Source organism: Sulfuricurvum sp. (genome assembly GCF_049277495.1).
Classification (GTDB): domain Bacteria; phylum Campylobacterota; class Campylobacteria; order Campylobacterales; family Sulfurimonadaceae; genus Sulfuricurvum.
In genome coordinates this window covers 1-57,273 of the sequence record NZ_JBASYM010000001.1, presented here as the reverse complement: position 1 = coordinate 57,273, position 57,273 = coordinate 1, and the positions used below count along the sequence as shown (strand labels likewise).

Below are 57,273 nucleotides of genomic sequence, written 5' to 3'. Positions count from 1 at the left end.
ATCATTACATTATTCTAACAAATTCGGTGTAATGAAAAAAAACGAGAGGTTTAATTATCGTTTTTTAATTATGTCTAATGTTTAACTTTTTTTCGTATTTTTATCATTTCGTTTTTCTTTTAAAGTTTTCGTTGGTGCTTTTTTAACTGCTTTTTTTGAATCTTGACCTTTTGCCATAATATCCCCTTTATTTGGATTTGTTAATTCTATAATCGTTCACACATAGTATATGACTTATGCTTAAAAGGCAGTGCTAAGAAGTTTGCTCAACCGTGGATATCTTTTATTGGCATCACTCAGCTTTATATCGTGTCGCGCGGGAGCTAAAGTAGGCTGCTGAGTCAACATAAGTTTTTGGTAGGGACGTCAAATGAATGCTGAAATAACATTCATTTTTAGTAAACATCCGATGATGCTATGGCTTCCGGAAGCTCGATCCAAAGGGCTCTAAGAGAGAGTTCAAGATCATAGATAAATAAAAAAAGTGATGCTATCAAGCTGATGATGCTGGAAATAAACAAAACTATGAGAAGATAGGTAATATTAAAATTATACAGAGCGGACCAAAACAGACCAATGATAATAATCGAAACCAGTAAAACGCTCAATACGGCTAGAAAATTGCTTCCTTTGATGACTTTTGCTCTTACGGTAAGTATTTTAAGTTCCGATAAAATCCGTTCAAGATCTGCACCCGAAGAGCTGCGATACTCAACGGAGAGTTGACGCGTCCTATCGACAATACGTCCGAAACGATTGGTTAGACTTAGAATGATCAACCCGACCCCGGAAATAAGAATGACCGGACCGATAGCCAATTGTAAGGTATTGATAAGCTCTGCTAGTAACATAAAAACTTCTTTCCAATTTGACCTGATTGATTTTTAGGATGTTTGAAATATTCGCGTTTACGAAAGCGAACTCCTACTGTCTTAGGCTAAATTGCGATTTGTACTATCAGAATTATAGCCAATTCAGCCGAATCGGTTGAGGATGAATACCGATAGTGATTCAGGAGTGTAAAATTATTAATTTGGAATCCGGGACGGTGCTTTTGAAGGGCGAATACACGGTGATACAGTCATGGAATGCTTTTTGCTTTAATTGATAAAAAATAATTAGGTGTTATGCAATTGAAAAAGATTTTTTGCCTCTTTTTTCTGTTTACCGGAATGATATATGGAGCATACAACCCTTTTTTTACGGATGCAGAACCGCCAAAACCGGTATCACGATCGACCGCTTTACTGCTTCCTCCTCCCATGTACACGCACTCAAATTCTCCGCAAGAGATTAAATTGCCGGCATTATCTTCTTCACCGATGATCTATTTCGGCTTTATCGAAACCGAAAAAGGGAAATTTGCAATGATGAAAGTTCATGATCATAATATTGTTCTGAGAGAGAACAATCGTGTCTACATAGGCAATGACCTTTATTACATACGTGAAATCAGCAGTAATTCCGTCGTGATGGAAGATAAAGAGAAGCGGATTAAAACAACCTATTTCAGCGGCGAATCGGACAGAAAAAAATGATGCGTTTATGGATGATACTGATCACTTCCATCCTTATCTCAGGATGTACCGTCGCCACTAAAGAAGAGCTTTTAAAACCGGAGTTCAACCCTGAAAAAACCGTCCCTTTCAGCCGTGACAGCCGCCCGGCGATGGAGACGATCGAAATTAATGCAGAGAATTTTAAAATCGATAATGCTGAGATTCCGGATGGGGAAAAGATCAAGCGGGTAAAAATTATCGGAGCTGAATTGCAAGACGTCATCAGTCTGCTTGCCGAATCCACCAATGAAAATATTGTGTTTCAATTAGAGTCCGAAGCAAACGGTCAGCAAAACGATACCAATCAGAGCCAGCGATTTGGAAATAGTGCTTATCAGGGAAATAATCAGAATAACAATTATAACAATAGTGACCAAGAGACTAACGGCTATCTCCTGAAAAAATCAAAAGTTTACGTTGCGGCATCCAACATCGGATTCGGACGATTGCTCAAAAAAAGTGTCGGAAATAAGATTAGTGTCGGCTATTCGGACGGAACCTATTATCTGGGAAATGTCCGTACCGTAACCGTCAAGATCCCATCGATCAAGGAACTCGGAAGCATACTCCAAAATGCTATTGCGACGATGGGGGGAAACAATGTCTCCTATGACGCGGTCACCTCTTCTTTGAGTTTTTCGGCACGGGAAAAAGAGTATAACGATATCATGAAGTATTTGGATATTTTGCGACAGAATTTATATGTGATCGAATATGAAATCTCCATCTACAACGTTGAACTGAAAGATGATTACAGTTTGGGAATCAATTGGAATGTGATCCCCTCATTAACCAATGAATTCGGGATCATATCCGTTGCGGCTGCCGCTGCGGGAACGGTAGGGGCTGCACAGACTCCTCTGACCTTCGGTGCACTGATCAACAACGGATCGTATAACGGGCAAGCCTTGATTAATGCGCTGGAGCATTTCGGAAAAGTAGAAAGCATTCAGCGTCCTAAACTGCTGGGGCTGGCGGGGACCAATGTAACATTGACCGATGGGTTGCAAGAACCCTATATCAAAGAACTTCAGACGACGTCAGTTTCCAACGGCACCGTACAGACATCGACGGTAAGTGCTATGGCGCTAAGCGGGATGGAGATCACGCTCAACTCCAATATACTGGATGAAACGGTGATCACGGACATCGAATTAAAGATTAACGATATTGTCGGTTATAGCAATTTTGAAGTGGATAAAACCAAATATTCCCAACCTAAAACCGTGACTAAAATGATACACAATACCATGCGGGTACAGCCGGGAGTACCGATTGTCATTTCGGGATTGTTCCGCAATACGAGCGATAAAGGGTATAAAGGGATTCCCGGTATGGGAGAGAATGCGGCCGGGATTGTCGGCGGAACACGCTATGAGGGGACGACAAAAAGTGAGATGGTCATTATCGTTACCCCTAGAGTCATTAAATATACGATGAGATAATGATGGCTATTTTTACAGCCGGATCAATACCGCTCACAGGTGACATCAATCGGATACGCGAGCAGGTCTATGCCCAAGGGCGTCAGGACTTGGACTCCGCTGCGATTAAAGTTTCACTCCGCAAGTATGCAAACGGAATCAACTACATCGCTTTTTTGCCCAAAGTAAAACTCTATTATGAAAATATTTTGATGATGGTTTCAAAGGTTCAGGAACGGAGTGTCGTCGTATTTGAACTCGAATATAAACTGGTCGGTGTTGTATGCGAAGCCGGGAATATCATTGACTACATCTTGGATAAACCGGAAGAGTATGCCAAAGAGTATGGCTACAGTATTCTCTCTGCTGACAATAGCAAAGGGGCGAAACTGGTCTCTTTGAATCTTGACCAACAGCGGAAAGAGACATGGATGGGGACGTTTTTACTTCTCTGTACCGTCTTTTTGACAACGCTTATTTTTTATGTCGGGTATGATCATTTAAAAGAGATTCCGATCTTGCGTTTGGATAAGGAGCAGGTGGTAAAAGAGTACCATTCTCTCCTCAAAACCCAAACCGATGCCACCGCCGAGATGACTAAAAAAGTGGATATTCTTCAAGATTTGGAACAAATTGAAGGTTTGACGCGGGAAACCGGCGCTAAACTGCGTCAGGTGCAATATCAGAACAAAAACATATGTGTGGAGATCAAAACGGAACATTTGGATACTTTTTTATCCAAACTTCCGCCGGATGCAACGATTCAAAAGGAAAATGATTCAGAAGGTATAGTACAATACTGCTATGAAAAAATATAGCATTATTGCCCTTTTCATTTTGGTGTTGATCACCATTGCCGTCTCTACATACTTTTTTTTCCTCAATATTGTCCATGATAACAAAGTCGTTAATGAAGAAGTGCAGGCTCTTCAAACATTAAAAAATGCGGTCAATATCCCTCTTGTCGAGTATATCAGCGCCAATGAGCTGAAAGCGAAGCAGGAGAGCTATTCGATGTTTTTGGATGAACTTGGGATCAAAGGGACATGCCGTGTTGAAAAAGAGTATCTGGTAATCGATGGGGTCATTGAAAACAGCACATCCTATATCTTGTTAAAACGTCTTTTGGCCGTGATCAAAAGTGATAATGTAACGATGCAGAGCAGTTGCATCGGTAAAGGGTGCGGCCCGCATCCATATGGATATAAAATTACAATTCGTCCTTATCGATTAAATTTTTCAAAATAGTGGTCGATATACCGTTTGATAAATTTGTCATAGAAAAGGATTGATAATGACACAGAGTTATTCAGGGATGAGAAAAGGTATCTCACTGGTTGAGATGATGATCGCAGTTATCCTCTTCGGAGTTATTTCGGTAGTAGGATTTAAATATTATAAAAGTTTTTATAATACAAATCTTGCAGCGAAAAAAGCACGGGTTGCGGCACTGATGGATCAGGCAACACAATTAGGGAGTGCATACGATATCTATGTAGCACAGTTTGGTACGGCTCCGACGGCAATCACCGATTTGACCGCGAATAATGCTATGATTTTGACATCTGTTCCTACCCCGATTACGGAAATCGGAGCAGCCGGATGGGCACTAGATACCGCGACTGACTATACTGGAGCAGTTGCACCGGGTACAATAGCAACAGATATCGCATTTACCTATACTATTGACAATCCGGGTGCCGGTAAAGCGGACAATGAAGAATATTGTGCTCTCTTTAATAACATGATTGATACCTCATTGTCGGTCAATGTAGCTGACGCTACCACTTTTGGAACCGATACAGCCCAATATGCTGCATTGGGCAATGCATATTGCTCGGGTACTGTGGCAAATACTTTGACTATCGTTGTTCTCAAACAAGTAAACTGATATTCCGTGGTACGCAGAGGATTTACCTTCTTTGAAGTAATCCTTGCCATTGCCCTGATCGGGGTGATGGGGACCATCAGTTTTTACTACCTTAATGTCTCCACTCTCACCTCGACACAGCAAAAAGCACAATTGCAATCGCATATAACTCTCCTTACCTCAATGATACTCGAATGTAAAACCCTCTCCGAAATCGTTCCGAAACAAGTCGGCGGAGCTGCCGCTTCATCGACACCTATCCGTCAGCTGGAGTGTCAAACAACCCCGGTTTACCTTCTTGACGGCGGTAAAAGCGGATTTATACCTTTGCCGCCGGGCGGATTTGATCCGTATACGGCGAGTGAATCTGGCGGGAGTTTTTTCATTACTCTTTCAGCGAATCAAGGCTCTAGCGGCGACACCGTTTTGCAATCGATTATTGACGGATATTCAGCGACTCAGGCGTCACTCCATTATGCCGGAGGCAAAGCGCTGCTGGATATCTACCTGTCGCACTAAAATCGTGATATAATTTGTCAAAAAAGAGCCAATGAATATTAAAAAGATTTTGACATCGAAGCAGCTTGAAGTATGTCAAAAAGAGCAGTATTATTACCAGCAGCTCGGCCGTAAAAAGCATCTCTTGGAGATTGCTATGAGCCATCATTTTATTCAAAAAAAATCTCCTCCCCCTTTATTTAATCTTGATTTTATCAAAGAATATGAGATGGTTGTCGTCAAAGAGAATGATACAACCCTTTATATCGAGCGAAAAGAACTGCTCGGGCCAACGGTATTGGCGGAGCTTGAAGCCAAAACCCGTAAAAAAGTGGAGCAAAAGACGATTCCGGTCCGTGAGTTCAATCAAAAGTATCAAGCTCTTCTCGGGGTGGACACAGAGCTTCTGGAACGAAAAATCAAACAATTCAATGATCTGGAAGCGGATGAAAAAGATGCCGTCGAAATCTTTGAAATGGTGCTCTACTATGGTGCGCAAAATCGTGCCAGCGATATACATCTCAATCCCCATGAATCGTTCAGCTGGCTTCGATACCGGATCGATGGGAAAGTGCAGGCGCGTTATCTGATCAGTCATGAGTTGGCTGAACGTTTTTCCCTTATCTTTAAAGAGCGCTGTTCGTTGGATTTGGTCGCGGTCAATGCCCCGCAAAGCGGAGGCTTCACCGGTAACTTTCAAGAAAATGTAATCGATTTCCGTGTGGAAATTGCTCCGGCGCAGTATGGTGAGAATATCGTTGTACGGCTGTTGGATAAGTCCAAAAACATTAAAACCCTTAAATCGATTTTCCCAAAAGAACACCCTATGGCGGAACATATAGCCCATTTTACCAATTTGGCAAACGGATTTTTTCTCGTTGTCGGGCCTACCGGAAGCGGTAAAACGACGACGCTGAATGCTATATTGTCACAAAGAGACCGTCTCCATGAGATTATCTATACGATTGAAGACCCGATTGAATATAAAGTCGATTTCGTAACCCAGTATCAGATCAATGAAGCCACTGAATTTGACTTTCCGACAGCAATCAAGTCGGTGATGCGTCAAGACCCTGATGTCATTGTTATCGGTGAGATGCGGGATCGAGAGAGTATCCATACGGCGCTGAAGGCTGCCCATAGCGGACATATGGTTTTTTCAACCTTGCATACGTCTAATAGCTTTATGGCAATGGAACGGATACGGGATGAGGGGGGGGATCTTTTTATTCTGGCCTATTCGCTTAGCGGAGTGATCGCCCAGCATCTAGTGCCCAAACTGTGTGATTGTAAAGTCCCTTCCTCAGACAGCCGCGGAACGGATTTTTTTGAAAGCAAAATGAGCGGATACGAAGCAAACGGGTGTATCCGCTGCAATTTCACCGGATATTACGGGCGAACACTGTTGAGTGACATGGTATTTATCCCGTATGATATGAAAGTGCGCTACCAATTTTATCTGGCTTTGAAAAACAGTACCGTTTTCAAGGCATGGGACCAATTTATCACGTTTAGCTACTTTCAGTCAGCTCAATACCTTTTTGAGAACGGTGAGAGTGATTATGACACGCTCTCTTCCGAACTCCTTTCCCTAGGCTATATTCGTGAAATCTAATGCTGTGACTTTTTTGCAAACACTCCATTTGACATTGAAAAGCGGTAAGAATTTGAGTGAAGGGCTGAAATTGATGGAGGGATTTTCTGCGAATGCGGAAGATCGCAAAGTGTATGCGAATGTTCGTCAGGATGTGCAAAAGGGGATCCCTTTTTCCGAAGCTTTCGGACGGCATGTATCTGCCCCGAAAGATATCGTCCAGTTTATTACAATGGCCGAAAAAGGGGCCTCTTTTCGTAATATGCTTGAAAAAGTTCTCCATTATCTGGCGTTAAAGGACCAGTTCTATCGGGAATCCAATGATAAAATTGCCTTGCCCGTCCTTTATTTTGTTTTATCGACCATCATTGTTTTGTTTGTCCGGTTCTATGCGATTCCGCAGCATATCAATGAATCTTTGCAATATGACCCTGCAATTCAAAAGCTGATAGCAGAGCATTTGAATATGGCCCAGTGGATGGGTAACGGGTTATTTGCACTTTTGCTGCTCAGCGCACTTTATTTTTTGACGGTTATGGTTGCCCTTTTTAGCCAAAAAGAGTTTCTTCAAGGGATAGCTAAGCCGCTTGCTTTAATTCTGCCTGTTTCTTCTAAAATGATGCGCTATTTTGAAAAGTTTATGCTTTTGACCCTGTTGGGAGAGATGCTTCAGAATGGAATACCCTTTAAACGGGCGATCCAAAGTGCGAAAGAGAGTACCGATGTGGCTGAATTTTCGAGAGGATTCGGAGAGATGCAGGAGCGTGTTATCCGCGGTGATCACCATCGCTGGAGTGTATCGTTTTTTGAAGAGATCGAACAGCGTCTTTTGATGGGCGCCGGCTCCATGTCTCAGGTCGGAGAGGTGATGGTTCAGTTGGCCGATCATGCCCGTACGAACGCGCTGGCTTTGGGAAGCCGCTTTTTTCGGCTCGTTAGTGTCATATCGATTTTATTGATGGCTTTGGCAGTCTTTGTAGAGTTTTTTACGGTTGTTTTGACGCAGGTTTTGATTCAAAAAGGGATGATCAGTGCCGTGGACGGAATCCAAAATGGTTTTTAAAAAAAGACGGGGTTTTTTATTGATAGAAGCGATGATTACGATCATCATCGCCGGTGTTATCGCCGCAATTTTCAGTACGATCAGTTATTACACGTATATTCAATCAAATCTTCTAAAACGACAGAATACGACAATGATTCTCGAAGTGATCCGCAGCCGTTTGCTTGATTTGGCGAAAAATCCTGACGGCGATCCTTATTATGAGCTTCCCAAAGAGGAAGCTTCCAACGGTGTTTCTGTCAGTGTCGGCATGGCAACCGATGCCTGGGGAAGGGCAATCCGTTACTATCCGATTGATTTGGGAAATCCCAATACCTTTGATGCAAATCTTACGACCAATACGGTAGCTATTTCACCCAATGCAAATGTACTGGCACGCTTATTGAGTGCGGGAGAGGATGGAGTCGTATCTACGACTGCTGCGGATACCGCAGCCCAGGGTGATGATGTGATGCTGGAAATCGGGATCGGTGAGACCAATCACTATAAGCTCTATGGCGGCTCGGAGATTGCGACGCAGACCAGAGGATATAACAGTGCTATTGTGGCGGATACAGCACCAAGCAGTCCGATTGACGGGACATTGTGGTATGACCGTGTGAATGGAGTGATGAAAGTCTATGACGAACAAAGTCTCAGCTGGATTATTCTCCCCTGAGAGTGAGACATCTGTGGCGCCAATAGGCGGATTCGTATCAGCTTTAATAACGGATCGTGCCTGCAACCTGAGCTAAACTGTGTTAAAATTATGGCCAAGACTCTATCACTCAAGGTAAATTATGCTATTTGATCCCACTCCATTGGAAAAATTAACCACGCTCGTAACTGATTTAATCGAAAAACAGACGGCATTGCAAGCCGAAATCGAAACACTTCGCAATGAAAGTGCCTCAATCCGAGGCAGTGAACAAACGAAAGATGAGGAGATCCAGCGTCTGAGTGCTTCTGTGGCCGCCAAAGATGAAGAGATTAAAATGTACAGTGATGAACTCTCTGCCAAAGATGCAGAAATTGAAGCAATCGTTTCTAAGATTGAAAGCTTGCTTGGATGAACACCAAAATAGCCCTCACGCTCAATGCCAAACGTTACGACATTGATGTAGAGGAAGATTTTGCCCATTTTTTGACGGCACAAATGAAACAGGATTTTGAGTTCCACGGCAATAATGATCTTAAACTTCTTCTCCAAGCTTATGTCCGTAAGAACTTTGCCCTCTATCAGCAAGAAAAACAAATGGGCGAGCTGATCGATCGTCTCCAAAATCTTTAACCTTCTCCACAATACCTCCACAATCATCTTTTATACTGCTCTCATCTAAAGAGAATCTCGCAAGAGACTCTCTCCAAGAAGGAGTTTGAAATGAAAAAGTTACTTATGTTGTTGTTGGTTGCGGCGCTGAGCGCTTCTGTAGCTCAAGCCGACGCCAAGTCAGGTCAAAAAGTTTATCTTAAAACCCTCAAAGCGAAATTCGGTATGAACGGGACACGGTTTGCCGCTGAACATACCGTTTCGGAATGGGAAGACCTTTTTGATAACAATGCGGCCGGATTTATCAAAGAATACAGTGCACGGTTTCCGAGCGCTGCAGGAGTGTTGACGAATCCTGAAATGAAAGATCGATTGCAGGAAGTAGGCGATTTTGCCAAAGAATACGGCAGCGATTCGGGAAATGTTCCATCTTGTGGTTAATACGCCAACGGAACAAAGTTCCGCTTGGCTACGCTAACGCTGAGTTTTGCTCGGCGCGATGCCCACGCACGCTTGCGTGCTTACACTAACTATACATATCGTAAAGGATTTATTATGAAAACGTTGATTGCAATACTTGGACTTACCGCTATGTTGAGTGCTTCTGAGGGAGCGGATCTGTATAAAAAATGTGCCGCATGTCACGGTGCCAAAGCTGAAAAAGCGGCATTGGGAAAATCCGAAGTAATTGCCGGCTGGAAAGCTGACAAAACGGTTGAGGCCCTCAAAGGGTATAAGGCCGGAACCCGTAATACAAAAGGGATGGGTGCGCTGATGAAAGGGCAAACAGCCGCTTTAGATGATGCGGATATGAAAACGATCGCTGAGTATATTGCCGGATTGAAATAAAACTTCCTACGCTGCTATGAGCTGTCATAGCCCTATCGCTTTCTTATGTTTTTGTCTCTCCCTCCGCTTAAGCGGAGGTTATTTTCTTTCCCACTCGTTTCGGTTGTTCACACCCTTGCCAAATGATACGATTCGCTCAATAATAGTTCGGGTTTATTTACTGTTTTTAGCAATAATAGCCCATCATACTAAAGGGACGGGATGCTCAAATCATTAATCTTCTTTTTTCTTCTCTTTATGACCGCTCTTCATGCCGAAATTGATTCCGAAAAACTGGATAAATTAAATGTTGAAGCCTTATTGGTCAAAAATCTTACGAACAATGCGATGCTCTATTCCAAAGAGGCGCTGCGTGAAGTTCAACCGGCAAGTCTAACGAAAATCATGACGGCCATATTGGCGATAGAACAAGGGGATTTAAACCGTTCGGTCGTTATTACAAAAGAGATGCTTCAAGTGGAACCGACCAAGGCAGGGTATAAAGAAGGGGAGGTCTTTGTATTGGACGATCTCATCAAAGCCGCTTTGATCAAATCGGACAATGATGCGGCGATGGCCGTCGCGATAGCCGTCGGAGGGACATTAGAGAATTTCAAAGAGATGATGAATACAAAAGCCTCATCCATAGGGATGGTGAATACCGTGTTTACGAACCCTTGCGGCTTTGACATCGGCAATCATCACTCGACTCCGCAAGATCTGCTGACTTTGGCGGAATATGCTATCAAAAATTCTGTTTTTAACGATATCACCCGCCTCAACCAGCATACCTACTATTCACGCAACACCGCTCGAAAATTTGTTGCCCACACCCACAATCAGCTTCTTAACAAGTATGAATATGCCGTTGGAGTAAAAACGGGATATACCTCTAAAGCGGGACCGTGTTTAATCGCACGAGCCAAAAAAGACGATAGGGATTGTTTGATTGTGATGTTGAATTCCAAAGAGAACCGCTGGAAAACGGCGAAAGAGATATTCGAACAGGTCTTTGTCCCCTCGCCGGAAGTTTTGGCGTCCTTATAGCCTCAGCAGGACATTACTCCCATCGGATACATATCTTCGTCCCCTTTTTTTCTTCCGATTCTATGGTGATTTTGAGATCATATTCTCGGGCGATCATTGCTACGATATTAAGCCCGATTCCAAATCCTCCCACACTTTTATCGGCGCGCGTATAACGCTCAAATACCCGATCGATCATTGCTTCGGGTATGCCGATACCGTTGTCATCGATACATAAGCTTCCATGGCGCAGAGTGATGGTGATTTCTCCCCCCATTTTATTGTATTTAATGGCATTGGAGAGGAGGTTGTCGACCAGGCGGGTTGCTTTGGTCGCATCAATCACCAATGTTATCTGCGGATCAATGTGGGTGATGAGATTGATTTTCTTTTGGTCGATCCGATGGCGAAAATAGTCGATTCGTTCATGGATGAGGGTTGATAGATCGAGATTGATATTACGAACCGCTAAATCATGGTTGAGGATTAAGTAGGTGAGATCGTCATAGAGGGTAGAGATGGTGCGGGAGGCAATTTCGATCCGTTTGAGCTTTTTCTCGACCGAGGGGGAAAGTTCCCCTTCCTGGAGTGCTTCGATATTGGTTAAAATCGCACTGACGGGGGTATTGAGTTCATGTGTCGTGTCTTTGATAAAATCATCGAGAAGAGCGATCGCTTCGTTCATGGGGCGCAGAAACATCCGGGATAGGGCAAATCCGATGATCCCCAGGATTAAAAAGAGAAGTGAACCGAAAATCAGAGAGTTCGTGAGGACCTGATGCCGCCATAACTCATCATCATGGGTTTCAAACACCAGATAGTATTCTCCCAGTCCATAGGGAGACAAAGGAACGATGAGGTGGATGTAGCCCTCATGAAGGGCAATATTTTCATTAAAATCAATAGGGTTGCGGTGAAGATTTCCGACGAGAAGATCCTTGCTGTAACCGTAAAGGGCGGTTTTATAGGCCAAATCGGTGGGGAAGGTGTTGAGATCATGGCCGCTTTCCAGCCATATTTTGAGTTTCGGGACGTAGCTTTCGCTTTCCAGCTGCATCGAGAGACGATGGGAGGAGAGCATCTGTGTTTTGATCGATTCGTAATAGAGGGTAGCGATCAACGCCAGTATAAGGATGCTCATGACACCGTAGAGGGCTAAAAAACCTCTTAGGGTACGGTATTTAGCGAAATTGATACCCGATGCGCTTGTGGCTGACAATGGAATCCTTTCCGAGGAGTTTACGGAGCGTTTTGATGTAGGTACGCAAGCTTCCGTCGCTGGGGGTTTCATCATAATCCCACAGATGCTCCATAATCACTTCATGGGGAAGGAGCTCATTTCTGTGTTGGATGAAGAGTTTGAGGAGCTTATGCTCTTTGAGCTGGAGCGTTTGCTCATGAGAGTTAATCATGAGGATTTGGTTGTCGATGTCATAGGTGATCCCTTCACCTAACACAAGTACATCGGAAGGATTATGGTAAAAATTTCGTTTGAGAATGGTTTGAATACGCAGCAGCAGTTCTTTGAGTGCAAACGGTTTGCGGATATAATCGTCTCCCCCGCTCTCGAATCCCTCTTCGAGATCACTCATCGCATTACGGGAGGTGATGAAAATTGCCGGAGTCGTATTCCCGTCTTTCCGGTTTGCTTTCAACAGTGAAAATCCGTCTCCGCCGGGGACATTGACATCAAGCAGCAGCAGATCAAACTTTTGCTCATACAGAATCTCTTCTGCCGAAACGGCATCGTAGACGCATTGGACGTCAAAGCCATGTTCTTCGAGGTATTCACTCACACTTTCAGAGAGATTCGGATCATCTTCGAGGAGGAGAAGTTTGGTTTTTATCATGTGAGTACTATCCCGAAAAGAATAAATGAAATCAGCGCCATGAGGGCTGAGATAAGAGCATAGGGGAGCTGTGTCCGAACATGCTCACCCACTTCGCATCCTGAGGCCATAGAGGAGATGATGGTCGTGTCCGATATCGGAGAACAGTGATCGCCGAATACGCCTCCCGAGATGACCGCGCCCATAGCGAGTGCCACGGGGGCATCAAGTCCGACGGCGAGAGGGATGGCAATGGGAAGCATGATACTAAAAGTTCCCCAGCTGGTTCCCGTTGCAAAGGCGATGACGGCACTTAACAGAAAAATTGCCCCTGCGAGATACTGGGAAGGGAGGTAATCCCCGATAAAAGAAGCGAGATATTTTCCGACTTCCATATCAGAACTCACCCCGCCGATGGCAAAGGCAAAGAGTAAAATCAAGGCAATGGGGGTAAGGGCCTTGGCTCCGCTATAGGCTGAGCGGAAAAAATCACGACTGCTCATCGCCTCACTCAAACGATAATAGATCCACATGAGTAAAAGGGTTAGGGCGAGGGCATAGAAGATAGAGCTTGAACCGGAACCTTTGAGAATATTTCCCCCTCCCGTAAGAAACATAAATCCGACAACCCCGCCGATCATCCAGGCCATCGGCCATAAAAAGAGTCCCAGTCCGCCATTATTTTCTTCGTTGGTTACGGGAATCTCAAGAATAGGGGAGTTGCGCATGGGACCGATGTCAATTTCATACCAGATAACGACAAAGGTAACGATGAGGGCGATATAAGCATAAAAATTATAACCGATCGCTGCAATCAGCCATTGCGCTTCCTCCCCCACGATCAAACCTGCCGCGATCTGTCCGCCGATCAGCCCCAGCAGCAATGCGCCCCAGCCGTTAATGGTGATAATCGAACAAACCGGGGCTGAGGTAGAGTCACAGACAAAGGCCAGTTTCGCACGGCTGATCCCGTAACGGTCACAAAACGGTTTTCCGACGGCACCGGCAACAAGAGATGTAATGGAAGACTCGATAAAGATAATAATGCCGGCAATAAAACTGGGGATGAGTGCTCCACGTTTACCGTTTACCCATGAGCGTTTGACGCTTAGTTCATGTACCAGTGCCCCAACACCGCCGCTTTTCTCGATCAATGCCATAACCGCACCTACCATAATGGCAAAAGCGAGGGTTTTAAGGACCCATCCCTCACTCAGCAGAGCTGAAAAACGCTCGGCTATATGGATGGATGCACCCTTGAACTGAAAGTCAGCAATAATGATTTCACCGGCGAATACCGCCATGGCAAGAGCAAAAAAAACAGAACGGCTAAAAAGGGCAAGGAGTATTGCAATAAGAGGAGGGATTAACCCTAAAGGACCGTATTCTATTTGATTTCCTTTCTAAACGCCATCGGAATGCATCCCGATTGGCTACGCTAACGCTGTGTTTACTTCGGCAGTATGCCCAAATGCAGTATAGTCGTTACAGTATCATTTGAAGCCGCATAATACCGGGGCGGCCAAACTGCTCTTTGTAGTATTCGCTCCGCTTTTCGTCAATGACTACAAATCCGAGTTTTTTGTAAATCATTTCGGTCTCGGCCAATCCGATCTCGACCGGGGTCTGGACTTTACGATACCCTTTAAGACGTGCCGCCAGCATACTTTTCCCGATCAGTTCTTTAAATACGTCAATGCTTTTAAACTCCGGTTTTACCAGCATAAAGTCTAACACAAAGGTTTTATTGTCGACGTCGCTTTCGCAGAGCAGATAGGCGGCAATCCGTTCGTGATAGGTTTCGTCAAATCCGATCTCTTCGAGTGCTTTGGAAAAAATTTCATGGGTTGCGATACGCGGCTCATAGCCGCAAATCGTCCCGGCGGCAGTTCCTCCGGACATGGCAATAAAAAAGTTGGAAAAATGGCAATAACATTTTGTGGTCGTGAGTGCTAACTTTTTGAGATGGGAGAGCAAGGCCTCATTGTCGGAGGTATTAAAGACAAGATCGAACAAACCGATCTTCTTGCCTCCGCGCGAACCCTCCAACAATGCTAGGGCAATAATGTCAATATCCGCCTCTGTTGCTTTACGAACGGTAATTGCCATTAGTGCCTCACTCTTGCGATTTTCAATATGCTATACTACCTAACTTTAAAATAAACTAAGAACGATGCTATGTTTAAAATAATTACGCTCCTTTCCCTCTCTTTAGGTCTCTCTTCATTGATTGCATCCGAACAGCTCATTGTCGTTTTATCCGCAGAGTTAAACGCCACAAACGGGACGATGCAACGGTATGAAAAAGAAAAAGTGTGGAGAAAAATAGGGGAGGAAATACAGGTGGTTTTGGGTCGAAACGGGTTAGGATATTCGGATCAAAAGAATCCTCTTAAAAAGGAGGGAGACGGAAGATCTCCTGCCGGCGTTTTTCCTATTTCTTCAACATTCGGTTATGATGAACATCCTAACTCCGCAATGGCGTATCATTATGCCGATGAAAAACTGATTTGTGTCGACGATATAGAAGATGAACGTTACAACACATTTGCATTACTGGATCCCTTGAACCCTCCGAAAAGTTTCGAAAATATGCGCCGAAGCGATGATGTCTATCGCAACGGTGCCGTGATCGGGTACAACACATCGGGAGAAAAAGGGAGAGGTTCATGCATATTTATCCATCTTAACCATAGCGATCATCGTCCGACATCCGGATGTACCGCAATGGATGAAGCTCCTTTGATTGAATTGCTTCACTGGCTTGATCCGCAGAAAAATCCGCAGATTTTACAAATACCGAAAAGTGAGTGTGAGAATTATCAAAAAGAGTTGGAAGGGATTACGTGTGAATAGTTTGCGTTTTTAGATGCAGAAAAAGCAGCGCAGCCAATCGGAATACGTCCCGATTGTGCGCTGATGAGGAATTAATTACTAACGACATCCACTTTAGGTGTAGTGAGTGTAGAAGCCGGAAGCATTGGGTAGATGATCGTCGGTTTTTTACCCTCCAACGATTTGAGGAAGGTTTCGATTTCGTTTGTCTCTTGGTCGTTCAAATCGACACCGAGCTGGATGCGTCCCATCTCTTTGATAGCTCCGCTAAGGGTGGCGATTTGGCCGTTGTGGAAATAAGGAGCCGTTTCGGTAACGTTACGGAGTGTCGGAACCCGTACCAGGCCGTTGGCATCCCCTTTAAAATCACCGATATTCATGAATTTATAAGGAGCTACAACACCGAATGCTTGCATCGTTCCGCCAAGTGCGATGTCATTGTGACACGTTGTACACCCTTTATCGATAAAGGTTTTAAGCCCTTTTTGCTCTGCTTTGGTTAATGCTTTCGTATTTCCGTTTAGGAAATCGTCATAGCGGGAAGGAGTAACGAGAGTACGCTCGAATACGGCAATGGTATCGGCTACTTTTTCAAACGTCACTTTAACATCTTTCCCGTATGCTTTTTGGAACATTTTGACGTATTGCGGCATTGAATTGACAACACCGGTAACGAAATCTTTCGGTGCCGCCATTTCCGGTCCGGCCTGAATCGGTCCTTGTGCTTGATCTTCGAGGTGCGGAGAGCGTCCATCCCAGAATTGTTGGCTGTAGAATACGGCATTATAAACGGTCGGCGAGCTTAGTCCGTGCGGATTAGACGTCCATTTGTGCCCGATTGCCGCGCTCATACCGTCGGTTCCGCCGATTGCGAGATTGTGACAGGTGTTACAGCTGATCAAACCGCTTTTGGAAAGACGCGGTTCGAAATAGAGCATTTTTCCCAATTCAACTTTGGCCGCTGTTGTCGGGTTTTTTGGATTTGAAGTAAGTTGATTGATAGCTTTTGCACTGGATGGGATTGGTTTTAATCCGGCTGTTTTAGCTTCATTGATAAGTGAAGCCCCCATTACACTCGAAGCGACGATCGCTGACATCAAAAGTATTTTCATAGGTTACATCCTGTTAGTATTTGAATAAAGATTATAATTGTATCACAATTTTGAAACAGGAAAATTACGATATTTTAATTTCTTTCCAACTCCTGCATCACAGTAAAACGTTTTGTGTGTTCCAGCCGTCTGCAAGCCGATTCAAACGCACCGCTTTCACCGACGATGATACAATGCCCTTTTGCCCGTGTAAGAGCGGTGTATAGGAGTTTCGTATTGAGCATGATATGATGTGAAAAACTCATTATCATTACGACCCGTTCATATTCCATTCCTTGGACTTTATGGACACTGAGCGCATAGGATAAACTGAGAAAATCGCTGGTTTGATCATATTTGTACTGGACGATCAGCTCTTCATTCGGATAGTAGACATAACAAAACTCTTCTTCCTCATCAATTCGGAAAAGCAATCCGCACATTCCGTTAAAGATTCTCCGTTCACTTGCGTCTGAGCCCTCTTTGAACTCTTCGGGTGTATAGGAGAGGAGATTGTCATTTTTGATATGGACGACTTTATCCATTAAACGAAATTCACCTTTAAATGTTTTGATCTTTTTTTTTGGATTGGGATTGAAATATTCCTGAAGGAAGAGATTGAGATTGTCGACACCCAAGGTATTTCCCCGCATCGGCGAGATCACTTGAAAGGCGCTGAGGTATTCTCGGATTTGTTTGGACTGGAGTTTTTCACGTGAATCGGGAAGATATTGCAGTGTGATTTCTGCGACGGCGGCCAGTATATTGTGAGCATGCGTTTTAAGTACCTCTTCGAACTCGGAGGCACTGAGGGAATTTTTTAGGGCATGACGATTTGAAATATCGATCGGGATAAAAGTGAAGTCTTCATAGCTTTCGCGATAGGGCGGAATAATGCCTTTACGAATATCATTGGCAATAAGAGCGATTGCCTGATCCGGACTTTGGCGATAGATATGGGTAAGCATAACGGTTGGCGCAAATCCAAGTGCTATGGCATCACTAAGAGGGCTTCCCGCGCCGATAGGGGGAAGCTGGGCATCATCACCTACGATGATAACGGTTGCATCACGCTCTATTTTTGCCATCAGCCTTGCAAACAAAAGGGAATTAATCATCGATGCCTCATCGATAAGAATCACTTTGTAGGGCATTTTATCATGCGATTCGAAGCGGACCAGGAGACTTTGGATCGTTGCGCTCTGATAACCGCTCCGTTCGCGAATTCTCTGGGAAGCGATACCGCTGAGAGCACACGTCATAATTAGGCTCGGTTCATGACGGATTGCCAAAAGATCGAGAAGAGCTTTGGCTGTAGTACTTTTCCCGGTTCCTGCATATCCGACGAGAAAAATGAGTCCTGAACCTTTATTGATCAATTCCAGAGCGGTGTATTGCTGTTCTCCGAGATTCAGCGCATGGGCTTCTAAGAATGCTTCAAGATTATCACACAGCGGGTCATGCGTATTTTTACCGCGTCGTTTGAATTCGCTTATGAGAAGGGTTTCGGCTTCATAAATACGTGCGGGAGAGAGTTTGGAACTGGGTAGCATGGTAATACTCCCCTCACGCAGACGATCTTCGAGCGCCTCATCGTACCGGTCAGGACGGCCGAGATTCAGCAGTTGATCCAGCTTCGCAAAGAGGGAGTGACGATCAATACAGCTGTTTCCTTCCTGGTCGCAATATTCGCCGAGCGTATATTCCATTGCCGCTTGGATACGGCGGTCGTCATCGCTTTTGACCCCCATGTTTAAAGCGATTTCATCCGCTTTTTTAAAGCCGATTCCATGGATGCGCATCAAGCCGTAAGGATTGTTTTTAATTGCTTCGATAGGGTCTTTCAGCTCTTTCATCGCACCTGCAATGAGACGAAGCAAGGCCGGAGTAACGCCGAACGGTGCTAAAAACTCTCCCAAAAGACGCATAGAGCGAAACTGTTTCCATCCGCTGGAGAGCTTTAAGAGACGTTTTTCATTCATCCCTTTTATTTCGAGGAGCCGTTCGATGTCATTATCAAGAATATCGATCAGCCCGTCGCTGCCGTAACGTTCGATCAACTCGGCGGTCAGTTTTTTGGTAAAACCTTTGACGACACGGTTGAGAAAAAAGAAGAGTTCGTTTTGATTGACGATGAGGGAGTGGGCTTTAAAGGTACGGCCGTGTTGTCGATGCTCGTCCCATGACCCTTTAAGGGTGATAGCGGCATCCTGGAGATTTTGAACGTCGCTTTCGTAATAGTGTGCGCTGATTTTTTCACCGCTTTTCAATGCAGCGATGAAAAATCCGCTGTTTTCGTAAATAATTTTATCGATCTGACCGATGAGTGTTTGCATTATGCTTTAACGCGGAGGTTTCTTTCCTCTTCTTGAGACTTGTAAAGCTCTGCACACCCTTTGGCCAACTCACGGATTTTAAGGATGTAGTTTGCCCGCTCTGTTACCGAGATCGCTTTGCGTGCATCGAGGGTGTTGAATGTATGGGATGCCATCATGCACAGATCGTATGCCGGAAGAGGAAGCTCTGCATCGAGACACCGTTTACACTCGGATGCTTTGGCTTCGAATTCGGCAAAAAGCATAGCGGTGTCGGCAATTTCGAAATTATATTTACTAAATTCGATCTCCCCTTCTTTGTGAATATCGCGGTAAAGTGTTTTTCCGAATTTGTTTTCGCTCCAGACAATGTCGAATACCGTATCGACTCCTTGCAGATACATCGCAAGACGCTCGGTTCCGTAGGTGATTTCGACTGCTACGGGATCACACGCCACGCCGCCGACTTGCTGAAAGTAAGTGAACTGTGTCACTTCCATACCGTTTAGCCATACTTCCCAGCCTAGCCCCCATGCCCCGAGTGTCGGTGATTCCCAGTTGTCTTCGACAAAGCGGATATCGTGGTCTTTCAGATTGAGTCCTAAAAACTCCAAGCTTTTAAGATAAAGCTCTTGGATGTTTTCAGGGCTTGGTTTGATCAGAACTTGAAATTGGTAATAGCTTCCCAAACGGTTAGGATTTTCTCCGTAACGCCCGTCGGTCGGACGTCGGCTTGGGGCGACATAGGCAACGGACCATGGCTGTGAATCGAGTGAACGTAAAAAAGTTGCGGGATGAAATGTCCCCGCACCGGCGGCAATGTCGTAAGGCTGGACAATCGCACATCCTTGGTCATTCCAAAATTGTTGAAGTTTTAAAAGCATATCGCCAAAAGTAATCATAACTGTCCCATAAAATAAATGGCACCATTATACCAAAAACCGTTCTTCCAAAGGGTTTCTTAAAGAAATGCGTTCTATTATAAAGGAAATTAATGAAAGGTTGCGAAATGAAGTTATTTTTTATTATTTTATTTCTCTCTTTCGCAACCGTGTATGGAGCGCCGTCGTTAGAAAAAGTTTCGGTCAAACTGCAATGGGCGGATCAGTTTCAGTTTGCGGGATATTATGTTGCCAAAGAGAGAGGTTTTTATCAAAATGCGGGATTGGATGTCACCCTCCAAAAATTCGATCCGAAAAAATTGGCTGTTGATGAGGTAATGGAAGGGCGCAGTACGTATGGAATCGGTCGATCATCACTGCTGATTGATCGTATTCAGGGTAAAAATATTGTCGCATTGGCAGCAATTTTTCAAAGTTCTCCCTTTATCCTTCTCTCCCAAAAATCGGCCGATATTCAGACTCCTCGGGACTTGATCGGCAAACGTGTCATGATGACCGAAGATTTTCAAGACTCGATTTCGGTTCGGGCGATGCTCAATTCTCAGGATGTTCGGATGGGGCAGATTAAATTTTTGCAACACAGTTATAATCCTATGGATATTGTCAACGGTAAAACGGATGTAATGGCATCTTATATCTCCAATGAACCTTACATCCTCAAGGAAAAGGGAATCGAAGTCAATGCGATTAATCCTGAAGCGTACGGATTTGATTTTTACAGCGATATCCTTTTTACCTCAGAATCCGAAGTGCGTGATCATCCTAAAAGGGTACGCGCTTTTGTGGATGCGACACTGAAAGGGTGGGAATATGCCTTTGAACATATACCTGAAACGGCTCAGTTGATCCGTGAACGATACAACGGCCAAAACAAATCATTAGAGAGTTTGATTTATGAGGGGCAGGTTCTTAAAGAGCTGGCATATCGCGGGAATCAGCCCTTGGGGGCAATTACCGTCGATAAATTTCGTCGAATATCGGATATTTACCGGGTGATGGGGCTGCCGTCGAATGAAAAACGGTTGGAGGGATTTGTCTATGATGATGCCGCTCATCAATCGCTATTGATGAATGTCGATGAGCGCTCTTTTTTACATACGAATACAATCCGCTACACCTCTACTTTTGCATGGCCCCCGTTTAATTTTCGCTCCGATACAGATCCCGAGAGATTTCAGGGGATAGCGGTCGATATTTGGAAATTGATTGTTGCGCGAACGGATATGCATACCTCTTTTATCCCTTCACCTACATGGGGAGGGGTTTTGGAAGCTATTAAGAGCAAAAACGCTGATATTACTCTCGGTACATCTATTTCAGGGGATAAGGAGCCATATGCCATATTTTCCAAACCTTATGCCTCTTTTCCGAATGTGATCGTTACCGATAAGAAAATTGACTTCCTTCCGGGTTTGGAAGCTTTGGAAAACAAACGTGTCGCTATCGGCCAAGGGTATAGTATTATTGATACCGTCAATATGAAATATCCGCTGATTAAGATTGTGGAAGTAGAAGACACCCGAGAAGGGCTGAAACTGCTAAGCGCGGGGAGAGTCGATGCTGTGATCGATATTCTCCCCGTCGTTGCCTATTTGATTAATTCCGGTCATTATATGGATCTAAAAATTTCCGGAACAACCGAGTTTGATTTTGACGTGAGAATGATGATCCGCAACGATTATCCGCAACTTAAATCGATTGTTGACAAAGCTATTGATTCTATTAGTGTGGCAGAACGACAAAAAATATTTAACCGGTATGTTGCCATTACCTACGAAAACCGTATCGATTACGACTGGGTTTACGGGATTGGATTTGCTGCAATGTTCATTATTTCGATTTTTATGTATCGTCAGTTTGAGATGGGAAAATATAATAAAAAACTTTTGTATATGGCAACGACAGATCCGTTGACCAAGCTTTCCAACCGGATGCATTTGGACGAAAAATTGGTTGAATTTCATCAGTATTATCAGCGGACACACAGGACCTATTCCGTCATAATGATCGATTTGGACTTTTTTAAACGGATCAACGATACCTATGGTCATTTGGTCGGGGATAAGACTTTAGTCAAACTCTCTCAAATACTGCGTAAAAGTATACGGGATATCGATATCATCGGTCGATGGGGCGGCGAAGAATTCATGATCATCTGTCCCGATACTGACAGTGAAGGGGCTTATAAGGTTGCGGAAAAAATTCAAGAGGCCATTAATATGTGTGAGTTCCCCCATATTCACACCCTTTCTTGCAGCTTTGGGATCAGTGAATGCAATGAAGGCGATCGCATCGAAAATGTAGTCGGCCGAGCGGACAACGCTTTATACAGGGCAAAAGAAGAAGGGAGAAACCGGATTATCGTACAACGTTAATGAAGTTTACACACTATATCACCGATCTCTTTTCCCAGTGAACCTGCAACAACGGAACATTTTACTTTCAGTAAAAAACAGATGTTTTCTCGTCTTTGCGGGGTCATGCACTCGTAATTACCCATACCTTTGGCAATGATCAAATCGGCACTATCAAAGAGCCCTTGCGCTTCATTAGAAGCAAGTTCATAGACAAATCCTGGGGTAGGAACACCGCTGTCCATAAGAGAACAGATTTCTTCTATACCCGCTTCTTTCGCCTCTTTTAAGGTGACGTCATTAATGATGGGATTGCCCCGTACCATATAGGTAAATGCTGCGGAAGGATAAAGCTTTTGGAGTGATGCGATAGCCAGTGCGTCAAAGATATGTTCTCCCGCATTGTCTGCGATATAGAGGACACTCTTGGAAGAATTCAACAGATGGCGCAAAGCCAAGGTATCATCTTGTGCGAATGCAGTGTTAAAGACGGACATAATGGCATCATGCAGATCAAAACTTACCTCTGCCGCCAAGTCGATCACATTGCCGACGACAGCCGTTTTAAGGGTTGCCATAAAAGGGTCGTCGCTCTGTCGAATCGTTTCCTCTAAAAAAGGAATATAACTCTTGGCTTGGGCTGTTGCATGATTTTTTTGTTGCTCGTATAAGTCGTCGGTATGAGCAAGCCGTGCCATCTCTTCATATAATGGAGCGGCAATTACGGGAGGTGAGAGGAAAAAATCAGCAGTTTGGAGAGCTGTTTTGACATAATCGGTCATTTTAAGACGTAACGCTTTGTCGGCATGAATCGCGTCACAGACCCGTTCGCTTTGGGCACTAATACACCCTATGCATTCTTGTTGTATGGTCATTGAGTCGCGTGATCTTCGATGACTTTGCCCCACATCAGTTTGTATTTACGGCGCATAAATTCGACTTCTTGCTGAGAAAGGCGAAGCTGCTCGGTAAGCGTTGCAATAGTATTGCGATCTTCGTCATAAAGTTCTTGAAGAGAGGCGAGTGCTTCTCTGAGAAACAAGTTTTCATTTTTGATCGACTCAATGGTCTCTTCTTTGGCAACGAGTACTTTTTCATGGAGATTTATAATGGTTCCGATGGTTTTTTCAACAAAACTCGCACCCATCGTTACATCAGCTTGAGATGCACTGAGCTCATGGAGACTGATTGGAACGATGCCTGCCATACCCTGCCCCGGGTCAATAAATACCTCGCCATCTTCGATAGTTGTGGTGAGCTTTCCGCGGACGATTAATGCTTCAACGGCACTGCGATCCATATGTGTCATCTGAGCATAATCATCGATACTCATCCAGTGCCCTTGCATTCACTACCGCCTATACGTTTAGATTTTTGATTATAGCAAAATGCGTACCCAATTAAAATTGTTCACTACGCACAGGCACTTTGCCAAAACCTATAAAACTATAAGATCGTTTCAATCTCCAAAGAATCCATTTCAACTTTTTTTGCTTTCGTGATACGATCTTCTTGGAGTTTCATTCGCAGTTCTTCATTTTCCAAAGCTAAAATCTGCATGGCAAGATAAGCAGAATTGATCGCTCCGGCTTTGCCGATGGCGACGGTTGCTACCGGCATTCCCGCAGGCATCTGGACTGTAGAGAGAAGAGCGTCGATACCGCTCAAAGCGGATGCACTCATCGGTACACCAATGATCGGTTTAATCGTTTTGGAGGCTAATACACCTGCCAAATGAGCTGCCATTCCTGCGGCTGCAATAAAAATTTGTGCCCCTTTAGCTTCAGCTTGGAGTACATAGTCTTTTGTACGTTCAGGACTTCGGTGTGCGGAAGAAATAATAAGTTCATACGGAACACCGAACGCTTCTAAGGTTTCTGAACATGAGCGCATAACGTCAAAATCGCTTTTGCTCCCCATAATAATTGAGACAAATTTCATTGCATTAACTCCTTGGTTTTTAAATTTAACATTTTGTGACGGTGCCCATCTCTTCTGTTGCCGGTATACGAAAGAAGGTAAATGCCGGAAGAGAGGCGGGAAGGGTGAAACGGTTCAGATTACCGCTGTGTACCTGATCCCATACTTTGCCGTTTTCCGCAAGCAGCTGTTTGAAGGATATATGCCACTCTCCGTTTTCTTCCCATATTCTACCGATTTCATTATCAACCGGCTGAATAACGCTTCCTTCCGGAAAAACAAGTTCCAGGGTATCGCCGGGGAAGGTTTTATATTTGCATTCAAAATAGTTGCCGCTTTCGTCGACTATGCCGCTTACCTGATGGGTTCCCATCATCATCGTAAAGTCGAGATTCTGCGTATCATGTTTTTCAAAAGGGCGATTCACAAGATAGGCATCGGTAAAGCCGCGATTTTGCATCGTATTTAATTCTTTTTGATAACGTTCGCCATCAAATTTTCCGGCATAATAATCATCAATGGCACGGCGGTACACCTTGGCGGTAATCGCAGCATAATAGGGTGCTTTGGTGCGCCCTTCGATTTTCAGTGAATCGATGCATCCTGCATCTAAAATTTCTTGAATATGGGAAGCGAGATTGAGATCTTTGGAATTCATAATATAGGTACCGACCCCCTCATCTTCGACGAGTTTAAACAAAGTCCCTGTCTCAGGATTCGCTGCATACATTTCATAAGGGAAACGGCAGTCATTAGCACAGCTTCCGCGATTTGGGACACGGCCGCTTTGGAGTGTCGAGATCAGACAGCGGCCGCTGTAGGCAAAACACATCGAACCGTGAACAAATACTTCGATTTCCAAATCAGGGAGTTCTTCTTTGATCTGTTTTAAATCTTTAAGGGATATTTCCCGTGCTGCTATGATTCGTCGAGCACCCATATCGTAATAGACTTGCGCATCGAGAACGTTCATAACATTCGCTTGGGTAGAGAGGTGAAGGGGTATATGGGGAGCGATTTGATGTGCGAGTTTTAAGACTCCCGGTGTTGCGACGATAAATGCATCCGGCTCCAACGATGCCATGAGGGCAATATGTTCTTTGAGAAGCTTTAGTTGAGAGTTAAAAGGAAAACCGTTAATCGTGACATAGACTTTGCGGCCCTTTGCATGGGCGTAATCAATCCCCTCTTTAAAGCTTTCGATATCGAACTCTTTACCCGATCGGATACGGAGTGAAAAATGGCTGACTCCGCCATACACAGCATCTGCACCGTAGTCGATGGCAATTTTGAGTTTTTCTAAATTTCCCGCAGGGGAAAGGAGTTCGACTTTTTTCAAAGAGAGTTGCTCGATTCTGTATAATATTTGAGGGAATTTTATCGAAAAAAAGGTGTCGATTGTTTGAAAGTAGAAAGTTAGCTACTAAATGATGCCTCAACCACATATGAAGAGCGAGGTCGCGTGCAGAAGTGCACAAGCGTACCGACCGCGATTTGTTGTTGAGGCGATTTTCTTTTGCTATTTTTCTTGTGAAAAAGAAAAGTAGGGTAAATCGTTATTTTTGTCCGAAGGAAGCAAGTAATGCTTCAATATCATCACTGCTGACAATATCATCGGTACTGGTGTCTCCGTGAATATGAACTGCCGAGGCAACACGTTTCGAATCGTCGATTTTTCCGGCAAACAGATGATTCATATAGGTTGAGAGGGCGCGCATGACATTGATAACCCTTTCGATTTTCTGGCGATGGATATCCTGATACTGCATAATGTCCATAATATTCATAATGGTATCGCCGCCATTTTGGAGGGTTTCTAAAATGGCCTCGAGATTTGCCAGGGCTTCTTTATTTTGCTCCAATTGGGTTTTAAAAGCTTCAACATGCGGGAATTTTGTAGTTAAAGTGTTGAAAAGATCGATATTGCTTCCCAAAACGGTTCGGATTTTTTTGACATCTTTTTCACCCTGACCTAAATCATTACTGATACCTTCGATCAAATCGAAAATTTCAGAGGCTTTGGCTTCGCTCTCTTTGGTAACATCATCCAGCTGGTGGACCATTTTGTTATCATCCGTCGGTGGTGGAGGCGGCCAGCTGTTCATTGCTGATACACGGTATTTATCCTGATTGATTTCTTCGGATGGATTTTCCTCAAAGGCCTCTTCTGCAGGAAGCTCTTCTTCGGTTTCTGCAGACTCAGGCTCTGCGTATGTTTCATCTAAATCGATATCGCCGCTCATTAATGCATCTAATTCTTCTTGCGTCATTACGATTACCTTAACAAAAAATTGCACTATAATAGCATTAAAACCATTATTTTTACTTAGGAAAACAGATGAAAGTTGATCTCCACAATCATACCGTTTTATGCAATCATGCAACAGGAACCGTAAATGAATATGTTGAAGCGGCCATTGCGTGCGGTACAGAGTTTTTCGGTTTTTCCGATCATGCTCCGATGCATTATGATCCAAAGTATCGAATGGCATTTGATCAAATGCCGTTGTATGAAGAATGGGTTAAAGAAGCGCAAGAGCGGTACAGAGATGAGATTACCGTTTTATTAGGGTATGAGATTGATTTTCTTCCCGGATATATGGATGAGGGTGTCATGACTCGCCCCTGCGACTATTTGATCGGAAGTGTCCATTTTATTGATGACTGGGGGTTTGATAACCCGGAGTTTATCGGCCGGTATGCCGGAGCGAATATTGATGATGTCTATCGCCGTTATTTTGGGCTTGTTGAAACGATGGCGCTCAGCGGCAGGTTCGATATCGTCGGACATTTGGATTTACTTAAAGTATTCAAATACCTTCCGACAAAAGATATCCGACTTTTGGCCGAGGGGGCATTGAAAGCGATCAAAAAAGCCGATATGTCGATTGAAATTAATGTGTCGGGCTATCGTAAACCGATTGCCGAGGCATATCCTTCGCCGCTTTTAATGGAAGAAATCGCTGCATTGGAGATACCGATTACTTTCGGTTCTGATGCGCATTGCAAAGAACAGGTAGGACTCTACAGTTCCGAGGTTGAGTCACTGGCACGCTCTGTAGGTTATGACAAATGTGCCCTTTACAGAGGGCGTGATCGTGAAATGATTAAATTTTAATCACTCTAAACACGTCACTTTTTGGCAAGTTTTGCTATACTGCTTTAACTTTATTATTTTCAGGAGATCTGCATGGGTAAATTCGTAAATAGTGTCGACGAGTTTTTCAGTTTTTGTAAAGAGAATGACGTTCAGTTCGTCGATTTTCGTTTCACCGATATGAAAGGAACATGGCACCACGTTAGCTACCGTATGAGTGCAGTGAATGCCGGTCAGTTTGAAGGCGGTCTCCCGTTTGACGGTTCTTCTATCGATGCTTGGCAACCGATCAACCGTTCGGATATGTTGTTGAAGCCGGACGCTGAGTCCGCATTTATGGATCCTTTTACCGCTGATCCGACCATTATCGTATTTTGTGATGTCTATGACATTTACAAAGGACAAGCCTATGAAAAATGCCCGCGTGCTATCGCGAAAAAAGCGCTTGAGCACCTTGCTAACGCCGGCGTAGGCGATGTTGCTTATTTCGGTCCTGAAAATGAATTCTTCGTATTCGATGATGTCAAAATCCGCGATGAAGTCAACTGTTCATATTATGAAGTGGACACTGAAGAAGGTTCATGGAATGATGCAAAAGATTTCAAAGACGGTTACAACACCGGTCACCGCCCACGTACAAAAGGGGGTTATTTCCCGGTAGCTCCGATTGACACTATGGTTGATTTGCGTGCAGAGATGATGTTGGCATTGGAACAAGTCGGTCTTGAAGTTGTTCTCGGTCACCACGAAGTTGCACAGGGTCAAGGCGAGATCGGTATCGTTTTCGGAACCTTGGTCGAAGCAGCGGATAATGTACAAAAACTTAAATACGTTATCAAAATGGTAGCTCACCTGAACGGTAAAACAGTAACATTTATGCCTAAGCCTCTTTACGGAGACAACGGTAACGGTATGCACGTTCACCAATCGATCTGGAAAGACGGTAAAAATACATTCTACAAAGAAGGCGGCTACAGCAACTTGTCTGAAACAGCGCTTCACTATGTCGGCGGTATCTTTGCTCACGCTCGTGCGGTTGCAGCATTTACCAACCCGTCAACCAACTCATACAAACGTCTGATTCCTGGATTTGAAGCTCCTTCGATTTTGACGTATTCAAGCCAAAACCGTTCAGCTTCTTGCCGTGTTCCTTACGGTGCAGGCGAAAAAGCGACACGTATCGAAATGCGTTTCCCGGATTCTACTTCATGTCCATACCTTGCATTTACTGCAATGTTGTTAGCTGGATTAGACGGTATCAAAAACAAAACAGTTCCGGTTGGACCGATGGACGAAGATTTGTTCGAACTCAGCCTTGATGAGATTCGTGAAAAAGGTATTCCTCAAATGCCACACACATTACGCGGTTCATTAGAAGCCTTGATTCGTGACAATGCATTCTTGCAGCCGGTTATGACTCCTGAATTTATCGATACGTATCAGCATTATAAATTTGAAACACAAGTATGGCCGGATGAAGCTCGTCCTACGGCATTCGAATTTAAATCTACTTATTCTTGTTAATTTTTTAGTACAAGCCACTGGCTTGTACTCATCCTCGCCCCCCTTTTCTTTATTATCTTTAAATTGCAGTATTATTATTAAAGCTTAAGCTAGATATGACGATAATACAACCATCTTAACTATGCACTTTGTGCAGTCCCAGGAGTTTCTATGAAACGTAATGCATTCACCCTCGTCGAGTTGATCTTTGTCATCGTTATTATCGGAATATTGGCAGCAGTCGCAATTCCGCAGTTTGCAAATCTAAAGCAGAATGCTGAAGTCAAATCCGTTATCAAAACGACAATCGATACGGCATCAGGGGCGGCAAATGCTGCAGTCAACCAAATAGATTTGGAAGAGAATACAACAATTACGTTGGCAGATTTAGTTAATGTAACAGGTCGAGGATGGCAAACAGCTGGTGATGTTGTAACTTATACTGATGCTGCATCAGGCAGTGTTGTATCTACCATTACATTGGATGTAGGGGGACGCACAGTTAACTATGCTATTGACTGTGCAAGCTTTAATGACGTAGTAAGCCAGGATAGATGTCTAAGAGATCTCAATGCTACTGCTGTTGCCGGTGCTGACGTAAATACCACTATCAATTTCTAATACATATGACTAGATCAACTCGCTTAGGTTTTACTCTTGTCGAGCTGATCTTCGTCATTGTCATTATCGGGATACTCTCGGCCGTGGCAATTCCTAAATTTGCGAACCTCACCGATAACTCCAAAAGTGCTTCCGAACTCGCTACCGCTTCATCAGTCCAAAGTGCACTAGATGCCATTCACGGCGAATGGATCGCAAATACGTGCGATTTTGATTGGGGAAACGGGCAAAATACTGCCACAAATCCACTCAATGCAACCGGATATCCTACGACTTTGGGTGCTGATAACACTCATCCTCTGAATTATATTCTCAAAAATACAGAAAATGGTGATTGGGTGGTTGTCGGAGGAAAATATTACGGTCCAGCAACCAAAAATGGAAGCAGTACAAAAGATCGCAATATTGCGAACAAGCCCGAGGGGAACGATTACTGGGACTACAATGCTACGGCAGGGACGTTTACACTCGTAGAACCATAAAGATTACATCTATCAAACATCCTTATCGGAGCCGCGCGCGATGCAGAAGTGCAGAGAGTCGCGCAGGCGATTTGTTTGAGAGATGAAGTTTTTTGCTACTTTTTTGCCGGAACAAAAAAGTAGAAGAAAAGATTACGGTAATTGCGGACCGGCGGCAGAAAAGTCGAAGCCGCTCTCTCCATCCGTATATTTATGAAAGTTCTTGATAAAGAGTGCGGCTAGATTGTCGCGCTGTACAAGGTACGCGTCACGATCGGCCCAAGCGTTGCGAGGGTTAAGAATCACAGGGTCAATGGATCCGAGTGTTTTTGGGATATGGAATCCAAATGTATTGGTGGTATCAAACTCGCTGTTTTGGATACTGCCATCTAAGATAGCATTGATACAAGCACGGGTATCTTTAATGCTCATCCGTTTACCGACCCCGTATCCGCCTCCTGTCCATCCTGTGTTTACAAGATAGACATTGACTCCATGCTCATCGATTTTTTCACCCAAAAGCTTTGCGTAGACGGTTGGATGAAGCGGCAGAAACGCTTCTCCGAAACATGAGCTGAAGGTTGCCACCGGTTCGGTAATACCCCGCTCGGTTCCGGCAACTTTTGCCGTGTAACCGCTGAGGAAATAATACATCGCCTGCTCTTTTGTGAGGCGGCTTACCGGAGGGAGAACACCAAATGCGTCAGCCGAGAGAAAGATGATGTTTTTAGGATGAGCCGCCATTAGTGAAGGCTGGTGGTTTTCAATATGTTCGATCGGATACGAGACACGGGTGTTTTCCGTTTTAGAACCGTCAGTATAGTCAACGATGCCGTCTTCGTTATAAACGACATTTTCGAGCAGGGCATTGCGACGGATGGCATTATGAATTTCAGGTTCGCTGGAAGGATCAAGATTGATCACTTTAGCGTAACATCCCCCCTCGAAATTAAAGACACCGTCATCGTCCCAACCATGTTCGTCATCCCCGATAAGGGCACGTTTAGGATCGGTCGAGAGAGTTGTTTTTCCGGTTCCGCTGAGACCGAAAAAGAGACAGGTGTCTCCTTCTGCACCGACATTCGCTGAACAGTGCATCGAGAGCTTGCCTTCGAGAGGAAGCCAGTAGTTCATCATTGAAAAAATACCTTTTTTCATCTCGCCGCCGTACCAGGTTCCGCCGATGATGCAGAGATTGGCTTCGATATCAAAGAGAACAAAGACTTCAGAATTCAGCCCATGATTTTCCCATTTTTCATTCACGGCTTTACAAGCGTTGAGTACGGTAAACGAGGGCTTGAAGGTTTCCAACTCAGCTTCAGTCGGACGGATAAACATATTTTTGACAAAATGAGACTGCCATGCGATTTCAGAAACGAAACGGACGGAACGTTTGCTGGAAGCACTTGATCCGCAGAAGACATCGGTAATATAGAGATCTTTTCCGGAGAGCTGTTCACGGGCAACAATAAGGAGTTCATCAAAAACCGCTTTGTCGATTTTTTTATTCACATCACCCCATGCAATATATTTGTTGGAAGGATCTTGATTGACAAAATATTTGTCTTTAGGACTGCGACCCGTAAAGATACCGGTATCGACCATCGTCGCACCATTGCTGGCAAGCTTACATTCACCGTTCTCCAACTCATGTCGGATCAACTCATCGTAACTGAGGTTATGGAAAAGTTTTCCACTATTTTGTATGCCTAACGTCTCAATCTCTGCGGAAATCATGGTGTTGTTTTACCTTTTCGGGTTCATCACCGTACTGTACGGCAATGAAGATTTAAAGCGGATGCTTCATTTATGGTGCGAATTATACGACTTCAATTTATAAACGAGAATTAAACTATCAAGTTTGTTAATCAAACCTTTGAAAAGAAGAAAGTAGTCGCGGTGCAACTTGGCTTATTTTTTTCACTCTGGATCTTATATTTAAGGAGAAAATCAAATCGAAAGTTAGTAGAAAGCCCTTTAACTCCCCCGTCGGCAAACTGTGAAGTCAAAGTGCGAAGCAATCATCCAAAAATCAAAAAGACATCAGGACGACATGTAGGGAAATTATAGCACATGTTGTCCTTTGATGAAAATCAATTATCAAAGGAACCAATTTGTTTAGCGAAAACAATATTCATAAAAATACCGTACTAAATGGAATATTAGAGCATTTAAAAAAAATCAGAGCCTATACAATCTATGGGCGCATGTATGTTCTTCCCGTTAAATACATTCGAAAGAACCCACGTTATTACGATCAGCTACAGATCAATACCGATACTCACTTCAATGCAATTATCATGGACGTTGATAATGAAGATCTGTTGGCAGAATGGAATGATGTTGGGTTGCCTGTGCCTACCATTCAAACGCTCAATGCGCATAATAATAAAGCCCATCTGATTTGGTTGCTCAATCATCCTGTTTCTAAGACTAATAAAAAAGCAGTTGGGTATTACCGCGATATTGTCAAATCGATACAACTTTTGATTGGAGCGGATCAAAATTATCAAAATCACCAAACCAAAAACTTTTTCAATGATGAGTCCTATCGAGTTATCTACAATGATGTTGCATACGATTTAGCCGAATTTCATGACTTTGTCATCGATCATCGACAATCAGCAGCCTCAAATGCAGCTGTCATTGCGGCTGAAGCCTCTATAAGCCGTCATATCACACTCTTCAATCAACTTCGCCATTACGGTTATACAATCGCTAAGAACAAGAATCTCCACGCGTTGCTTGAGAATAAAGCCCATCAAATCAATCAGCAGTTTGAAGTCCCTATCAAACCAAGATCGATTGTTAAAAGTGTGTATGAATTTTGTCATGCAAACCGTAATAATTTTCGATCCAAAGCAAAAGAAAAACCAATGGGATTTTCTCAGATAAAAAATCTTTCCAGAGAAGAGTTTTTGCAAGAGGTTTCACATAGACAAAGTCTGGCAGCAAAACGAACTACCCAAATGAAAATAGCTGATACGCTTAGAAGTATTATGGCCGCAGTTAAATTCATGCAACGTAGTGGGTCTAAAATCACTTTACAGACGATAGCCAACTGCTCCAAAAAATCTCTCTCCACTATCAAGCGTTATGGTAAATGGATTAAAAATTTCATACAAAAAAAAGCAGGTCTCATTCGCTCTATAAGGGTATTAGCTTCTGATGGTGAGGTACGAGCCGCCATTCTACCTCTAAGAGGTATACCTAAAAAAGCACCATACCAAAAAATTTCTATTAATGCATGTATGAACAAAACTGAATATGGTGGACATATTCAAGGAAAGGGTATGAATTATGAAAGCTAACAATTTGAAAGCCATTGATATTGATGCTGTATTAAGATTTGATTCAGAAAATCTTATTTTCAAAGAAAATACAGCACTAAAGCGACTTGGCACAAATATTTTTCAGGAAATAAAGAAACATAAAAGGTCGTTGAGTGAGAAAGAGATAGAAGTTTTGAATAAAGCTGCCGAAATAATTAATGATCTGAGAAGCAGACGAGAACTGGCTCTAAGAATGAAAAAAGAGAAGATTAAATTACTTGATATAACTGTTGGTAGGTACAAAATGGCATTAAAGAGGCACTATGGTCAAATCAGTGATATATTGATGATCAAGTACGTTGCCGGGAGATCATCGCAGGCATGGGTAAGAGATCGGGAGCATTTAATAAAACAGTTTGAAGATACTTTGGGAACAATATTGCAACCGAAAATCGATAATATCGGTGTATTCATGGTCGATGATATTGTATTGGAATATGAAGCTCTTTTTGAAAATGTAGATGCTCCGAACCATAATTTTTTTAAGGATGCAGTAAATCGAATTGCTTTTCAGCTAAGTACTGTAGTGTAGGAACTTATCACTATGTTGAATGAATATTTTTCTTTGCTTATAGATAATTTATTTGGAAAAATTTAACCAAAATTGGTCAGTTAAATGAGAATTGCTAACTAGTTACGTCTTAACTATTGACAACAAAAGAAAGAAGTGCTACAATTTTTATATCAATTAGTAAAGTCTTAACTAAAGAGGTGTAAGATGAAGGCAACAAAGCATATTGGCGAGAGAATGTCTCAACGGGGCATGACCAAACGTATGATTGAACTCGTTATGGAGTTTGGAAAAGAGCAGGGAGACAAAGTTATTCTTAATCGCAAAGCCACGCAATCTATTCTTCATGAAATGGATCAATTAAAAAAAGATCTTCTCAAAGTTATGGACAAAGGCGGCATAGTCGTTGTTATAGATAACGATACATTGATCACCACATATAAAGCATAGGAAATAATATGATAAACAAAATTTTAAGTTTTATCGAATCGCACCCAAGCCAAATGAATTCAATGGATTCATTAACATTTCTCTATTTATTACATACTTGGAAAAATCTTTCTGATACGGCTGCAATACCAAAAGAAATTTGTATTGAAAAATATGCTGATGGAAAAGTACAGTTTGGGCAAATGGGGATCTTGTTTGTTGAATTAGCTAACCACAGCGAGGTGTTTCATTCACAGATTGAAAAGTATTCATGGAAATATCATGCAGATAGTAAAACGTTAAACGAATACATTCAATTTGTTCGTGATAATTTAGTATTTCCTAATGTGTCTGAAGCTTTCAATGTTTTATCAGAACGTCAGGGAAGTAAATTCGGTGAGTTCGCCCAACCGGAAGAACTTGTTGATTTACTGGTAAAAATAGCTGATCATGATAATCCTAGAAGTGTCTATATCCCATTCACATCGGGTACTTTACTGGCTGGAGAGCTTGGTAAAGAGGCAAATAAAAAGTTGTTTATTGAAAATATTTATCTCAATCCGGTTGTTTTGGAATTAAGTCGCTATCTTGATCATGTCAATATGGAATATGCAATCAACAATCCAATATATGAGCCAACATTTGTTGATTTGGAAACGCGAACTTTGAAGCAATTTGATGTTAGTGTAGCTATTCCTCCTTTTGGCGGTATCAAAGCAGAGAAAGAAATTGCCAATATTAGATGGGATCGTTATCGTGTTGCAGATACGTTGAATGGATCAAGCAGAAATGGTGAAATTGCACTTATTGAGCATACATTATCACAAACAACAGGGCGTGCAATTTTTGTAATATCACATGGGTTACTCTTTCGAAGTGCTGCGGATTGGATGATTCGTGAGCAGTTACTAGCAAATAAGCAGATCGAAGCAATTATTACATTGCCGGGGAATTTATTTATTCAAAGTGTCATTCCAACGGCTATATTGGTGTTGAACAATCAGCATACATTTAGCGATGTATTGTTTATCGATGCCAGTAAAATGACAAAACGAGTCGGAAAGAAAAATGTTTTGACAAACATTGAAACGATCGTAGATTTGCTGGAAAAACGAGAAAGTGTTGAAGAAGTTTCGGCGTTGGTTAGTTATGAAGAGCTAAAAGGAAATCAGAACAGTCTCAATCCATCACGTTATATTGTCTCGGTAGATGATCAGAATATTCACAATATCCTTGAGGCACACAATACTGAAAAACTTAGTAGTTTGGCTGTTCTACAACGTTCTCAGCTTATTAAAGATGAAGAAATAGATGATGGAATCGAATGTCGTATGGTTATGACCAGCGATATACCTGAATGTGGATTTCTGAGCTCAACGGAACGAGTGATTCGAGTCAAAGAACAAAAAGCGAAGGCTGAAACATACCGGCTCCATCCCTATGATATTTTGCTAGGGGTAAAAGGGAGTATTGGTAAAGTAGCGATTGTAGGAGATATCGGTGAAAGCTTTTGGCTAGCCAATCAGTCATTTCAGGTAATTAGTGTGTCATCATTGAATGAAAAAGATGATGCAATTTATCTGTATATGTATTTAAAATCAGCGGTTGGTCAGCATTTACTTGCATCGATTACTGCCGGTGCGGCAGTGCCACAAATACCAACGAGTGCACTGAAAGATTTGGTTGTACCTTTTAGAGAGCGAAAACTAAAAGAGCGTGCATTAAAACATTTTTATGAAGAGATAGAAATTTATAACGAGATTGAAGTCTTAAAAGATAAAATATCAAACATTAACAAACATTTTTTTGGTCAGGAATCATAATGAGTTTTAAAAACATCGAAGCACTCGAAAAACGGTTGTGGTCAGCGGCGGATGAGCTGCGCGCCAATTCCAATTTAACTGCATCAGAATATTCTCGTCCGGTATTGGGACTGATCTTTTTACGATATGCTGAATATCGCTATCTGATAGCCAAAGAAGCGATTGAATCTGCTCAAACTTCCCGTCGTCGCGGAATAGATATAAAAACCGCAATTCAGGCTGAGGGGGCAATGTATGTCCCCGATGTTGCACTGTTCGATAATCTCCTAAAACTTCCTGATGGAGCTGATATCGGACGTGCGATCAATGACGCGATGAAAGCGCTCGAAGCCGAGAATGAAGCGATCCGTGATACTCTCCCGAAAACCTATACCAAATTTGATAATGCCATCCTTATCACTCTCTTGAAAAACTTTGCGGGGATTCGTTTCGACATCGGTACGGATGTATTCGGGCGTATCTATGAGTATTTTCTCACCGAGTTTGCCAAGAGCGAAGGGCAAGGGGGGGGAGAGTTTTTTACCCCTGCACATTTAGTACGTCTCATCACCGAGATCATCGAACCCTATCACGGCAAGGTTTTCGATCCTGCCTGTGGAAGCGGCGGGATGTTTGTCTCCAGTGCATCATTTGTTGCCGAACACAACCGAAACGCCAGCAGTGAGCTCTCGATCTTCGGTCAAGAAAAGACGGGTGACACCGTCCGTATCGCGAAACTCAATCTCGCGGTTCATGGCTTGCAAGGGGATATTCGTGAGGGGAACTCGTACTATGAGGATATTCACCAATGTGCCGGACAGTTTGATTTTGTCATGGCAAATCCACCTTTCAACGTCAACAATATCCAAAAAGAGCGAATAGCGGATGACAAAGCCCGTTTCCCCTTCGGGATGCCCAACACTGACAACGGCAATTATCTGTGGATACAGCTCTTTTATGCGAGTTTGAATGACACCGGCCGTGCCGGATTCGTCATGGCGAACTCAGCGGCAGATGCCAGAGGAAGCGAAATGGAGATCCGCCGTCAGCTTATTGAAAGTGGCGGAGTGGATGTGATGGTTGCGGTAAGCTCGAACTTCTTTTATACCGTGACGCTACCGTGTACCCTCTGGTTTTTGGACAAGGGCAAACCGCAATCAAGAAAAGACAAAGTCCTATTTATCGATGCACGCCATATCTTCAAGCAGGTCACTCGATCGGTGCGTGATTACAGCTCTGAACAGCTGAATTTTATCGCTGATATCGTCCGACTTTATCGGGGTGAAGCGACTGATGACACCTATAAAACTCACCATGAGGACGGACGCAACGATGGTGAATACACGATAGAGAAGTTTTTCGAAGAGGGTGTGTATCAAGATATCGCTGGATTGTGTAAGGCTGTCACTATTGATGAAATCGCCTTGCAGGGCTACAGCCTCAATCCGGGGCGCTATGTCGGTGTTGCCGCAGGGGTAGAAGACGACGAAGAGGAATTTGCTATCCGACTCGAAACGTTGCAAGAAGAGCTCGAAGTGCTTAATGCCGAAGCGCATGAATTGGAACGAAGCATTGCAGAGAATGTGGCGGAGATTTTGGGATGAGTTCACAATGGCCTGAGGTTGTAGTTAAAGAAGTTTGCGAGTCAGTGGTAGACTGTGTCAATAAAACTGCACCTGTTGTTGATTACATCACACCGTATAGAATGATTCGAACTACAAATGTTAAAAACGGTACGGTAAATCTTGAAGGTGCACGTTATGTGACTCAAGAAGTATATGAAAAATGGACTCGACGCGTGGTTCCACAGTATGGAGATGTTATTTTAACCCGTGAAGCCCCTCTTGGGGAAGTAGGTATGCTCAAAAGTAATGAAAAAATCTTTTTGGGTCAGCGCCTTATGCAGTACAGAGCGAATCCAGAAAAATTAAATAATCATTTTTTATTGTACGCCTTGCAAGAGTCTTTTATGCAAGGACAAATAAGAGCTTCGGGCTCTGGCTCTACGGTTGAGCATATGCGTGTAGGCGATGCAGAAAATTTAAAAATTAAACTTCCACACATTGAGGTGCAACACAAGATTGCTTCTATCCTTTCCGCTTACGATGACCTGATCGAAAATAACAACCGCCGCATTGTGATCCTTGAAGAGATGGCGCGAAGCCTTTATCGTGAATGGTTTGTTAAATTTCGATTTCCCGGTCACGAAGAGGTCAAAATGGTCGATTCGGAGTTGGGGCAGATACCAGAAGGTTGGAGTATATTGAAAGTTGATCAATTGGTTGATTTTCATATCGGTGGAGGATGGGGGCAAGAAAAACCAGATGAAAAACACAGCCAACCAGCCTATGTAATTAGAGGAACTGATATAAATCATGTAACACATGGGAATTCTTCAGTCATTCCTTATCGATTTCATAGCGTGTCTAATTTAAAGAGTAGAAAACTTGAGATTGGAGACATAGTATTTGAAGTGTCAGGAGGAAGTAAAGGACAGCCTGTAGGACGAGCACTACTCGTCTCAAAAAAATTGTTAAATAATTTGCATGAAGATGTGATGTGTGCCAGTTTTTGTAAACTGATTAGAGGGAATAATATTGTTCCAGCAGAATATTTTTACCTTCATCTGAAAGAAATTTACGATAATGGACAAATAGATAAATATCAAGTGCAATCAACAGGAATTACAAATTTTAAATTTCAAGTTTTTTTAGAACAAGAAACAGTGTTGATACCTCCGGAAGCAATACTGAAAAAATTTATACAACCGATTCAAAGCTTTTTTGACCAAATAAATGTTCTTGGATTTAAGAATTTAAATCTAAAAACTCAACGTGATATGCTTTTGCCGAAGCTGATTTCGGGGAAGATTCCTGTTATCTGATATAGCTCATGAAAGTTTTGTAATTTTTTTTAAGAAGATTAGTGGGAATTGTTGCTTTTAAATTGATTAATTCGGGAAGATGGCAGTCTCGAAGCTTTTTTCCACTTCGACAGGGGCATGTTTTAGTAGTTTTTGGGAAGATTTGCAGGGCTATTTTCATCAATTCAGTTATTTGTTGCAAATTTGATAGTTTCAAGATATCTTTGTAGCATTCGAGTATTCCTAGATCTCCGTGACTATAATCTCCATTCGCCCATACACCATGTATCTCATAGTAAACCTGATTCGCAAAGAATGGCATGACAAATTTTTCGATAAAGTCTGTAATCGAATAATCTTTTCCCAAAGCTTGATGCATTTTTACAGGGACCGTGAGACAGCATGTCCCATCATAATTGATGTGACGTTCACCTGAGATAGGAATTTTTCCACCAAGTTCTTTTACTTCCGGTAGAGAATTCGGATAATCGTCGGGTAGTTTTATCTCAATATCAAATGCCGCAATGTTTGCAATTTGAAGTTTTCCACGCATGTAAACAGTGTTGTTTTCAATAAGACAATCAAGTGATGGATAATTTATAGCAAGACGTTCCTGCTCCTCCGTGAAAAAGGAAGGATTGGTTTTCCACCACATCTATTTATTTCCCTAGCCAAGGTCGACTGGCTGTAGATGTTATGGTTGCTAACGAACGTTCGCTCTCTTCATCCATGCAGTCTTTATAGCTTGTCGTAGGAAAGCGTGATCCGAAAACCTTCTGCCATTTTTTGGATTTTTCAACACAGTCTATTTCATCATGCGCAGCTTTTGATTTGTTATATAAAGATGTAAATTCCTCTTGAAACTTCGATTTTCGTGTATCGGAATAGTGAACTGTTATGTCTGTACCAAGTTTAACTGGGTGTGATAAAGAATATCGATAGGTACTCAGATTGTTATAAATACTCTCTACCGTTTTAAAGAATGCAACTTCATCGCTATTGTCAGATTGAAAGTGTTTTTCAGCTAAAACTGTGAGCTGAAATCCACCATAGAGTGTAACAGATGAGTTTTCATCTTCTCTAAAATCTTTCCATCCCTTTAAGCAGCGTACAATACGTCGTAATTGTTCACCTTTTGCAGTAGTGGCTTTGTTAAACCATTCTTTTATTGCTTTGGGGTCACTTTCAATCCAACCAACATTTTTAACTGCCAAATAATATGTCCCATCTTTTTCAGCATAGATTGGAATATCTACATGTTTTTCTTCATTGGCATAAATTGCCCGTACACATTGTGATTTATCAACTGGAGGTGTGCCTGTATGTCCATCTATGGCATCGACTACCCAGCGATGTACCGTAACAGGTGATGGCCATTCAGATACTGGTTTTGATGTATCGAGATGCTGTAGATACAAGCCATCATCAATATCGTATTGCTTAGTTAATGGATTGATCGTCGTATACATGGAAAAAGAACCCTGAATGAAAAATTTTGGAGTCGGGGTTCTATTGTTGTCAGTAAAGGCTTTTTTGATTTTATTTCGTAAAGCGTCTTTATTTGAGCGAAGACTATTCTTTTTAGAAGTCGTCAATTTTATATTCTCATGGTAATCTTTGAACTGTTTATCAAATGTCATGGTAATCCTTTTAGAAGTTTTGATTTATAAAGTTGAATTGCGCTTGATCTAAATCAGCGATACTTTTTAAACGATTGAAGCTTGTCGCATCATCGAGTTGTATTTTAGTCATTAACTGAGGGTTGATGCGTAAATATGACGCATTGTGTAGTTGATATAAAAAATTTGTTTGATAAGCTGCAAGTTGTGATTGTGATTCCATCAAAATATCACTTATTGGTTTTGCCCATTGCAACTTGCCCCCATTTTTAAGTTTATCTACATCGTATGGCACTTCTCCAATTTGTCCTGTGCCGATTGAAAGCAATAATGTTTCAGAAATAGAATTTGGTTTAGGAATTCCTCGTTTACTTGATCGTTCAAATTGCAACGCATCAATTAGAGCTATCAGTGATGGATTATTGGCAGCTATACCACCATCGATTAAAGCCTCTGCATATTTTGATTTTGCAGCTTGAAAGTATGTTGGAGCAGCTGTTGAACCTAAAATCGCATCTGATAATTTTTCATCTATACGAGAACGATTCCGTGACATGTAGTCAGATTTATGAAATCGCGGTTTGGCAGTTGTTAAATCGACAGATGTAATTAATAGATCTGTTTTGACATCGGCAAATGTATAGGGAGTTATTGATGAATCAGTAAAATATTCTTCTGCTTTTTGTGATAAGCTAGTGGATGAGTATTTAGGTGCCCATGTAGAGCTAACTGGATTCTTGCGCATAAGCGGTCCAAAAATAAGTGGGATATCGGCTTCATACATTTCTAAAATTTCTGATGCACTCTTTCCGATTGACAATAGACCTGCGATAATTCCACCTGTTGATGTACCTGCAATTAAATCAAAACGAAGTCCTAAAGGTATCTTCTCCCCAGTTTTATGATCGATATGTTCTTCAATTTTTTTGAGAAAAATCGCTGTTAAATATCCTCTGACCCCACCACCATCGAGGGCAAGTATTTTGAATTTCTCCATTAGTAATACTCCTTACGCAATGAAATAAATGTTGGTAACAATCCAAGATGCTCTAAGCTGTAGTAAACAATACTCGCAATTAAGAATGAAAGTATCCAATATGACTCGGTCAAAAACAGATAGCTGATAAAGAGCAAAGCAGGTATTGCTATCATATTAAGTGCTATTTTCGTATTGTTTTTACGTTCGCGGTAGGTATCAGCTAAATCGTATCTATATAAATATAAAAAGATTCCTACAATAAGTATCAGTAATAGTGCAAGCCAATAGCTTTCTACGAGAGGAACAATTATATTTTTGAGAAGTTTTGTCATATCTAAATTCAACATTTTGTACTCCTTTTGTGAATTATGTTTACAACTATACTTAATTTAAACATAAATGTCAACCTGTTCAGCCTTTATGAAGCAAATTTACTTTACAATCTATATAAAGAACAGTTAATCTGTAAACCATCGAAGGAGTGACGATGTTTGGAGAACGACTAGAGCGGGCACGTAAAGCAGCTGGATTATCACTACGCGCACTGGGTGAAAAAGTGGGTGTTAGTCAAACCGCTATCTCGAAGTTTGAAAAGAATCAACTTGTCCCTGATTCATCAATGTTATTAAAATTATCTACGGCTTTAAATGTTAAAGTGGAATATTTCTTTCGCCAACAATCTGTAAGTTTAAATCTTGATACTGTCGAGTACCGAAAACGGGAGATACCAAAAAAATCGCTGGATTTGATTAATGCGAAGATATTAGACCAGATCGAAAAACGGTTTGAACTTGAATCGGTATTTCCTAATCCACCTTTGCCAGAATTTATACTTTCTTCTGAATTACCGACAAGTGTTATGTGTTTAGAAGATATCGACGGATTTGTCGATAGGTTACGTGCGGATTGGGAGTTGGGATCGGCACCGATTCTGGATTTGATCGACGTGTTAGAAGCTCATGGAATCCGCGTTTTTTCTATCGATGATAGTATTGACAGTAAATTTGATGGCTTGGCTACAAAAATTGAAGATAAGCCTATTATTGTCATCAGCGCTGATTGGCCGGGTGATCGACAGCGTTTTACATTGGCACATGAGTTAGGTCATTTAGTGTTGAAAGGGAAATTACCTAAAGAGATCGATGAAGAGAAAGCAGCAAACCGTTTTGCAGGTGCTTTTTTATTGCCGACACATGCGATCCAACATGAACTTGGTGAACGACGCAATTTTTTAGAAATTCGAGAATTGAGTTTACTCAAGCACGAATTTGGTATCAGTATGATGGGCGCTGTTATCCGAGCTTATCAGACTGGAATTATTGAGAAAAAAACATACTCTACGTTGTGGGAAATGTTTAAGCACAAAAAATGGCTCAAAGAAGAACCTGGGGAACCTTATCCATCGGAAAAACCTCATGTATTCGAGCAACTGGTTTTTCATGCTTTGGCTGAGGATTTTATCGGTGAGTCCAAAGGGGCACAGCTCATGGGAATGAGTGTAATTGATTTTTATCATATGCGCATGATGAGTGCCTAAACATGCAGCTTCTAATCAGTGACAGCAATATTCTAATCGATTTAATCGTTGTAGGGCATATAGGGACAATGTTCCAATTGCCCTATACGTTTGCTGTCCCTGATATTTTATACGAAGAAGAACTCAAGATTCATCATAACGAATTACTGAGTTATGGATTAGAAATTCGAAGTTTAAGCAGTGAAGCAATGGCTTATGCATTTGAACTATCGGCAAAATATACCCAACCGGGTACAAATGATCTCTTTGCTCTTGCTTTGGCTAAAGAGTGTTCATGCCCACTTTTAACCGGTGATGGAGCTTTAAGACAAGCGGCAGAGAGTGAAGCTGTGGTATTGTTTGGAACAATTTGGATTGTTGAGCATATGATTCGTCACCGTTTGATCACTATCGAAGAAGGACGAGAGTTATTTGTTAGTATGCGTGAGAAGAAAAGGCGATTGCCATGGGAAGTCGCCAAAGCTCATCTGAATCAGTTGGAAATTGAATTAGGGAATGAAACATGAGCTACACCGAAGATTCAATCGTTGAACAAAGCGCACTAAGTATCTTTCAAGAGATGCAATGGCAAAATCTAAATGTCTACAAAGAAGATTTCGGTGAAAACGGAACATTGGGACGTTTTAATCGTAGTGAAGTAGTGCTGCGACCGCGACTTCTCCATGCTCTCGAAAAATTGAATCCCTCTATTTCTAAAATTTCCCTCTCTGAAGCTGCTGATATGATTATGCGGGATCGTTCCGCGATGAGCCCGATAGCAGCGAATCAAGAGGTTTATAAAATAATCAAAGACGGTTTGAAGCTGAGCGTCCATAATGATGAGGGAGAAAGCGAAGATGTGACCCTTCGTGTGATCGACTGGGAACAGCCGGAAGAGAATGATTTTCTGCTGTGTTCACAGTTTTGGATTATGGGGGAAACGCAACCTAAACGGGCGGATCTGATCGGATTTGTGAACGGACTTCCACTTGTATTTATAGAACTCAAATCATCACATGCCAAACTCTCTAAAGCCTATAACGAAAATCTAAAAGATTATAAATCATCTATCCCTCAGCTTTTTTGGTACAACCAGCTCATTATCCTCTCAAACGGTATTGCTTCTAAGATAGGGACGATTTCGAGCAGCTGGGAACATTTCAGCGAATGGAAAAAAGTTGAACGTGAAGATGAGCCGAGACGAGTAAGTTTGGAAGTGATACTACGTGGAACCTGCGAGAAAAACCGCTTGCTTGATTTGATCGAAAATTTCACCCTCTATATCACGAAAAAAGAGACCGTAAAGATCGTCGCAAAATATCATCAGTTCCTCGGTGTCAACCAATCATTAAAAGGTATCGGACATATCAAGGAAATCGAAGGAAAACTCGGGGTGTTCTGGCACACACAGGGGAGTGGAAAAAGCTTTTCGATGACATTTTTTGCTCAGAAAATCTTTCGTAAGATTCCGGGTAACTGGACGTTTGTTATCGTGACTGACCGCAGTGATTTGGATGATCAGATATACAAAGGGTTTCACAGTGCAGGTGTATTGGCAGAAGAGTGCCAAGCAGATTCAGGGGATGATTTGCGACGTCTACTCAGCGAAGATCACCGATTTGTCTTTACCCTCATTCAAAAATTCCGTGCACCTCTTGGTGAGATCTACCCTCTGTTATCAGAGCGTGATGATGTTATTGTCATTACCGATGAAGCCCATAGAAGTCAGTATTCATCCATGGCAATGAATATGCGTTCCGCATTGCCTAAAGCATCTTTTATCGCGTTTACGGGAACACCACTGCTTTCTGGTGAAGAGAGAACCAAAGAGGTATTTGGTGATTATGTGAGCGTATACAATTTCTCCGATGCAGTTGAAGATGGTGCGACGTTACCGCTCTATTATGAAAACCGTGTTCCCGAAGTAGGATTGAAGCGCGATGATTTGGGAGATGCGATTCTCGAACTACTCGATGAGGCTGATCTGAGTGATGAACAAGAGTCGAAGATGGAGAGAGAATTTGCCAGTGCCTATCATATCATCACTCGCAAAGAGCGCTTAGAGACGATTGCACATGATATCGTAGAGCATTTCATGGGGCGAGAATATATGGGCAAAGCGATGATGGTCTCTATCGATAAACCCACTGCGATCAAGATGTATGATTTGGTACAGATAGCGTGGAAAGCAAAAATAGAGCAGCTCGAAGCCGAATCAAAAACGGCAAGAGGCAGTGTATTATCTAAGCTGCAAAATGACATCGAGTATATGCGTCAAACGGATATGGCAGTTGTCGTGTCGGGTGGTGCAGGTGAAGAAGATCGACTGCGTTCACGTGGCGTAGAAATAGCACCGCACCGATACCGGATGGAACATGAAAAGCTTGATGAGAAATTCAAAGATCCCGATGATCGACTGCGTATTGTGTTTGTATGCGCTATGTGGCTGACTGGATTTGATGCCCCTGCTGTTTCGACACTCTACCTCGATAAACCTCTTAAAAGTCATACCCTAATGCAGGCGATAGCACGAGCTAATCGACTTTTCCCCGGTAAGCCTAATGGTCAGGTTGTCGATTACATTAGTATATTTGGAGCACTAAGAGAAGCTCTGGGGTTGTATGGAGCGACACTAGATGGATCAAAAATTGATCTTCCGGCTATTGATAAAGAACGTTTGTATGAAGCGCTAATGGTTGCGATGTCCGAAGCTAAAAACTTTTTAGGCGATCATGGTGTTTCGTTGCAGGCTATTATCAATGCAACACAACTTGAAAAGCTTCGATTGCTCGATGCTGCCAGTGAAATGATGCAAGAGCCGTCGAATAAAGAAACATTTACATCCTATCTGCGTCAAATCAATCGTATCTTCAAAGGAATCTTACCGGATGTACGCGCAGAAGCGTTTATAGCGGAGCGTGTAGCGATTAATGTCATCTATCAGCAAATGAGGTTGAAGGCTGGTGAAGACATTGATGATGAAGAGGTATTGCAGGTTCTACGAGATAGAGTTAACTTGCTATTGGACGATGCAATCGAAACCGTAGAGATTAAATCACACCTGCCGTCTCCGGTCAATATTTCTCAGATCGATTTTGAAGCACTAATGAAGATGTTAGAACAGATGGCTTCACCGACACGATCCGAAGCGGAACGACTTAAGAATATTATTGAGCGAAAACTGAACGTTATGATCGAGCAAAACAGTTCACGTTTGGATCTCAAAGAAAAGTTCCAAGAGTTGGTAGAGCGGTATAACCTCGGAGCGGCTAATGCCGAAGTCTTTTTTGAAGAACTAAAACGCTTCATCAAAGAAGAACTCAATCCCGAAGAGAGACGTGCCACGCGAGAAGAATTGAGCGAAGAAGAGTTGGCAATTTTTGATTTGATTGCATCGGGTGTTGAACTGACTGAAAAAGAGCGTATAGAGGTTAAAAAAGTGGCGCATGAGCTGTTAGAGACATTGAAACTGCTTTTGGTTATTGACTGGCGTAAGAAGCAGCAAACTAAAGCTAAAGTGCGGTTGACGATCGAAGAAGTATTGGATCGGTTACCTCAAAAATACGATGAAGAGTTATGGCCACGTTCGGTTGAGATGGTGTATCAGCATGTGTTTGATAGTTTTGGCGGCTTGAGAGCGTCATAAGAGGAGAAGTAGATGGAAAAATGTATAGATTTAAGAGGTAGAGGATTGATGGTATTAGATCACATTCCTTTTGAAGAATTCATAAGATATGAGTATTGTATTTTACGTCATTATACCTCTTCGTCATTATTAGATAGCATTCAAAAAGATGGTTTGTTACCTCCATCCCAAAGTAATATTCAGTCATCAAACTTTGATTCGCAGTCATCAGATGAAGACAAACACTATATATATTTAACTGGTAACCAAGATTGGGTATTCTCTAAAAATGCTGTTGAACTTCATGGTGGAAAGCTAGTTGAATTAACCGTAAAAGTAGCATTGATGTCTGTCGAAGCAGATGATTATAGTGAACTTTATTCATCGAAGGGCATTGATCCTAAAGACATGAGTATTGTTCATGATAAGCTAACAAAAGGTCTGTGGAGAAATTGCAGAACACGTTACTCAATAAAGCCTGAAGATATATTAGAGATTTTAATTTTGGACTAGAATGATTCTAAAAAATCTATCTTAAAACTAATTCTCTCATAAGACCAACTTGATTAATTTTCAAGAATGGGGGGGGTGTTAGAAGTAATGATGGCAAAAGGACGAGAGCAAATGGGGAGTTAAAGCCAATTGCAAGGAGGACTTGGAAGTTTGTGTCCTAAGATGCAAAACAAAGGGGCCGATTTACGAAGCTCTCTTTCCGGTGACAAAACCGGTGATGGCTCCACCAATAATCATAAACAAAGCTGCGGCAATAACGCCAATCATGGCATAAATGATATAGATACCCATAATGATACTCCTTTTTCCGATATGCACAATTCTAACATAGAAGCCGAAAAGATGCCCTTCAAATTGATTGAAGAGCGTTTAGAGGGTATTGCTTTTATTTTTTATTTTCTGTAGAATTTTTGCAGTCTCTTTAATTTCGAAAGAAAAAAAAACACTTTCCCCCCTTGCTTAGGCACGCCAAAGGCAAGGTATAGTTCTGCAAAGCTAAACAAAAAGAGAGGATAGTGTGGAGCGAGCTACGGAATAAATCCGATCCGATTAACGCTCTCTTTGCTGATGTTACAGTCAAGAACGGTACTACAATGTGCACTATGCAGTAACGCACCGCTTTTTTAAAAAGCAAAGTTACAGAACCAGCAAGCACGTAATTATCCTCCGCTAAGGGAATATAGAATTCCCTAAACGGGGATAATTCTCTCTTTGTTCCTTTAGCGGACGATAATTAACAAGATACTTTGCTTCTCTACACTTAACCCCTACGGGGTGATCGCTGAGCGATCGGGGGCGCATTTAACGGCTTGGCCGTGTCTGTAGAGCCCGTCAGGGCGCGTCAGACACGGCGCAAGCGCCTTGAGACGAAAAACCCCTCAAAGAGGGGATTTTGAGGCTCAAAAACCGCCTTTTTAGTAGGGCAAAAACCGCCTTTCGACAAAAGGCAATCGGCTATAAACTGCAAGCCGATCACACTACACACTACAGCGAAAAAACCACATTTAGCAGTACCTATTTTTCGCACTACAGCAACACAAAACACCAACTTTATGAAAGGAAAATGGCCTTACTTGCATTATTTTCGTCGATTTTTTAAAATCGCATTTCTAAGCCACACATTCCAGTTCTCCTTCATAAGCGTCCACGGGGCGCGCGAGTGGTGTTTTGAAGCCCCGCAACCACGGTAGGGTCAAGCCTTACCAAACGCATTTAGTGCGTTTTAAACGCTCTTAGGAGCGTTTAAAATCATTTTATGGAGGTAAGAATATGGCTCTTTACGATTTATGGCAAGTTGCAGGACGAATTCACGGATTTATACGCAAAAATCCGAATGCTTCACCTGATTCGATCCGACGTTTTCTTGAAACGATCGAGATAGATCAGAAAAAAGCAAGTTTTACAGATCAGCGGCTTTTTGAGTTCTCGGACGAAGGAAAATTAATGCTAAAACGCTATGGTTCGGACATTGACGAACTTTCTAAAGCGGGGAAGCGAGCGCAAGCAATTGAAACCGCTTTAAAGAAGAAGTATCCGAACTCCAAAGTAAAAATCCCATCTCGGTCAACAATCGAAAAATACATAGGGCTCAAAAATGGCTAATTTGAAAGGGAGTGATCACGATCGTCAAATTTACGATGCGCTGTATCGGCTCGAAGCCAGAGGAGAGGGAAGAACGGGCGAAGCACGGAACGATGCTCTCAATCACTCTCACGCTGTCGTAGAGAAACGAACAATGGTTCTTAAGGACTTTTCACGCTATACGACAGAAAAAGGCTTAGAGGGCAAATTAAATCAACTAATGACACGAGAAAACGTAACCGAATTTTTAAGAGCGCGCACGGATGGGTTAAAATCCTCTTCTACTGAGGGATACGTGAGCAATTTCTCAGCTCTAGTAAAAGGCCTGGCATCGAAAAACATTACTATCCCCGTTGCCGGTAGTGATCGAGCTAAATTTTTTGCTGAACTCAAAAATGAACTCGGGCGAACTGATCACAAAAATTTTGAGAAAGGGCGCTATATTGCAGAAGATCGAGCAAAAGAAATCATCTCAACAATTAACACGAGATCGAGCGCAATAGCAGAACTCCAATATATGCATGGATTTCGCGCAAGTGAAGCAAGAGAGATCGTAAACCATAGCGAGAAATATTTGAAAGAGAATACTATCGAGCTTGTAAAAGGAAAAGGAGGGCAACCGTACCGGGTGAAAGAAATTTCGAATGAGCTAAAGGAAAAAATAGAGAGATCGACAGAGATTATTTCGAAAGGGAAATACTATCGAGACATAGAAAAAGTAATCGAAAAAAATAGAGCTCACGATCTGCGGGTTACTTTCTCAATTGATAATTATTCGAATTTGAGAACCAAAGGTATGAGTGACAGAGAAGCGAAAAAAGAGACGACAGAAGAGATTAACCACCATCGAGGGAGTATGACAGAATACTATCAGGCGAGGGGGTAATTCTTTTGAGAAATAATTTTGTCATCGGAAAATGTAAATGCATGATTCAATGTAAAGTGAACCCTTGCCTTGAGCGAAATGAAAAAAAACAGCATACTGCTTAATTAAATAAGGTATACTTTAGACATCTAAAAAATAAGTGGTTGTAGTATAAATAATCTATAAGAACGCCCATTCAATAATCAAAGTCGAAGAGCATTGTTTTTGTATTTATCGCCGATTTTTATTTATAAGCTCTTGCAGATCGATACCTGATCTTGATTGCAATAGATGATCAAAACACCAAAAGCATTTCATTAGTTTCCGTACAATATACACCTGAAATCAATCAATAAAGGAATTGCATATATGATTAACAAAGTCACCATGGGGACAATATTTCTATTACTTGCCACTTTGATATCCGCATCTGAAGAAGTTTCAATTTTTAGTGGAAAGAAAATCGCAATTAAGTATGAAGATGGCAAATCACCAAAAGATTACTATGATCAAGTATTCGAAATATCAAAGCAATTCGTTGTATCAGGGGATATCCTCTCTTCCGAAATAACACAAGAAGGCGAGCATGCAGGTCTAATCAAGGTTCTTGTCAAAACAGATAGTCTTAAGGAAGCAATGGATGAACGGAATCTTCTGACGGATTATATCGGCGAACGCTTTGCAGATCAGAATCCAAAAATTACAACTAAACTTGCTTCATTTCCAGAGAACAGGTTCTTTGGCGACAAACGCATAGGCTACATAATCAATAAGCATGAAAGCTGCTTTTATGAAGATTTTTTGACGAAGGCGCTAAAGCAAAATGGTGCAGAAATTGTTAGCGCAAGCCAGAATCCCGACATCATTATGACTGTCGGGGTTGATACATGCTTAACAAATTGGGAGCTAAATAAATATCTTGCAAGTAAGATGCCTTATGGTATTTCTCTTAGTGGTATCAATAAGGCTGCAGGAATCCCCAGTGAAATTCAAAGACCAAGTGCTCAAGCTACCATTGACAACGATCTTATGAGAGCAGGATCTTCGACTAATATTGCATTAGGCGGCCACGATAATGTGGGCTTGGCATTAATGGGTATTGGTGCAGCCGTAAGCATTCTTGACAAATTTTCTAGTGGTAAAGCGGCAGACAGTGATCTTGTAATCGAACTGGGCAAGGAAATTGATCTTGTCCGATACCACATAATATTAGAGGGTAGGGACAAAGAGAGTGTTTCCTTCTACAGCACATATACCGGGACGGCCCAGCACGAAAAATACTCACCTATTGCTGGAGGCGCTTTTGTCTACCCAATGAAAATGCTGTATCGGCATATGCTAAACTGGGCTAATGACAGTAAGGTAATGAAGGATTCCTTACTTGCTTATCAAAAAGAGCCAGTTTTATATAAATCGCTAAATATGCTGATTATGGGTAAAGAGTATAAAGATGATACGGTTGTATCTACATCTCTCTCCAGTGACACAAATTTAACTACTTCAAAATCTGTAAAACTGGCGTCTAAAAAGAAACAAAAGATCAAAAATAAGTAATTTTTGGAACCCTCAAGCATGTTGAGATTTTCATACGCGTGCTCCAAAAAGGTTGGTGTACGGCAAGATGTGAGTAATTGCTAAAGCATGTCTTTGACCCTAAAGGGTTGTATGGATTCTATTCTGGCAGAGTTATGAATTTGTTTCTTTCACTGCATATAGCTCAAATTTTGATAGCTCAAAACCTATAAAAACATTTGCGATTCAAGCGCCCTAGCTTTCTTTTCTGCTATGGCGATGAGCTTACATATGTTGTCGTCTTTTTTAGAATAAATATTATAATTTAAAATTATTCTCTCTATTGTTTTAATCGCTTTTTCAACATATTCGTCGGACGATCTCATAATGCTTATTGCATAGATGGCGCTGACCTGCAAGTCAAGATTAAATTCATTTGATCCATATTTATCCTTGATCGTATCGTTTTTGCCGAAGCTATATAACAGTGTCAATATAAGTAAGTCAGGAATGAGTTTATTATCGATTTCAAATTGGGATGCATAAAAAACGATGTGATAAAGATGGAGTAAGTGGTTTACTTTTTCGTATTTTTTATACTCTGCATCAGTAATATCATCCTTATCCGATTCATTGACAGAAGATTTTTTGTCGAATTCGTATTCTTCTGTATCATGTAATGCGGTCAGTGCCAACGTTTTGTGCTTAGGGTACTTTCTCATTATCTCCCATATCATTTGTGCATAATGCGTTTTAAATTTGACATTTAAAAAAGAATTTTCTTTTTTAATGGCTGCAATTTTAGTTTCTCTAATAAAATTCATCACGTCAATTGCCAATGAAATCCTCATCCAAAACAGTGTACCTTTATCCAGTGTTGCCATATTTGTTTCCTCCCTTTTTTTGTTCTACCCTATAATATGTGAAAAGCTGATTTTGCGGAGAGGTTTTTAGAAAATATGGCTTTTAATGGAGGATGACGTAGAAAACTTGCTTTACATTAGCCGAATTATCAACTTTACTTTTACTCCCACATCTTCTCAAATACTCCCAAAATCTCGTTTGTCTTCACCACATCAATCAGCTCTCCGCTCATCGTCTCAAACAGACATCGGATCCCATTCGACCCCTGAAGTTTATATGTATCGGCATTGTATTTTGAAATAAAGATATCCTTCGAATCGAGTTTCAAGAAATAGGTCAGTTCCGGTATAAACTCGGTATCCTGCAAAAGAGTATCGATGTGTTCATCAGTACAAAGTTTTTGTATTATTGGCTGGGGAAGCGGAATCGTTTTCCCAAATGTGTTCACCTGCTGCATAAATACCCGGGTAAGTTTCTCAAATCCCTCTTTCGTATCCTCGCGTTCCCACTCAAGCTCTATTGAAAATTCAATCTTTCCGCATGCAAGGTTTGATGGGAGGTAATAAGCATCATAGATCATGTGTCGATACTCCCATGGTTATAATCTCCTTTTTTGGTACTTATCTCTACTGAGAAAGCGGCTGCTACATACAGGCTTAAAACCACTCCAGTATTTTCTTGGTTAATGGATCATCGGGATGAAAGATGATCTGTGCACCTGCAAAACTGAGGGCGAATATCAGCAGTGTCCCTATCCAATCATGCATATTATGAGAGTGGATACCTAGTACGATAGGCGGGATAAACAATGCACCCGCCAGTAGTGTGCGTTTCATCTCTAGTCTCTGCCGTTGATTCTATAGACCGGTTTGGTCTCGGAGAAATAGGCCGCCATGGCAAATAAAATGATGAGCGCACAAACAGCGATAGGGACATAGAGAATGAGCTGGGTCAGTGTGCCTATAATGGCCATCTTTCGCGGGACCTTTTCAAAATTCCTAAGTATGATTAAAAAAAGGATTACTCCTCCTATCCCTATCATGAGTTGACCGTTGAGCAAATCGCCGTGATGGAGCAATGAGGCTTTATAGGTACCGTATCCGATAACGATCATTGCGTATGCAAAGATGATTGCAACGGAATATCGAAAGGTAAAGAACTGATACCCCTCACAGGTATAGTAGGTGTAGCTGTTAAACCAGTTGATAAACCAATAAAGTACCGCACCGGTTGTAATCAGTCCAAGAAGTGTAAGTATTATCATGATCTCTTCTTTTTTACAAGCACTCGTTGATACGAGAGCCGTGGTATCCCCACAGCGATTGCAGCCGTTTCAACTCCTGTGTATCCGTGTTGGATTGATACTTTTTCATGGCTTACTCCTTATTTCTTTCTTTCTTGTACATTGGGTTTATCCTTATCCAGCTTGCGTTCAATATTTCTATCAAATGATTCACGCCATGGAAGAGTTGTTTCTCTAAAGAGCAGAAGCGTTATTGTCCCAACGATATAAACAAGCCAATAGGCAAACGATGAGGGCTCATGGGCACTCTCTTTGATAACATGGCAAAGATTTAGATTATTACGGATCTGATCGTTTTTTACAAACCCAATCTGTTTTTCCCATCTCCACCCATTGTTGGGATCGACTAAAACACTTTCGCCTCTCCATAATCCGCATTCGAGTGCGGCACCCTCATTAAAGCGTTTCAAGACATACTCTTTAGCAGCATAAGTGCAGTGATTTCCATAGAGGATAAAAACAATTCCTCCCAAGACGATCATTCCAAAAAAAGGCATAGCCGGTGTTTTACCCAACAATATGAATCCCACACCGATCAGTATTAAAATACTCAGTGTCCACAGTTCGATACTGCTGGTATAGATTAAAAAATTCATATCAGATCTCCTCTATTGTTTGAGAGATAAAAACTAACCTTTGATTTCTTTATTTTTTTATCGATAAAAATATCGATGTTGGTGTAGTGAAATGGTTTCATAGGTTCCTCCTGTTCAGGGGCAGTAGCATCACGCTAAGCTGTTGTATGAAGAATTTCTGTTCAGAGCAGAAATCCGGACATGAAAAGGTCCTCCTCTGATTGGGCCTTTTTTAAATGATTCGACAATAGTAAAAATCTGGTCAGGATTTTATACAGGGTGAAAACAAAATGAATAGCTAACTCATCTTGTTGTTCAGGAAACTTTTCAAGAACGTTCTTGGTCGCGATTGGAGTAATTGTAGAGCATAATTTAAAAAGATGCAAGCGGTTAAAAAAGAAGAAAAAAGCATTCTTTTGTACTAATCAGAAGATAGAAAAGAAAATTTGATTAATTTGAGAATATTTTGCTCCGCAAAAAAAGAAAATCACATATTATAGAGTAGAACAAAATTCATAAAGGAATAATATGAAACTTGAGCCCGAAGACATTATTGAGATCACCAAGACCCTAGAGCCGCATTTCAAAATGCTAATAGAAACAGTCAATAAAGAGTTGCAGCGTCAAATCAATCCATTTGTTCTAAGTAGTGCGCGTGCTGCAAAATTACTAGGGCTTAAATCAGAGTCTACTTTACGCAAACGGCTTGATGAGGGTAAATATATTGAAGGGTTTCACTATATAAGAAAAAATGGTAAAATTCTCTGGCACCGCGACAACCTTTGGCTCGAAGAATTCGACAAAAACAAAGGAATCGCATCATGAATTACAATGTTACAATCGTTAAAAAGCCGGGTAGTAATCGGCTATATACCAGTTACCAGTTTAATGGCAAACCAGTAGTAAGAAGTACCGGTCTTCCAGATACCTCTGTCAATCGTGCACACATCAATAAGTTCATCATACCAAAATACATCGCTGCACTTGTAGAAGGACGTGATCCTACGGCTGTAGCTCGCAAGCTCTCGTATTATCTCGATAAGGTTTTGGAAAATTCCAAAAATCGAGGAAAAAGCTATTCTACGCAAGCCACTTATGCATCTGGAGCAAAAAAAGCTTTAGAGTTGCTAGGAGATAGACCTATAAATACCTATAAAACCTGTGAAATTGAAAAGATGATTGATTCGATGGTGAGTAAACGTAAAAATAGCCAAAAAACAATTAGTACCTACTTGGCTCCATTATCACTTGCCTTTGACGAAGCGATTAAAAATGAAGAAGTAGGCGTTGACAGGAACCCTGTGACACTAGCGACACGTCCCAAAAGAGAAAAAGAAGAAAAGATGAAGCCATTCACACTGGCTGAAGTGATGAATATGATTCATGCTGCACCCGGTGAGTTCAAAAAGTTTCTCATTTTGGCATTTTTTACCGGTATTCGACATGGTGAAGTCTTAGGAATTCAACGGGGAGATTTGGATATTGAAAACAATATTATCAGCATCAATAAACAGTTTAACATTACTTATAGTCAAGAAAATGCGAAGTTGAAAACACATAAAAATAAATCTCAATACGATAGTAAAGTGCCATCGATTATTTGGGGTCTACTAGGAGAACTTCCGACAGTTCCCAATGCAAATGTAATTGATCGTACTAATATGAAAAAAGCAAAACGTGATTGGATCCGAGAAGAATGGGGAAAAGCTCTTTTTGAAGCGGGGATCAAAGCTGAGGGAAGAACACCTTACGTAACGAGACACACGTTTGTGTCCATTGCCCTGAGTACAAAAGTCAATCCATTACTTGTGACAAATAATACAGGTCACACCGATTTGAAAATGATTGAAAAGGCGTATGGAACTTTGGATCTTCAAAAAGAAGATTTTGAAGATTTGAGTGATATGATTCAGAAACAAATTTCAGCTCAAGATGCAGGAAAATTGGCAAGTTAATCGAAAGTCCAATCTTGATCCCCCTATTTTAGGAGGGCTTTAAGGGTTCTCTAACTAAACGAGAATTAAAGTGGCGGATTATTTAAATTGTGATGCCAATTCGGTTAAAATCTTGGGCGCCAATGCCTCGGTCCCGTTATATTTCTGGAGCTTAACCCCGACGTTGCTCATACTTTTAGCGGTATTTTTACATGCCATTTTCACGACAAGGTAATCACAGTCTTCAATGGTGTCAGCCATGGTGTCGTGTGCTTTGATATGTTCGACATCATCTGCATCGTGGTCGCACGTGTGGTGCTCATCATGATCGTGGTGCTCTTCTCCCGCTGCTTTCGGATTGGCACGAAGCCCTTCGAGGGTAAAACTTTTAAACATTCCGCCGCTGAGATTAAACACGGCAAAATAAGGGGTATGTCCGGCATTTCCGGCCATTTTCAGATTCTCATCCATTACAGGTACAGCAATTTTCATAGTGTCTCCATTTTAAATTAACATCATCGGAACTTGTTCCGATTGGCTACGTTAACACTGGGTTTCCCTCAGCGGGAAGCTCAGCGCACTAATGCGCTTTATTTACTGGAAATTATGCCATAGAGACCTTTAAATACCCGAATAATCATAATCTTGTCAAATAATGTTTGATTTAAACATTTTATAAGATATTGAAGTCCATAATGATGATAGGGTTACGAGTGTAATCACTATTTTAAAATTCAAAGGAGTAAACCATGAAACGTTCAGGTTTTACTATGATCGAGTTAATCTTCGTTATCGTTATCTTGGGTATTTTGGCAGCAGTGGCGATTCCACGTCTTGCGGCGACACGTGAAGACGCGCAGATTTCAAAACTGGCTACCAATATTTCTACATTGAAAACAGAAATCGGTTCTTCAATCGTTGCAACTGGAACAGTTGACTTTTCTCCTGGTCAAGCTACATGGGAAAATGCTTCTAATACAGCGCGTGAGATGCTCGCGGCAGGTGATGCGAGTGTTAATGGTGATACGCTTTCATTTATTGACAAAGCGAATGCAGATGCCGTTTGTCTGACAGTACAGATTGATGATACCAATACCAGTAACGTTCAAATGGTAACAGTGCATGGTGACGGAGCGTCTGCACTTTGTGACGGAGTTCAAAATATGGTTCCGGAAGGGAATGTAACTGTTTCTGGACGTAATGTCGTATATTGATTCTAGATTAGTTTTTTTATCTATTCCTGACCTTTGGGTCGGGAATAGATACTTATTTTGAATTGATTTTTGGGATTTATAAATGATTGTAAAAATCAGTCTAAAATAAAGTTGGCAAAAAAATGAAACGAACTGCTTTTACAATGATCGAGTTAGTTTTTGTAATTGTTATTTTAGGAATTTTAGCGGCGGTAGCT

61 protein-coding genes are annotated in these 57,273 nt (G+C 41.9%); 37 read left to right on the top strand and 24 right to left on the bottom strand.

The window, feature by feature from the left end; all coding sequences use genetic code 11:
* Positions 1-395: 395 nt before the first annotated feature.
* On the bottom strand, positions 396-851 hold the full coding sequence (locus WAO38_RS00305) for a DUF2721 domain-containing protein (protein WP_422233216.1): 456 nt from the start codon (positions 849-851) through the stop codon (positions 396-398).
* Between the two features lie 282 nt (positions 852-1,133).
* On the opposite strand from WAO38_RS00305, the gene WAO38_RS00300 reads away from it, so the two are divergent.
* The 14 genes from WAO38_RS00300 (at position 1,134) to WAO38_RS00235 (ending at position 11,132) form a co-directional block, all read left to right on the top strand.
* Positions 1,134-1,538, top strand: coding sequence for a hypothetical protein (locus WAO38_RS00300; RefSeq protein ID WP_422233214.1), 405 nt, complete (start codon positions 1,134-1,136; stop codon positions 1,536-1,538).
* The gene (locus WAO38_RS00295) at positions 1,535-3,004 is read left to right on the top strand and encodes a type II secretion system protein GspD (RefSeq protein ID WP_422233212.1); all 1,470 of its coding nucleotides are present in this window, start codon (positions 1,535-1,537) and stop codon (positions 3,002-3,004) included. Before WAO38_RS00300 ends, WAO38_RS00295 begins: the two co-directional genes overlap by 4 nt.
* Positions 3,004-3,801 (top strand): hypothetical protein, encoded by a 798-nt coding sequence (locus WAO38_RS00290; RefSeq protein WP_422233211.1) that lies wholly within the window; start codon positions 3,004-3,006, stop codon positions 3,799-3,801. Before WAO38_RS00295 ends, WAO38_RS00290 begins: the two co-directional genes overlap by 1 nt.
* On the top strand, positions 3,788-4,231 hold the full coding sequence (locus tag WAO38_RS00285; RefSeq protein WP_422233210.1) for a hypothetical protein: 444 nt from the start codon (positions 3,788-3,790) through the stop codon (positions 4,229-4,231). Before WAO38_RS00290 ends, WAO38_RS00285 begins: the two co-directional genes overlap by 14 nt.
* 46 nt (positions 4,232-4,277) lie before the next feature.
* Positions 4,278-4,874 (top strand): type IV pilin protein, encoded by a 597-nt coding sequence (locus WAO38_RS00280; RefSeq protein WP_422233209.1) that lies wholly within the window; start codon positions 4,278-4,280, stop codon positions 4,872-4,874.
* Positions 4,875-4,880: 6 nt separating this feature from the next.
* Complete coding sequence (locus WAO38_RS00275) at positions 4,881-5,372, top strand: pilus assembly FimT family protein (RefSeq protein ID WP_422233207.1); 492 nt, start codon at positions 4,881-4,883, stop codon at positions 5,370-5,372.
* 31 nt (positions 5,373-5,403) lie between these two features.
* Positions 5,404-6,966, top strand: coding sequence for a GspE/PulE family protein (locus WAO38_RS00270; RefSeq protein ID WP_422233206.1), 1,563 nt, complete (start codon positions 5,404-5,406; stop codon positions 6,964-6,966).
* A complete protein-coding gene (locus WAO38_RS00265; protein ID WP_422233204.1) occupies positions 6,956-8,008 on the top strand; it encodes a type II secretion system F family protein in 1,053 nt (350 codons plus the stop codon). The genes WAO38_RS00270 and WAO38_RS00265 overlap by 11 nt, the downstream gene beginning before the upstream one ends.
* Positions 7,998-8,666, top strand: a complete 669-nt coding sequence (locus tag WAO38_RS00260; protein WP_422233202.1) for a hypothetical protein — start codon at positions 7,998-8,000, stop codon at positions 8,664-8,666. Before WAO38_RS00265 ends, WAO38_RS00260 begins: the two co-directional genes overlap by 11 nt.
* Positions 8,667-8,787: 121 nt before the next feature.
* Positions 8,788-9,060 carry a hypothetical protein gene (locus tag WAO38_RS00255; RefSeq protein ID WP_422233200.1) on the top strand — a complete coding sequence of 91 codons (273 nt, stop codon included), beginning with the start codon at positions 8,788-8,790 and terminating at the stop codon, positions 9,058-9,060.
* Positions 9,057-9,278, top strand: a complete 222-nt coding sequence (locus tag WAO38_RS00250) for a hypothetical protein (protein WP_422233199.1) — start codon at positions 9,057-9,059, stop codon at positions 9,276-9,278. Before WAO38_RS00255 ends, WAO38_RS00250 begins: the two co-directional genes overlap by 4 nt.
* Positions 9,279-9,368: 90 nt before the next feature.
* A complete protein-coding gene (locus WAO38_RS00245; RefSeq protein WP_422233197.1) occupies positions 9,369-9,698 on the top strand; it encodes a hypothetical protein in 330 nt (109 codons plus the stop codon).
* A 114-nt stretch (positions 9,699-9,812) separates the two neighbouring features.
* Entirely contained in the window at positions 9,813-10,106 is a 294-nt protein-coding gene (locus tag WAO38_RS00240) for a c-type cytochrome (protein ID WP_422233195.1), read from the top strand.
* 201 nt (positions 10,107-10,307) lie between these two features.
* Positions 10,308-11,132, top strand: coding sequence for a D-alanyl-D-alanine carboxypeptidase family protein (locus WAO38_RS00235; RefSeq protein ID WP_422233193.1), 825 nt, complete (start codon positions 10,308-10,310; stop codon positions 11,130-11,132).
* A 13-nt stretch (positions 11,133-11,145) separates the two neighbouring features.
* On the opposite strand, the gene WAO38_RS00230 is transcribed toward WAO38_RS00235, so the two are convergent.
* The 4 genes from WAO38_RS00230 to WAO38_RS00215 all read right to left on the bottom strand — a co-directional run bounded on the left by WAO38_RS00230 (position 11,146) and on the right by WAO38_RS00215 (position 15,049).
* Positions 11,146-12,330, bottom strand: a complete 1,185-nt coding sequence (locus tag WAO38_RS00230; protein WP_422233191.1) for a sensor histidine kinase — start codon at positions 12,328-12,330, stop codon at positions 11,146-11,148.
* Positions 12,293-12,961 carry a response regulator transcription factor gene (locus tag WAO38_RS00225; RefSeq protein WP_422233189.1) on the bottom strand — a complete coding sequence of 223 codons (669 nt, stop codon included), beginning with the start codon at positions 12,959-12,961 and terminating at the stop codon, positions 12,293-12,295. The genes WAO38_RS00230 and WAO38_RS00225 overlap by 38 nt, the downstream gene beginning before the upstream one ends.
* Complete coding sequence (locus WAO38_RS00220) at positions 12,958-14,244, bottom strand: Na+/H+ antiporter NhaC family protein (RefSeq protein ID WP_422233188.1); 1,287 nt, start codon at positions 14,242-14,244, stop codon at positions 12,958-12,960. The genes WAO38_RS00225 and WAO38_RS00220 overlap by 4 nt, the downstream gene beginning before the upstream one ends.
* A gap of 181 nt (positions 14,245-14,425) precedes the next feature.
* Positions 14,426-15,049 (bottom strand): acyl-CoA acyltransferase, encoded by a 624-nt coding sequence (locus WAO38_RS00215; RefSeq protein ID WP_422233186.1) that lies wholly within the window; start codon positions 15,047-15,049, stop codon positions 14,426-14,428.
* Positions 15,050-15,118: 69 nt separating this feature from the next.
* Here WAO38_RS00215 and WAO38_RS00210 point away from each other — a divergent pair, with 69 nt between their 5' ends.
* Positions 15,119-15,796: a L,D-transpeptidase family protein gene (locus WAO38_RS00210; protein ID WP_422233185.1), complete on the top strand. Its 678-nt coding sequence runs from the start codon at positions 15,119-15,121 to the stop codon at positions 15,794-15,796.
* 71 nt (positions 15,797-15,867) lie between these two features.
* Here WAO38_RS00210 and WAO38_RS00205 read toward each other — a convergent pair whose 3' ends face one another.
* From WAO38_RS00205 to glyQ, 3 genes are all read right to left on the bottom strand, one after another.
* Complete coding sequence (locus WAO38_RS00205; protein WP_422233183.1) at positions 15,868-16,887, bottom strand: cytochrome-c peroxidase; 1,020 nt, start codon at positions 16,885-16,887, stop codon at positions 15,868-15,870.
* Between the two features lie 74 nt (positions 16,888-16,961).
* On the bottom strand, positions 16,962-19,202 hold the full coding sequence (locus WAO38_RS00200; RefSeq protein WP_422233182.1) for an AAA family ATPase: 2,241 nt from the start codon (positions 19,200-19,202) through the stop codon (positions 16,962-16,964).
* The gene (glyQ, locus tag WAO38_RS00195) at positions 19,202-20,083 is read right to left on the bottom strand and encodes a glycine--tRNA ligase subunit alpha (RefSeq protein ID WP_422233180.1); all 882 of its coding nucleotides are present in this window, start codon (positions 20,081-20,083) and stop codon (positions 19,202-19,204) included. Before glyQ ends, WAO38_RS00200 begins: the two co-directional genes overlap by 1 nt.
* Before the next feature lie 107 nt (positions 20,084-20,190).
* Between glyQ and WAO38_RS00190 the strand changes: the two genes are divergently transcribed.
* Entirely contained in the window at positions 20,191-22,458 is a 2,268-nt protein-coding gene (locus WAO38_RS00190) for an ABC transporter substrate-binding protein (RefSeq protein ID WP_422233178.1), read from the top strand.
* On the opposite strand, the gene WAO38_RS00185 is transcribed toward WAO38_RS00190, so the two are convergent.
* From WAO38_RS00185 to WAO38_RS00165, 5 genes are all read right to left on the bottom strand, one after another.
* Positions 22,455-23,312, bottom strand: coding sequence for a damage-control phosphatase ARMT1 family protein (locus tag WAO38_RS00185; RefSeq protein WP_422233176.1), 858 nt, complete (start codon positions 23,310-23,312; stop codon positions 22,455-22,457). The two genes, WAO38_RS00190 and WAO38_RS00185, sit on opposite strands and share 4 nt — an antisense overlap.
* Positions 23,309-23,770, bottom strand: coding sequence for a DUF3972 domain-containing protein (locus WAO38_RS00180; RefSeq protein WP_422233174.1), 462 nt, complete (start codon positions 23,768-23,770; stop codon positions 23,309-23,311). Before WAO38_RS00180 ends, WAO38_RS00185 begins: the two co-directional genes overlap by 4 nt.
* 113 nt (positions 23,771-23,883) lie before the next feature.
* Positions 23,884-24,378: a 5-(carboxyamino)imidazole ribonucleotide mutase gene (gene purE, locus WAO38_RS00175; protein ID WP_422233172.1), complete on the bottom strand. Its 495-nt coding sequence runs from the start codon at positions 24,376-24,378 to the stop codon at positions 23,884-23,886.
* Between the two features lie 25 nt (positions 24,379-24,403).
* Positions 24,404-25,696 (bottom strand): U32 family peptidase, encoded by a 1,293-nt coding sequence (locus tag WAO38_RS00170; RefSeq protein WP_422233170.1) that lies wholly within the window; start codon positions 25,694-25,696, stop codon positions 24,404-24,406.
* A gap of 217 nt (positions 25,697-25,913) precedes the next feature.
* Positions 25,914-26,627 (bottom strand): chemotaxis protein, encoded by a 714-nt coding sequence (locus tag WAO38_RS00165; RefSeq protein WP_422233169.1) that lies wholly within the window; start codon positions 26,625-26,627, stop codon positions 25,914-25,916.
* 68 nt (positions 26,628-26,695) lie between these two features.
* Here WAO38_RS00165 and WAO38_RS00160 point away from each other — a divergent pair, with 68 nt between their 5' ends.
* From WAO38_RS00160 to WAO38_RS00145, 4 genes are all read left to right on the top strand, one after another.
* The gene (locus tag WAO38_RS00160; RefSeq protein ID WP_422233167.1) at positions 26,696-27,475 is read left to right on the top strand and encodes a histidinol-phosphatase; all 780 of its coding nucleotides are present in this window, start codon (positions 26,696-26,698) and stop codon (positions 27,473-27,475) included.
* 72 nt (positions 27,476-27,547) lie between these two features.
* Positions 27,548-28,978 (top strand): type I glutamate--ammonia ligase, encoded by a 1,431-nt coding sequence (gene glnA / locus WAO38_RS00155; protein WP_422233166.1) that lies wholly within the window; start codon positions 27,548-27,550, stop codon positions 28,976-28,978.
* A 150-nt stretch (positions 28,979-29,128) separates the two neighbouring features.
* Positions 29,129-29,578, top strand: a complete 450-nt coding sequence (locus WAO38_RS00150) for a type II secretion system protein (RefSeq protein WP_422233164.1) — start codon at positions 29,129-29,131, stop codon at positions 29,576-29,578.
* A 5-nt stretch (positions 29,579-29,583) separates the two neighbouring features.
* Positions 29,584-30,060 (top strand): type II secretion system protein, encoded by a 477-nt coding sequence (locus WAO38_RS00145; protein WP_422233162.1) that lies wholly within the window; start codon positions 29,584-29,586, stop codon positions 30,058-30,060.
* 132 nt (positions 30,061-30,192) lie between these two features.
* On the opposite strand, the gene pckA is transcribed toward WAO38_RS00145, so the two are convergent.
* Positions 30,193-31,776 carry a phosphoenolpyruvate carboxykinase (ATP) gene (pckA, locus tag WAO38_RS00140; RefSeq protein ID WP_422233160.1) on the bottom strand — a complete coding sequence of 528 codons (1,584 nt, stop codon included), beginning with the start codon at positions 31,774-31,776 and terminating at the stop codon, positions 30,193-30,195.
* Positions 31,777-32,153: 377 nt separating this feature from the next.
* Here pckA and WAO38_RS00135 point away from each other — a divergent pair, with 377 nt between their 5' ends.
* The 6 genes from WAO38_RS00135 (at position 32,154) to WAO38_RS00110 (ending at position 38,997) form a co-directional block, all read left to right on the top strand.
* Positions 32,154-33,350 carry a replication initiation protein gene (locus WAO38_RS00135; protein ID WP_422233159.1) on the top strand — a complete coding sequence of 399 codons (1,197 nt, stop codon included), beginning with the start codon at positions 32,154-32,156 and terminating at the stop codon, positions 33,348-33,350.
* A complete protein-coding gene (locus WAO38_RS00130) occupies positions 33,340-33,903 on the top strand; it encodes a hypothetical protein (RefSeq protein WP_422233157.1) in 564 nt (187 codons plus the stop codon). The genes WAO38_RS00135 and WAO38_RS00130 overlap by 11 nt, the downstream gene beginning before the upstream one ends.
* A gap of 186 nt (positions 33,904-34,089) precedes the next feature.
* Positions 34,090-34,332 carry a hypothetical protein gene (locus WAO38_RS00125; protein ID WP_422233155.1) on the top strand — a complete coding sequence of 81 codons (243 nt, stop codon included), beginning with the start codon at positions 34,090-34,092 and terminating at the stop codon, positions 34,330-34,332.
* Between the two features lie 8 nt (positions 34,333-34,340).
* Positions 34,341-36,134, top strand: coding sequence for an N-6 DNA methylase (locus WAO38_RS00120; protein WP_422233153.1), 1,794 nt, complete (start codon positions 34,341-34,343; stop codon positions 36,132-36,134).
* Positions 36,134-37,717: a type I restriction-modification system subunit M gene (locus tag WAO38_RS00115; protein ID WP_422233151.1), complete on the top strand. Its 1,584-nt coding sequence runs from the start codon at positions 36,134-36,136 to the stop codon at positions 37,715-37,717. Before WAO38_RS00120 ends, WAO38_RS00115 begins: the two co-directional genes overlap by 1 nt.
* Positions 37,714-38,997 carry a restriction endonuclease subunit S gene (locus WAO38_RS00110; protein ID WP_422233150.1) on the top strand — a complete coding sequence of 428 codons (1,284 nt, stop codon included), beginning with the start codon at positions 37,714-37,716 and terminating at the stop codon, positions 38,995-38,997. The genes WAO38_RS00115 and WAO38_RS00110 overlap by 4 nt, the downstream gene beginning before the upstream one ends.
* Here the strand turns inward: WAO38_RS00110 and WAO38_RS00105 are convergent.
* Genes WAO38_RS00105 through WAO38_RS00090 form a run of 4 tightly spaced genes read right to left on the bottom strand, consistent with a single transcriptional unit; the run spans position 38,990 to position 41,921 of the window.
* Positions 38,990-39,631 (bottom strand): SEC-C metal-binding domain-containing protein, encoded by a 642-nt coding sequence (locus WAO38_RS00105; RefSeq protein ID WP_422233148.1) that lies wholly within the window; start codon positions 39,629-39,631, stop codon positions 38,990-38,992. The two genes, WAO38_RS00110 and WAO38_RS00105, sit on opposite strands and share 8 nt — an antisense overlap.
* A gap of 4 nt (positions 39,632-39,635) precedes the next feature.
* Positions 39,636-40,616: a cyclic GMP-AMP synthase DncV-like nucleotidyltransferase gene (locus tag WAO38_RS00100; RefSeq protein ID WP_422233147.1), complete on the bottom strand. Its 981-nt coding sequence runs from the start codon at positions 40,614-40,616 to the stop codon at positions 39,636-39,638.
* Between the two features lie 10 nt (positions 40,617-40,626).
* A complete protein-coding gene (locus WAO38_RS00095) occupies positions 40,627-41,592 on the bottom strand; it encodes a patatin-like phospholipase family protein (RefSeq protein WP_422233145.1) in 966 nt (321 codons plus the stop codon).
* Entirely contained in the window at positions 41,592-41,921 is a 330-nt protein-coding gene (locus WAO38_RS00090; RefSeq protein WP_422233143.1) for a hypothetical protein, read from the bottom strand. The genes WAO38_RS00095 and WAO38_RS00090 overlap by 1 nt, the downstream gene beginning before the upstream one ends.
* 140 nt (positions 41,922-42,061) lie before the next feature.
* Here WAO38_RS00090 and WAO38_RS00085 point away from each other — a divergent pair, with 140 nt between their 5' ends.
* The 7 genes from WAO38_RS00085 to WAO38_RS00055 all read left to right on the top strand — a co-directional run bounded on the left by WAO38_RS00085 (position 42,062) and on the right by WAO38_RS00055 (position 51,228).
* Complete coding sequence (locus tag WAO38_RS00085) at positions 42,062-43,111, top strand: helix-turn-helix domain-containing protein (RefSeq protein ID WP_422233141.1); 1,050 nt, start codon at positions 42,062-42,064, stop codon at positions 43,109-43,111.
* Between the two features lie 2 nt (positions 43,112-43,113).
* Positions 43,114-43,617, top strand: a complete 504-nt coding sequence (locus tag WAO38_RS00080; RefSeq protein WP_422233139.1) for a PIN domain-containing protein — start codon at positions 43,114-43,116, stop codon at positions 43,615-43,617.
* A complete protein-coding gene (locus tag WAO38_RS00075) occupies positions 43,614-46,736 on the top strand; it encodes a type I restriction endonuclease subunit R (RefSeq protein ID WP_422233137.1) in 3,123 nt (1,040 codons plus the stop codon). Before WAO38_RS00080 ends, WAO38_RS00075 begins: the two co-directional genes overlap by 4 nt.
* A gap of 12 nt (positions 46,737-46,748) precedes the next feature.
* Positions 46,749-47,228: a hypothetical protein gene (locus WAO38_RS00070; protein ID WP_422233136.1), complete on the top strand. Its 480-nt coding sequence runs from the start codon at positions 46,749-46,751 to the stop codon at positions 47,226-47,228.
* 1,269 nt (positions 47,229-48,497) lie between these two features.
* Positions 48,498-48,830, top strand: a complete 333-nt coding sequence (locus WAO38_RS00065) for a hypothetical protein (protein WP_422233134.1) — start codon at positions 48,498-48,500, stop codon at positions 48,828-48,830.
* The gene (locus WAO38_RS00060) at positions 48,823-49,695 is read left to right on the top strand and encodes a hypothetical protein (RefSeq protein ID WP_422233133.1); all 873 of its coding nucleotides are present in this window, start codon (positions 48,823-48,825) and stop codon (positions 49,693-49,695) included. The genes WAO38_RS00065 and WAO38_RS00060 overlap by 8 nt, the downstream gene beginning before the upstream one ends.
* Before the next feature lie 348 nt (positions 49,696-50,043).
* Entirely contained in the window at positions 50,044-51,228 is a 1,185-nt protein-coding gene (locus WAO38_RS00055; protein WP_422233131.1) for a hypothetical protein, read from the top strand.
* Between the two features lie 185 nt (positions 51,229-51,413).
* Here the strand turns inward: WAO38_RS00055 and WAO38_RS00050 are convergent, their stop codons facing one another.
* The 5 genes from WAO38_RS00050 to WAO38_RS00030 all read right to left on the bottom strand — a co-directional run bounded on the left by WAO38_RS00050 (position 51,414) and on the right by WAO38_RS00030 (position 53,949).
* Complete coding sequence (locus tag WAO38_RS00050; protein ID WP_422233129.1) at positions 51,414-52,070, bottom strand: hypothetical protein; 657 nt, start codon at positions 52,068-52,070, stop codon at positions 51,414-51,416.
* A gap of 140 nt (positions 52,071-52,210) precedes the next feature.
* Entirely contained in the window at positions 52,211-52,630 is a 420-nt protein-coding gene (locus WAO38_RS00045; RefSeq protein ID WP_422233127.1) for a hypothetical protein, read from the bottom strand.
* A 76-nt stretch (positions 52,631-52,706) separates the two neighbouring features.
* The gene (locus WAO38_RS00040; RefSeq protein ID WP_422233126.1) at positions 52,707-52,886 is read right to left on the bottom strand and encodes a hypothetical protein; all 180 of its coding nucleotides are present in this window, start codon (positions 52,884-52,886) and stop codon (positions 52,707-52,709) included.
* Between the two features lie 2 nt (positions 52,887-52,888).
* Positions 52,889-53,314 (bottom strand): hypothetical protein, encoded by a 426-nt coding sequence (locus WAO38_RS00035; RefSeq protein WP_422233124.1) that lies wholly within the window; start codon positions 53,312-53,314, stop codon positions 52,889-52,891.
* 119 nt (positions 53,315-53,433) lie between these two features.
* Positions 53,434-53,949: a hypothetical protein gene (locus tag WAO38_RS00030; protein WP_422233122.1), complete on the bottom strand. Its 516-nt coding sequence runs from the start codon at positions 53,947-53,949 to the stop codon at positions 53,434-53,436.
* 507 nt (positions 53,950-54,456) lie between these two features.
* On the opposite strand from WAO38_RS00030, the gene WAO38_RS00025 reads away from it, so the two are divergent.
* Both WAO38_RS00025 and WAO38_RS00020 read left to right on the top strand, forming a co-directional pair.
* The gene (locus tag WAO38_RS00025; RefSeq protein WP_422233121.1) at positions 54,457-54,753 is read left to right on the top strand and encodes a hypothetical protein; all 297 of its coding nucleotides are present in this window, start codon (positions 54,457-54,459) and stop codon (positions 54,751-54,753) included.
* Positions 54,750-55,883 (top strand): tyrosine-type recombinase/integrase, encoded by a 1,134-nt coding sequence (locus tag WAO38_RS00020; RefSeq protein ID WP_422233119.1) that lies wholly within the window; start codon positions 54,750-54,752, stop codon positions 55,881-55,883. Before WAO38_RS00025 ends, WAO38_RS00020 begins: the two co-directional genes overlap by 4 nt.
* Positions 55,884-55,961: 78 nt before the next feature.
* Here the strand turns inward: WAO38_RS00020 and WAO38_RS00015 are convergent, their stop codons facing one another.
* Positions 55,962-56,354, bottom strand: coding sequence for a hypothetical protein (locus WAO38_RS00015; protein WP_422233117.1), 393 nt, complete (start codon positions 56,352-56,354; stop codon positions 55,962-55,964).
* Between the two features lie 257 nt (positions 56,355-56,611).
* Here WAO38_RS00015 and WAO38_RS00010 point away from each other — a divergent pair, with 257 nt between their 5' ends.
* Together WAO38_RS00010 and WAO38_RS00005 are read left to right on the top strand one after the other, a co-directional pair.
* Positions 56,612-57,076, top strand: coding sequence for a type II secretion system protein (locus tag WAO38_RS00010; protein WP_422233115.1), 465 nt, complete (start codon positions 56,612-56,614; stop codon positions 57,074-57,076).
* A 122-nt stretch (positions 57,077-57,198) separates the two neighbouring features.
* Positions 57,199-57,273, top strand: a 75-nt coding sequence (locus WAO38_RS00005; protein ID WP_422233255.1) for a prepilin-type N-terminal cleavage/methylation domain-containing protein, incomplete at its 3' end; no start/stop codon positions are given.

Bases quoted from the DNA above. Each gene is read 5' to 3' on its own strand.
- WAO38_RS00305 (WP_422233216.1), bottom strand. From the start codon at position 851: ATGTTACTAGCAGAGCTTATCAATACCTTACAATTGGCTATCGGTCCG.
- WAO38_RS00145 (WP_422233162.1), top strand. From the start codon at position 29,584: ATGACTAGATCAACTCGCTTAGGTTTTACTCTTGTCGAGCTGATCTTC.
- WAO38_RS00035 (WP_422233124.1), bottom strand. From the start codon at position 53,314: ATGATAATACTTACACTTCTTGGACTGATTACAACCGGTGCGGTACTT.
- WAO38_RS00220 (WP_422233188.1), bottom strand. From the start codon at position 14,244: ATGGCGGTATTCGCCGGTGAAATCATTATTGCTGACTTTCAGTTCAAG.
- WAO38_RS00255 (WP_422233200.1), top strand. From the start codon at position 8,788: ATGCTATTTGATCCCACTCCATTGGAAAAATTAACCACGCTCGTAACT.
- WAO38_RS00190 (WP_422233178.1), top strand. From the start codon at position 20,191: ATGAAGTTATTTTTTATTATTTTATTTCTCTCTTTCGCAACCGTGTAT.
- WAO38_RS00285 (WP_422233210.1), top strand. From the start codon at position 3,788: ATGAAAAAATATAGCATTATTGCCCTTTTCATTTTGGTGTTGATCACC.
- WAO38_RS00130 (WP_422233157.1), top strand. From the start codon at position 33,340: ATGAAAGCTAACAATTTGAAAGCCATTGATATTGATGCTGTATTAAGA.
- WAO38_RS00290 (WP_422233211.1), top strand. From the start codon at position 3,004: ATGATGGCTATTTTTACAGCCGGATCAATACCGCTCACAGGTGACATC.
- WAO38_RS00060 (WP_422233133.1), top strand. From the start codon at position 48,823: ATGGCTAATTTGAAAGGGAGTGATCACGATCGTCAAATTTACGATGCG.
- purE (WP_422233172.1), bottom strand. From the start codon at position 24,378: ATGAAATTTGTCTCAATTATTATGGGGAGCAAAAGCGATTTTGACGTT.
- WAO38_RS00080 (WP_422233139.1), top strand. From the start codon at position 43,114: ATGCAGCTTCTAATCAGTGACAGCAATATTCTAATCGATTTAATCGTT.
- WAO38_RS00245 (WP_422233197.1), top strand. From the start codon at position 9,369: ATGAAAAAGTTACTTATGTTGTTGTTGGTTGCGGCGCTGAGCGCTTCT.
- WAO38_RS00205 (WP_422233183.1), bottom strand. From the start codon at position 16,887: ATGAAAATACTTTTGATGTCAGCGATCGTCGCTTCGAGTGTAATGGGG.
- WAO38_RS00095 (WP_422233145.1), bottom strand. From the start codon at position 41,592: ATGGAGAAATTCAAAATACTTGCCCTCGATGGTGGTGGGGTCAGAGGA.
- WAO38_RS00105 (WP_422233148.1), bottom strand. From the start codon at position 39,631: ATGTGGTGGAAAACCAATCCTTCCTTTTTCACGGAGGAGCAGGAACGT.
- WAO38_RS00270 (WP_422233206.1), top strand. From the start codon at position 5,404: ATGAATATTAAAAAGATTTTGACATCGAAGCAGCTTGAAGTATGTCAA.
- WAO38_RS00085 (WP_422233141.1), top strand. From the start codon at position 42,062: ATGTTTGGAGAACGACTAGAGCGGGCACGTAAAGCAGCTGGATTATCA.
- WAO38_RS00055 (WP_422233131.1), top strand. From the start codon at position 50,044: ATGATTAACAAAGTCACCATGGGGACAATATTTCTATTACTTGCCACT.
- WAO38_RS00165 (WP_422233169.1), bottom strand. From the start codon at position 26,627: ATGACGCAAGAAGAATTAGATGCATTAATGAGCGGCGATATCGATTTA.
- WAO38_RS00185 (WP_422233176.1), bottom strand. From the start codon at position 23,312: ATGACCATACAACAAGAATGCATAGGGTGTATTAGTGCCCAAAGCGAA.
- pckA (WP_422233160.1), bottom strand. From the start codon at position 31,776: ATGATTTCCGCAGAGATTGAGACGTTAGGCATACAAAATAGTGGAAAA.
- WAO38_RS00115 (WP_422233151.1), top strand. From the start codon at position 36,134: ATGAGTTTTAAAAACATCGAAGCACTCGAAAAACGGTTGTGGTCAGCG.
- WAO38_RS00215 (WP_422233186.1), bottom strand. From the start codon at position 15,049: ATGGCAATTACCGTTCGTAAAGCAACAGAGGCGGATATTGACATTATT.
- WAO38_RS00240 (WP_422233195.1), top strand. From the start codon at position 9,813: ATGAAAACGTTGATTGCAATACTTGGACTTACCGCTATGTTGAGTGCT.
- WAO38_RS00010 (WP_422233115.1), top strand. From the start codon at position 56,612: ATGAAACGTTCAGGTTTTACTATGATCGAGTTAATCTTCGTTATCGTT.
- WAO38_RS00250 (WP_422233199.1), top strand. From the start codon at position 9,057: ATGAACACCAAAATAGCCCTCACGCTCAATGCCAAACGTTACGACATT.
- WAO38_RS00225 (WP_422233189.1), bottom strand. From the start codon at position 12,961: ATGATAAAAACCAAACTTCTCCTCCTCGAAGATGATCCGAATCTCTCT.
- WAO38_RS00180 (WP_422233174.1), bottom strand. From the start codon at position 23,770: ATGAGTATCGATGATTATGCTCAGATGACACATATGGATCGCAGTGCC.
- WAO38_RS00050 (WP_422233129.1), bottom strand. From the start codon at position 52,070: ATGGCAACACTGGATAAAGGTACACTGTTTTGGATGAGGATTTCATTG.
- glnA (WP_422233166.1), top strand. From the start codon at position 27,548: ATGGGTAAATTCGTAAATAGTGTCGACGAGTTTTTCAGTTTTTGTAAA.
- WAO38_RS00150 (WP_422233164.1), top strand. From the start codon at position 29,129: ATGAAACGTAATGCATTCACCCTCGTCGAGTTGATCTTTGTCATCGTT.
- WAO38_RS00110 (WP_422233150.1), top strand. From the start codon at position 37,714: ATGAGTTCACAATGGCCTGAGGTTGTAGTTAAAGAAGTTTGCGAGTCA.
- WAO38_RS00065 (WP_422233134.1), top strand. From the start codon at position 48,498: ATGGCTCTTTACGATTTATGGCAAGTTGCAGGACGAATTCACGGATTT.
- WAO38_RS00200 (WP_422233182.1), bottom strand. From the start codon at position 19,202: ATGCAAACACTCATCGGTCAGATCGATAAAATTATTTACGAAAACAGC.
- WAO38_RS00160 (WP_422233167.1), top strand. From the start codon at position 26,696: ATGAAAGTTGATCTCCACAATCATACCGTTTTATGCAATCATGCAACA.
- WAO38_RS00100 (WP_422233147.1), bottom strand. From the start codon at position 40,616: ATGACATTTGATAAACAGTTCAAAGATTACCATGAGAATATAAAATTG.
- WAO38_RS00040 (WP_422233126.1), bottom strand. From the start codon at position 52,886: ATGAAACGCACACTACTGGCGGGTGCATTGTTTATCCCGCCTATCGTA.
- WAO38_RS00260 (WP_422233202.1), top strand. From the start codon at position 7,998: ATGGTTTTTAAAAAAAGACGGGGTTTTTTATTGATAGAAGCGATGATT.
- WAO38_RS00030 (WP_422233122.1), bottom strand. From the start codon at position 53,949: ATGAATTTTTTAATCTATACCAGCAGTATCGAACTGTGGACACTGAGT.
- WAO38_RS00070 (WP_422233136.1), top strand. From the start codon at position 46,749: ATGGAAAAATGTATAGATTTAAGAGGTAGAGGATTGATGGTATTAGAT.
- WAO38_RS00280 (WP_422233209.1), top strand. From the start codon at position 4,278: ATGACACAGAGTTATTCAGGGATGAGAAAAGGTATCTCACTGGTTGAG.
- WAO38_RS00120 (WP_422233153.1), top strand. From the start codon at position 34,341: ATGATAAACAAAATTTTAAGTTTTATCGAATCGCACCCAAGCCAAATG.
- WAO38_RS00020 (WP_422233119.1), top strand. From the start codon at position 54,750: ATGAATTACAATGTTACAATCGTTAAAAAGCCGGGTAGTAATCGGCTA.
- WAO38_RS00025 (WP_422233121.1), top strand. From the start codon at position 54,457: ATGAAACTTGAGCCCGAAGACATTATTGAGATCACCAAGACCCTAGAG.
- WAO38_RS00090 (WP_422233143.1), bottom strand. From the start codon at position 41,921: ATGTTGAATTTAGATATGACAAAACTTCTCAAAAATATAATTGTTCCT.
- WAO38_RS00015 (WP_422233117.1), bottom strand. From the start codon at position 56,354: ATGAAAATTGCTGTACCTGTAATGGATGAGAATCTGAAAATGGCCGGA.
- glyQ (WP_422233180.1), bottom strand. From the start codon at position 20,083: ATGATTACTTTTGGCGATATGCTTTTAAAACTTCAACAATTTTGGAAT.
- WAO38_RS00045 (WP_422233127.1), bottom strand. From the start codon at position 52,630: ATGATCTATGATGCTTATTACCTCCCATCAAACCTTGCATGCGGAAAG.
- WAO38_RS00235 (WP_422233193.1), top strand. From the start codon at position 10,308: ATGCTCAAATCATTAATCTTCTTTTTTCTTCTCTTTATGACCGCTCTT.
- WAO38_RS00125 (WP_422233155.1), top strand. From the start codon at position 34,090: ATGAAGGCAACAAAGCATATTGGCGAGAGAATGTCTCAACGGGGCATG.
- WAO38_RS00295 (WP_422233212.1), top strand. From the start codon at position 1,535: ATGATGCGTTTATGGATGATACTGATCACTTCCATCCTTATCTCAGGA.
- WAO38_RS00075 (WP_422233137.1), top strand. From the start codon at position 43,614: ATGAGCTACACCGAAGATTCAATCGTTGAACAAAGCGCACTAAGTATC.
- WAO38_RS00210 (WP_422233185.1), top strand. From the start codon at position 15,119: ATGTTTAAAATAATTACGCTCCTTTCCCTCTCTTTAGGTCTCTCTTCA.